This window comes from Microvirga yunnanensis, assembly GCF_025460875.1.
In genome coordinates this window covers 1-45,871 of sequence record NZ_JAMXFI010000063.1, presented here as the reverse complement: position 1 = coordinate 45,871, position 45,871 = coordinate 1, and the positions used below count along the sequence as shown (strand labels likewise).

The 45,871-nt window shown below is 67.3% G+C and carries 43 protein-coding genes and 1 tRNA gene; 9 read left to right on the top strand and 35 right to left on the bottom strand.

Features of this window, described 5'->3' with window-relative positions; translation table 11 throughout:
• The 16 genes from NF876_RS26100 to NF876_RS26025 all read right to left on the bottom strand — a co-directional run.
• On the bottom strand, positions 1-557 hold a 557-nt coding region (locus tag NF876_RS26100), incomplete at its 3' end, for an NADH-quinone oxidoreductase subunit H (protein ID WP_262271284.1).
• Positions 558-568: 11 nt separating this feature from the next.
• Positions 569-2,647, bottom strand: coding sequence for an NADH-quinone oxidoreductase subunit NuoG (gene nuoG, locus NF876_RS26095; RefSeq protein WP_262271283.1), 2,079 nt, complete (start codon positions 2,645-2,647; stop codon positions 569-571).
• Between the two features lie 8 nt (positions 2,648-2,655).
• Positions 2,656-3,957: an NADH-quinone oxidoreductase subunit NuoF gene (gene nuoF / locus NF876_RS26090; RefSeq protein WP_262271282.1), complete on the bottom strand. Its 1,302-nt coding sequence runs from the start codon at positions 3,955-3,957 to the stop codon at positions 2,656-2,658.
• A gap of 14 nt (positions 3,958-3,971) precedes the next feature.
• The gene (gene nuoE / locus NF876_RS26085) at positions 3,972-5,030 is read right to left on the bottom strand and encodes an NADH-quinone oxidoreductase subunit NuoE (RefSeq protein ID WP_262271281.1); all 1,059 of its coding nucleotides are present in this window, start codon (positions 5,028-5,030) and stop codon (positions 3,972-3,974) included.
• Positions 5,031-5,145: 115 nt separating this feature from the next.
• Entirely contained in the window at positions 5,146-6,336 is a 1,191-nt protein-coding gene (locus NF876_RS26080; protein WP_262271280.1) for an NADH-quinone oxidoreductase subunit D, read from the bottom strand.
• An 18-nt stretch (positions 6,337-6,354) separates the two neighbouring features.
• Positions 6,355-6,957, bottom strand: coding sequence for an NADH-quinone oxidoreductase subunit C (locus NF876_RS26075; protein ID WP_262271279.1), 603 nt, complete (start codon positions 6,955-6,957; stop codon positions 6,355-6,357).
• A 14-nt stretch (positions 6,958-6,971) separates the two neighbouring features.
• Positions 6,972-7,556: a NuoB/complex I 20 kDa subunit family protein gene (locus tag NF876_RS26070; RefSeq protein ID WP_262271278.1), complete on the bottom strand. Its 585-nt coding sequence runs from the start codon at positions 7,554-7,556 to the stop codon at positions 6,972-6,974.
• Positions 7,547-7,912: an NADH-quinone oxidoreductase subunit A gene (locus NF876_RS26065; RefSeq protein WP_036351452.1), complete on the bottom strand. Its 366-nt coding sequence runs from the start codon at positions 7,910-7,912 to the stop codon at positions 7,547-7,549. Before NF876_RS26065 ends, NF876_RS26070 begins: the two co-directional genes overlap by 10 nt.
• Before the next feature lie 173 nt (positions 7,913-8,085).
• Positions 8,086-8,514, bottom strand: coding sequence for a low affinity iron permease family protein (locus NF876_RS26060; RefSeq protein ID WP_262271277.1), 429 nt, complete (start codon positions 8,512-8,514; stop codon positions 8,086-8,088).
• A 184-nt stretch (positions 8,515-8,698) separates the two neighbouring features.
• Positions 8,699-8,775 (bottom strand) — tRNA-Asp (locus tag NF876_RS26055).
• A gap of 184 nt (positions 8,776-8,959) precedes the next feature.
• A complete protein-coding gene (locus NF876_RS26050; protein WP_262271276.1) occupies positions 8,960-9,460 on the bottom strand; it encodes a MerR family transcriptional regulator in 501 nt (166 codons plus the stop codon).
• A 22-nt stretch (positions 9,461-9,482) separates the two neighbouring features.
• Complete coding sequence (locus tag NF876_RS26045; RefSeq protein ID WP_009491113.1) at positions 9,483-9,794, bottom strand: integration host factor subunit alpha; 312 nt, start codon at positions 9,792-9,794, stop codon at positions 9,483-9,485.
• 126 nt (positions 9,795-9,920) lie between these two features.
• Positions 9,921-10,898, bottom strand: a complete 978-nt coding sequence (locus tag NF876_RS26040) for a beta-ketoacyl-ACP synthase III (protein WP_262271275.1) — start codon at positions 10,896-10,898, stop codon at positions 9,921-9,923.
• Between the two features lie 12 nt (positions 10,899-10,910).
• Positions 10,911-11,945 (bottom strand): phosphate acyltransferase PlsX, encoded by a 1,035-nt coding sequence (gene plsX, locus NF876_RS26035; RefSeq protein WP_262271274.1) that lies wholly within the window; start codon positions 11,943-11,945, stop codon positions 10,911-10,913.
• 131 nt (positions 11,946-12,076) lie between these two features.
• On the bottom strand, positions 12,077-12,592 hold the full coding sequence (locus tag NF876_RS26030) for a YceD family protein (protein WP_262271273.1): 516 nt from the start codon (positions 12,590-12,592) through the stop codon (positions 12,077-12,079).
• Between the two features lie 12 nt (positions 12,593-12,604).
• A complete protein-coding gene (locus NF876_RS26025) occupies positions 12,605-13,135 on the bottom strand; it encodes a ubiquinol-cytochrome C chaperone family protein (RefSeq protein ID WP_262271272.1) in 531 nt (176 codons plus the stop codon).
• 102 nt (positions 13,136-13,237) lie between these two features.
• On the opposite strand from NF876_RS26025, the gene NF876_RS26020 reads away from it, so the two are divergent.
• Positions 13,238-13,690 (top strand): outer membrane protein assembly factor BamE, encoded by a 453-nt coding sequence (locus tag NF876_RS26020; protein ID WP_262271271.1) that lies wholly within the window; start codon positions 13,238-13,240, stop codon positions 13,688-13,690.
• Positions 13,691-14,222: 532 nt separating this feature from the next.
• On the opposite strand, the gene NF876_RS26015 is transcribed toward NF876_RS26020, so the two are convergent.
• The 12 genes from NF876_RS26015 to NF876_RS25960 all read right to left on the bottom strand — a co-directional run bounded on the left by NF876_RS26015 (position 14,223) and on the right by NF876_RS25960 (position 27,413).
• A complete protein-coding gene (locus NF876_RS26015; protein ID WP_262271270.1) occupies positions 14,223-16,349 on the bottom strand; it encodes a sodium-translocating pyrophosphatase in 2,127 nt (708 codons plus the stop codon).
• 156 nt (positions 16,350-16,505) lie between these two features.
• Entirely contained in the window at positions 16,506-17,735 is a 1,230-nt protein-coding gene (locus NF876_RS26010) for an MFS transporter (protein ID WP_262271269.1), read from the bottom strand.
• On the bottom strand, positions 17,710-18,699 hold the full coding sequence (gene thiL / locus NF876_RS26005; protein ID WP_262271268.1) for a thiamine-phosphate kinase: 990 nt from the start codon (positions 18,697-18,699) through the stop codon (positions 17,710-17,712). The genes NF876_RS26010 and thiL overlap by 26 nt, the downstream gene beginning before the upstream one ends.
• Positions 18,700-18,726: 27 nt before the next feature.
• Positions 18,727-19,209: a transcription antitermination factor NusB gene (gene nusB, locus NF876_RS26000; protein WP_262271267.1), complete on the bottom strand. Its 483-nt coding sequence runs from the start codon at positions 19,207-19,209 to the stop codon at positions 18,727-18,729.
• A gap of 2 nt (positions 19,210-19,211) precedes the next feature.
• Positions 19,212-19,700, bottom strand: coding sequence for a 6,7-dimethyl-8-ribityllumazine synthase (gene ribH / locus NF876_RS25995; protein WP_262271266.1), 489 nt, complete (start codon positions 19,698-19,700; stop codon positions 19,212-19,214).
• A gap of 204 nt (positions 19,701-19,904) precedes the next feature.
• On the bottom strand, positions 19,905-20,540 hold the full coding sequence (locus tag NF876_RS25990) for a riboflavin synthase (protein ID WP_262271265.1): 636 nt from the start codon (positions 20,538-20,540) through the stop codon (positions 19,905-19,907).
• Positions 20,540-21,688: a bifunctional diaminohydroxyphosphoribosylaminopyrimidine deaminase/5-amino-6-(5-phosphoribosylamino)uracil reductase RibD gene (gene ribD / locus NF876_RS25985; protein ID WP_262271264.1), complete on the bottom strand. Its 1,149-nt coding sequence runs from the start codon at positions 21,686-21,688 to the stop codon at positions 20,540-20,542. Before ribD ends, NF876_RS25990 begins: the two co-directional genes overlap by 1 nt.
• Positions 21,685-22,194 carry a transcriptional regulator NrdR gene (gene nrdR, locus NF876_RS25980; protein WP_262271263.1) on the bottom strand — a complete coding sequence of 170 codons (510 nt, stop codon included), beginning with the start codon at positions 22,192-22,194 and terminating at the stop codon, positions 21,685-21,687. Before nrdR ends, ribD begins: the two co-directional genes overlap by 4 nt.
• A gap of 322 nt (positions 22,195-22,516) precedes the next feature.
• Positions 22,517-23,821 (bottom strand): serine hydroxymethyltransferase, encoded by a 1,305-nt coding sequence (glyA, locus tag NF876_RS25975; RefSeq protein WP_262271262.1) that lies wholly within the window; start codon positions 23,819-23,821, stop codon positions 22,517-22,519.
• Between the two features lie 550 nt (positions 23,822-24,371).
• Positions 24,372-25,643 carry a L,D-transpeptidase family protein gene (locus NF876_RS25970; protein ID WP_262271261.1) on the bottom strand — a complete coding sequence of 424 codons (1,272 nt, stop codon included), beginning with the start codon at positions 25,641-25,643 and terminating at the stop codon, positions 24,372-24,374.
• Positions 25,644-25,899: 256 nt separating this feature from the next.
• Positions 25,900-26,361 carry a DUF6163 family protein gene (locus tag NF876_RS25965; protein WP_262271260.1) on the bottom strand — a complete coding sequence of 154 codons (462 nt, stop codon included), beginning with the start codon at positions 26,359-26,361 and terminating at the stop codon, positions 25,900-25,902.
• Positions 26,361-27,413 carry an enoyl-CoA hydratase/isomerase family protein gene (locus NF876_RS25960; RefSeq protein WP_262271259.1) on the bottom strand — a complete coding sequence of 351 codons (1,053 nt, stop codon included), beginning with the start codon at positions 27,411-27,413 and terminating at the stop codon, positions 26,361-26,363. Before NF876_RS25960 ends, NF876_RS25965 begins: the two co-directional genes overlap by 1 nt.
• Positions 27,414-27,748: 335 nt before the next feature.
• Between NF876_RS25960 and hemB the strand changes: the two genes are divergently transcribed.
• The 5 genes from hemB to NF876_RS25935 all read left to right on the top strand — a co-directional run bounded on the left by hemB (position 27,749) and on the right by NF876_RS25935 (position 33,280).
• The gene (gene hemB, locus NF876_RS25955; protein ID WP_262271258.1) at positions 27,749-28,792 is read left to right on the top strand and encodes a porphobilinogen synthase; all 1,044 of its coding nucleotides are present in this window, start codon (positions 27,749-27,751) and stop codon (positions 28,790-28,792) included.
• A gap of 71 nt (positions 28,793-28,863) precedes the next feature.
• Entirely contained in the window at positions 28,864-30,363 is a 1,500-nt protein-coding gene (locus NF876_RS25950) for a branched-chain amino acid ABC transporter permease (protein WP_262271257.1), read from the top strand.
• A 9-nt stretch (positions 30,364-30,372) separates the two neighbouring features.
• The gene (locus tag NF876_RS25945) at positions 30,373-31,635 is read left to right on the top strand and encodes a threonine ammonia-lyase (RefSeq protein ID WP_262271256.1); all 1,263 of its coding nucleotides are present in this window, start codon (positions 30,373-30,375) and stop codon (positions 31,633-31,635) included.
• 10 nt (positions 31,636-31,645) lie between these two features.
• Positions 31,646-32,128: an RDD family protein gene (locus NF876_RS25940; protein WP_262271255.1), complete on the top strand. Its 483-nt coding sequence runs from the start codon at positions 31,646-31,648 to the stop codon at positions 32,126-32,128.
• Positions 32,129-32,533: 405 nt separating this feature from the next.
• Entirely contained in the window at positions 32,534-33,280 is a 747-nt protein-coding gene (locus NF876_RS25935) for an arginyltransferase (protein ID WP_262271254.1), read from the top strand.
• Between the two features lie 25 nt (positions 33,281-33,305).
• On the opposite strand, the gene NF876_RS25930 is transcribed toward NF876_RS25935, so the two are convergent.
• Positions 33,306-33,593 carry a hypothetical protein gene (locus tag NF876_RS25930; RefSeq protein WP_262271253.1) on the bottom strand — a complete coding sequence of 96 codons (288 nt, stop codon included), beginning with the start codon at positions 33,591-33,593 and terminating at the stop codon, positions 33,306-33,308.
• A 166-nt stretch (positions 33,594-33,759) separates the two neighbouring features.
• On the opposite strand from NF876_RS25930, the gene wrbA reads away from it, so the two are divergent.
• Entirely contained in the window at positions 33,760-34,440 is a 681-nt protein-coding gene (gene wrbA, locus NF876_RS25925) for an NAD(P)H:quinone oxidoreductase (RefSeq protein ID WP_262271252.1), read from the top strand.
• Between the two features lie 134 nt (positions 34,441-34,574).
• Here wrbA and parC read toward each other — a convergent pair whose 3' ends face one another.
• Positions 34,575-36,821, bottom strand: coding sequence for a DNA topoisomerase IV subunit A (gene parC, locus NF876_RS25920; protein ID WP_262271251.1), 2,247 nt, complete (start codon positions 36,819-36,821; stop codon positions 34,575-34,577).
• Between the two features lie 66 nt (positions 36,822-36,887).
• Complete coding sequence (gene recO / locus NF876_RS25915) at positions 36,888-37,619, bottom strand: DNA repair protein RecO (protein ID WP_262271250.1); 732 nt, start codon at positions 37,617-37,619, stop codon at positions 36,888-36,890.
• A 334-nt stretch (positions 37,620-37,953) separates the two neighbouring features.
• Here recO and NF876_RS25910 point away from each other — a divergent pair, with 334 nt between their 5' ends.
• Positions 37,954-39,882, top strand: coding sequence for an OmpA family protein (locus NF876_RS25910; RefSeq protein ID WP_262271249.1), 1,929 nt, complete (start codon positions 37,954-37,956; stop codon positions 39,880-39,882).
• A gap of 48 nt (positions 39,883-39,930) precedes the next feature.
• On the opposite strand, the gene NF876_RS25905 is transcribed toward NF876_RS25910, so the two are convergent.
• Complete coding sequence (locus tag NF876_RS25905) at positions 39,931-41,703, bottom strand: adenylate/guanylate cyclase domain-containing protein (RefSeq protein WP_262271248.1); 1,773 nt, start codon at positions 41,701-41,703, stop codon at positions 39,931-39,933.
• A gap of 335 nt (positions 41,704-42,038) precedes the next feature.
• Here NF876_RS25905 and NF876_RS25900 point away from each other — a divergent pair, with 335 nt between their 5' ends.
• Complete coding sequence (locus NF876_RS25900; protein ID WP_262271247.1) at positions 42,039-43,787, top strand: methyl-accepting chemotaxis protein; 1,749 nt, start codon at positions 42,039-42,041, stop codon at positions 43,785-43,787.
• A 199-nt stretch (positions 43,788-43,986) separates the two neighbouring features.
• On the opposite strand, the gene era is transcribed toward NF876_RS25900, so the two are convergent.
• The 3 genes from era to lepB all read right to left on the bottom strand — a co-directional run.
• Entirely contained in the window at positions 43,987-44,901 is a 915-nt protein-coding gene (era, locus tag NF876_RS25895) for a GTPase Era (protein ID WP_262271246.1), read from the bottom strand.
• Complete coding sequence (gene rnc / locus NF876_RS25890) at positions 44,888-45,598, bottom strand: ribonuclease III (protein ID WP_262271245.1); 711 nt, start codon at positions 45,596-45,598, stop codon at positions 44,888-44,890. The genes era and rnc overlap by 14 nt, the downstream gene beginning before the upstream one ends.
• Positions 45,599-45,601: 3 nt before the next feature.
• On the bottom strand, positions 45,602-45,871 hold a 270-nt coding region (gene lepB, locus NF876_RS25885), incomplete at its 5' end, for a signal peptidase I (RefSeq protein ID WP_262271244.1).

Here is a 45,871-nt window from a genome sequence, read left to right as displayed (position 1 = left end):
AGGCGGGTGTTCTGCGACTCGACGATGGCCGAGAGGTTCAGCGTCCCGGCGCACATGAGCACCGTCACGATCACGAACCCGATCGACACCTCGTAGGAGACCATCTGGGCCGCGGAGCGCAGCGCTCCGAGGAATGGATACTTCGAGTTCGAAGCCCAGCCGCCCATGATGACGCCGTAGACGCCGAGCGACGAGATCGCGAAGATGTAGAGAATGCCCACGTTGATGTCGGCGATGGCCCAGCCCGCATTGAGCGGGATCACCGCCCATGCGGCCAGCGAGAGCGTGCACATCACCAGGGGGGCGAGCAGGAACATGCCCTTGTTGGCCGGCGCCGGGATCACCGGCTCCTTCAGGACGAACTTGAGCAGATCGGCGAAGGACTGGAGCAGGCCCCAGGGCCCGACCACGTTCGGGCCGCGGCGGAGCTGGACGGCCGCCCAGACCTTGCGGTCGGCATAGAGCGCATAGGCGATGAAGATGAGCAGAGCCACCAGCATGAGCAGGCTCTTGCCCAGCATGATCGCGACTGCGAGGAGGATGTCACCAAGGTCCATGATCGTTCCTCTTACTCAGCCGCCTCGAGCTTCAGCTCACGGGCGAGCGCCGAGCACTCGGCCATGACGCCGGACGCGCGGGCAATCGGGTTCGTCAGATAGAAGTCCTTCACGGGGCTCACGAACGGCTCGCGCCCGAGCGTTCCGCCGAGCCCGGCAAGGGCCTGAACGGCGGCAAATCCGTCCGCCCGCTGGACCGTGTCGACGGCCGCGAAGTGCGGGTAATGGGCATAGAGCTTCGCCCGGAGAGCATTGAGCGAGTCGAAGGGCAGACGATGACCCAGCACATCGGAGAGCGCACGAAGGATGGCCCAGTCCTCACGCGCCTCGCCGGGCGCGAAAGCGGCCCGGTTGGCGAGCTGCACCCGGCCCTCCGTGTTCACGTAGGTACCGGACTTCTCCGTATAGGTGGCTCCCGGCAGGATCACGTCTGCCCGGTGGGCGCCGCGGTCGCCGTGGGTGCCCTGGTAGATCACGAAGGCTCCGGGAGCGATATCGATCTCGTCCGCACCGAGATTGAACAGCACATCCACTTCGCCCTGCGCCATGGTCTGAGCGTTCAGACCCCACTCTCCGGGGACCATTCCGAGGTCGAGAGCGCCCACGCGGGAGGCAGCGGTGTGCAGGACCGAGAAGCCGCTCCAGCCGTCCTTGACGGCCCCGACGTCGCGGGCGAGCTGCGCGGCCGCCGAGAGAACGGCCAGGCCGTCGGGACGGGACAGAGCACCCTGCCCCACGATGACCAGCGGACGCTCCGCCGCACGAAGCTTCTCGATGAAGCTGTGGCGACCTCCGGCCAGATCGGCCAGAGTCTCGGGTCCGGCGCCGAGATACTCGTAGGGATAGGTCAGGTCGGCATGCTCGCCGATCATGGCGATCGGCGGCGGAGCCATGCGCCAGCGCTTGCGGATCCGCACGTTGACGAGAGAGGCCTCGATCCGGGGGTTCGATCCCACGATCAGGATCGCGTCCGCATCCTCGATGCCCGCGATGGTGCTGTTGAAGAGGTAGGAACCACGGCCGTAGACCGGCGTCAGGACCGATCCGTCCTGACGGGCGTCGATGTTGGTGACCCCGAGGCTCTGCATGAGGAGCTTCAGGGCATACATCTCCTCGACGGCCGCAAGATCACCCACGATCGCCCCGACGCGCTTAGGGTCGGCGCCTTTCACCCGGCTGGCGATCGTCGCGAAGGCTTCCTGCCATGAGGCGGGACGCAGCCGGCCGTTCTCGCGAACGAAGGGCCGATCCAGGCGCTGCAGGCGCAGACCGTCGACGATCTGGCGGGTCTTGTCCGTGATCCACTCCTCGTTCACCGCCTCGTTCACGCGCGGCAGGATGCGCATGACCTCGCGGCCGCGGGAATCGACGCGGATCGAGGAGCCGACCGCGTCCATCACGTCGACGGAGTCGGTCTTGGTGAGCTCCCACGGCCGATAGTGGAAGGCCTCCGGCTTGTGGGTGAGAGCGCCGACCGGGCAAAGGTCCGCCACATTGGCCTGGAGCTCGGAGCCGAGGGCCCGCTCGAGATAGCTCGTGATCTCCATGTCCTCGCCGCGCCAGAGGGCGCCGAGATCCGGCACGCCCGCCACCTCGGCCGAGAAGCGCACGCAGCGCGTGCAGTGGATGCAGCGGTTCATGGAGGTGCGCACCAGCGGACCGAGGTACTTGTCGGTCACCGCACGCTTGTTCTCGTGGTACCGGCTGGTGTCGACGCCGTAGGCCATGGCCTGATCTTGCAGGTCGCACTGGCCGCCCTGGTCGCAGATCGGGCAATCGAGCGGGTGGTTGATGAGGAGGAACTCCATCACCCCTTCCCGGGCCTTCTTCACCGTCGCGGACTTGGTGGAGATTTCCGGCGGCTCGCCGTTCGGCCCCGGGCGGCAGTCGCGCACACCCCAGGCGCAGGACGCGACCGGCTTCGGCGCGCCCTTCACCTCGACGAGGCACATGCGGCAGTTGCCGGCGATCGAAAGCCGCTCGTGGTAGCAGAAGCGCGGAATTTCCGCTCCGGCCGCCTCGGCCGCCTGGAGCAGGGTGTATTCCGCGGGAACGTCGACCTCGACGCCATCAACGATGATTTTCGCCATCTTCAATCTCACTCCGCCGCGATCAGGACGGATTCGGAATGCGGGTTTGCCGCGTAATCGTCGATCCGCTTCTCGATCTCGTGACGGAAGTGGCGGATCAGACCCTGAACCGGCCAAGCCGCCGCGTCGCCGAGGGCGCAGATGGTGTGACCTTCGATCTGGGTCGAGACTTCGAGCAGCATGTCGATCTCGCGCTTCTGGGCGCGGCCTTCGGCCATGCGGGTGAGCACGCGCCACATCCAGCCCGTGCCCTCACGGCACGGCGTGCACTGGCCGCAGCTCTCGTGCTTGTAGAAGTAGGAGATGCGGGCGATGGCGCGGACGATGTCGGTGGACTTGTCCATCACGATCACGGCGGCCGTGCCGAGACCGGACTTCAGATTCCGAAGCGTATCGAAATCCATGTAGGCGTCGGCGATCTGATCGGCCGGGACGATCGGCACGGACGAGCCGCCCGGAATCACCCCGAGCAGGTTGTCCCAGCCGCCGCGGATGCCGCCGCAATGGCGGTCGATCAGCTCGCGGAAGGTGAGGCCCATGGCCTCTTCCACGTTGCAGGGCTTGTTCACGTGGCCGGACACGCAGAACAGCTTGGTGCCGACGTTGTTCGGGCGGCCGATGCTGGAGAACCAGGAGGCGCCGCGACGCAGGATCGTGCCCGCGACGGCGATCGACTCCACGTTGTTGACCGTGGTCGGGCAGCCATAGAGGCCCATATTGGCCGGGAACGGCGGCTTCAGGCGCGGCATGCCCTTCTTGCCTTCCATGCTCTCGATGAGCGCCGTCTCCTCGCCGCAGATATAGGCGCCTGCGCCGTGGTGGACGTAGAGGTCGAAGGGATAGCCGTGGATGTTGTCCTTGCCGATGAGCTTGGCCTCGTAGGCCTCGTCCACCGCCCGCTGGAGGGCATGGCGCTCCGCCACGTACTCGCCGCGGATATAGATGTAGGCCGCGTGAGCTCCCATGGCGAAGGACGCGATGAGGCAGCCCTCCACGAGGAGATGCGGATCGTTCCGCATGATCTCCCGGTCCTTACAGGTCCCCGGCTCGGACTCGTCGGCGTTCACGACCAGGTAGTGCGGACGGCCGTCCGACTGCTTGGGCATGAAGGACCATTTCAGGCCCGTGGGGAAGCCGGCGCCGCCGCGGCCGCGCAGCCCCGACGCCTTCATCTCGTTGATGATCCAGTCGCGGCCCTGCTCGAGCAGGAACTTCGTTCCGTCCCAGGCGCCGCGCATCTTCGCGGCCTGGAGATCCGGCGAGTGGAACCCGTAGAGGTTGGTGAAGATACGATCTTTGTCCTGAAGCATTCCCGATCACTCCATCAGGACGACTTGTTGTCTTTGTCGACGACCACGCCCGGCTTGCTTTCGCTGCCGTCGCGGCGGCTCTCGGCTTGGGCCGGCGGCGTACCGGCGACCGGGGTCGTCGGGCTGCTCGGCACGGCTTCGCCTTCCTTCTTGGGCGACGCCACATACGACTTTCCGCTCTGCGGGGCGGGCCTCGGCTCGGCTTCGGTGTGCGACCGGCCCTTGGTGGCCGTCGATGGATCGGCGGCTTCCTTCTGATCGGTCGGGTTGATCGGCGTCTCGCCTTCCTTCGCGCGCTTGGCCGGGGTGTCGGCCGCATCGCTCTCGATCGGGCGACCGGCGGTCGGCTTGGCGGCCTTCACGTCCTGCGGAATGGACGCCATGGCGGCGGCGGGCTCCGCGGTCTCGGCGGCCTTGGCCTGCTCCTCGAAACGCTTGCGCCAGGCGCCGATCACGGAACCGTCGTACAGGGCCGGATCCTGGAGGGTGTTCACGGCCTCGAACGGCTCGGACCGGTTGCGTCCGATCTGGGAACCGACCTTCACCGGGCGGCCTGCCGCGAGATCGTCGAGAAGCTTCTCGAAGTTCTCGGTCGTCAGATCCTCGTAATAATCGTCGTTGATCTGAACCATCGGGGCGTTGGAGCAGGCTCCCAGGCATTCCACCTCGAGCCAGGAGAAATGGCCGTCCGCCGTCACATGATTCTGGTCGCCGACGCGGCGCTCCAGCACCTTGCGGATGTCGCCGGCGCCCCGGAGCACGCAGGGCGTGGTGCCGCAGAACTGGATGAAATATTTCCCGACCGGCTCGAGGTTGAACATCGTGTAGAAGGTCGCCACCTCCATCACGCGGATCACCGGCATGTCCAGCTTCGCCGCGACGGCCTCGATGGCCTTGCGGGGCAGCCAGCCGCCCGCCTGCTCCTGAGCCTTGCCCAGAAGGGCGATCACGGCCGAGGCCTGCCGGCCAGGCGGATACTTGGCGATTTCCCTGTCGGCGAAAGCCTCGGTCTCGGTGGAGAGAACGAAGCTCTCGGGCTGCATGTCTTCAGGCGCGAGCTTGCGAACGGCCATACACTCTTCTCCTCATCGCCATGGCCGGGCATGAAGCCCGGCCATGGACGACTTGAACCATTTCAGCACGCTTGTCGAAGCGTGGCCCCTGCCCCGACCTCGGGGCGGGTATTCCTCAGCGGTCGACCTCGCCGAACACGATGTCGATCGAACCCAGAACGCCCGCGACGTCCGCGAGCATGTGACCCCGGCACATGAAATCCATGCCCTGAAGGTGCGCGAAGCCCGGGGCGCGGATCTTGCAGCGGTAGGGCTTGTTGGTGCCGTCCGAGACGAGGTAGACGCCGAACTCGCCCTTCGGTGCCTCGACGGCGGTATAGACCTCGCCCGCGGGCACGTGGAAGCCTTCCGTGTAGAGCTTGAAGTGATGGATCAGCGCTTCCATGGAGCGCTTCATGTCCTTGCGCGACGGGGGGGCGACCTTGCCGTCGAGGGTCGTCACCGGGCCCTGCCCGTCCGGCGCCCGCAGCTTGTCCAGGCACTGGCGCATGATGCGGACGCTCTGGCGCATCTCCTCCATGCGGATGACCTGACGGTCGTAGTTGTCGCCGTTCATGCCCACGGGGATGTCGAATTCCATCTCCTCGTAGAGCGAGTATGGCTGCGACTTGCGCAGATCCCAGGCGACGCCGCAACTGCGGACGATGGGTCCCGAGAAGCCCCATTTCCAGCAATCGTCCAGCGTGAGCACGCCGATGTCCACGTTGCGCTGCTTGAAGATGCGGTTGCCGATGACGAGAGTGTCGAGATCGTCGAGAACCCGCAGGAACGGGTCGCAGAAGGCCTCGATATCGTCGATCAGCTCCGGCTGGATATCCATGTTCACGCCGCCGGGACGGAAGTAGTTGGCATGCATGCGCGAGCCGGAAATCCGCTCATAGAAGATCATGAGCTTCTCGCGCTCCTCAAAGCCCCAGAGGGGCGGCGTGAGCGCGCCGACGTCCATGGCCTGCGTGGTCACGTTGAGAAGGTGTGAGAGAAGGCGTCCGATCTCGGAATAGAGGACGCGGATCAACTCGGCACGGCGCGGGATCTCGATGCCGAGGAGCTTCTCGACCGCCATGCAATAGGCGTGCTCCTGGTTCAGAGGCGCGACATAGTCGAGGCGATCGAAATAGGGATTCGCCTGAACGTAGGTCTTGTACTCGATGAGCTTCTCGGTGCCGCGATGCAGCAGCCCGATATGGGGATCGACGCGTTCGACCACCTCGCCGTCGAGTTCCAGAACGAGGCGCAGAACGCCGTGCGCCGCAGGGTGCTGCGGGCCGAAGTTGATCGTGAAGTTGCGGATATTATGCTCGCCCATGGGTCGCCTCTCCGCTCCTTAGGCCTTGGCCTTCTCGTCGCCCGGCAGCACGTAGTCCGTGCCTTCCCAGGGCGAGAGAAAGTCGAAGTTGCGAAACTCCTGATTGAGCTTCACCGGCTCGTAGACCACGCGCCCCTGACCATCGTCGTAGCGCACCTCGACATAGCCGGTCATCGGGAAGTCCTTGCGCAGCGGATGCCCCTCGAAGCCGTAATCGGTGAGGATCCGGCGCAGGTCCGGGTGGCCGGAGAACAGGATGCCGTAGAGGTCGTAGGTCTCGCGCTCGAACCAGTTCGCCGCCGGCCAGAGGCCGACCAGGGACGGCACAGGCGTCACCTCGTCGGTTTCCACCTTCACGCGGATGCGCCGGTTATGGTGGGGGGCAAGGAAGTGATAAACCACGTCGAAGCGGTTTTCCCGGGCCGGGTAATCGGCCCCGCAGATGTCGATGAAGCAAACGAAACGGCACTGAGGATCATCGCGGAGGAACGTCGCCACACGGACGATGTCCTCCCGGCGGGCCACGATCGTCAGCTCGTCGAAGGCAATGGCCCGGTTCTCCACCGCCTCGCCCAGGGACGAGGCGATGTGATCGCTCAGGGATTGGAGATCAGCACTCATGCAATGACCTTTGCTCAGCGCTCGATGGTGCCGGTTCGGCGAATCTTCTTCTGCAGGAGCAGCACGCCATACAGGAGTGCCTCGGCCGTCGGCGGGCAGCCCGGGACATAGATGTCGACCGGCACGATGCGGTCGCAGCCACGAACCACGGAATAGGAATAATGGTAATAGCCGCCGCCATTGGCGCAGGAGCCCATGGAGATGACGTAGCGCGGCTCCGGCATCTGGTCGTAGACCTTGCGGAGGGCGGGAGCCATCTTGTTCGTGAGGGTGCCGGCCACGATCATCACGTCCGACTGGCGCGGCGAGGCGCGCGGAGCGAAGCCGAACCTCTCGGCATCATACCGCGGCATGGACATCTGCATCATCTCGACGGCGCAGCAGGCCAGGCCGAAGGTCATCCACATGAGCGAGCCCGTGCGCGCCCAGGTGATGAGGTCCTCGGTCGAGGTGACGAGGAAACCCTTGTCGGACAATTCCTCGTTGATCGAAACGAAATAAGGATCCGTCGAACCGACCGGCTTGCCCGTATTCGGGTCGATGACGCCACGCGGCGCGGGAGCGACCAGGGTCGACTGGGTCTCGGAGATCAATCCCATTCCAGGGCCCCCTTCTTCCACTCGTAGATGAATCCGACCGTCAGGACGCCAAGGAAGATCATCATGGAGATGAATCCGAACCAGCCCAGGTTCCCGAAGGTAATGGCCCAGGGGAACAGGAACGCCACCTCAAGGTCGAAAATGATGAAAAGGATAGCCACGAGATAGAACCGCACGTCGAACTTCATGCGGGCATCGTCGAAGGCGTTGAAACCGCATTCGTAGGCGGACAGCTTCTCGGTATCCGGGCGGCTGTAGGCGACGATGAAGGGCGCCACGAGCAGCGCGACCCCGATCAGGAGCGACACGCCGATGAAGATGACAAGAGGCAGGTAGTCGGCGAGGAGATTCGTCATGCGACACCTAGAACGAACTGAGCTCGGCCCGCGGCCGGCAATCTGAAACGCATTTAGGCCCCAGAAAGGCCCGACAAAAGCCCCTGCGACAACACGCTGATTGCGCGGTTGGCTTAGCTGAGTTCCCTTTCGCTGACAAGTGTTTGCACTGCCGCAAAAAGAACCATTCCAAACTACGACGTGGCCCGTTCGGCCGCTCTCGCGGCCTTTTCGTTGGCTGCGGCCTCCGCCTGGCCGGCTGCGGCCTCCGCCCTGGCCTTGGCTTCGCACTTCGCGCGAATCTCGTCGAGCTCCTCCTGGGTCAGGTGTTCGATACCGATGAACACGTTCTGAGCCGCGCTGGCCCGGATCAGCTCGTCAAGCTTGGCCTGGATGGCCGCGCCGTCGCGATTCTGGGTGTTCTGGATCAGGAACACCATCAGGAAGGTCACGATGGTCGTCCCGGTGTTCACGATCAGCTGCCAAGTATCGGAGAACCCGAACAGCGGCCCGCTGAGCGCCCAGACCACGATAACGACAAGGCATATCCCGAAGGTTATGGGCCGTCCCGCCACCTGGGCCACCCAGTTGGAGAAACTCGTGAACCATCTGGACGTCACCATACGCAACCCCTCGCCTGCCTTTCGATAACGCCCAGCTTCGCCAAACGTCTCACAGCCGTGGGGGAGAATGCGCCGGAAGGGGAAAAGTGCCGCTTCCCTGGCGGCTGCGCGCCATCGCACGGCGTCGAAGCAGCCCAGACGCGCTGGACCCAGCCCTTAGAAGCTGGCGATTTCGAGAGGAAAGTGGCGCGGGCGACGGGGCTCGAACCCGCGACCTCCGGCGTGACAGGCCGGCACTCTAACCGACTGAGCTACGCCCGCGCATTGGACCGCCGAAGCGGTGTGCGTGCGGTTTAAGGGCGCCCCCGACCCCTGTCAAGGGACGAATGCACTCATTTCCGCATGCCTGCCGGAAACCGGTTCCCTTTGAGAGCCGGGACATCCGGGGGTGGCAGAATGGCCAAGGGGAGGCCGCTCTCCATGCGAGGTCACTCCCAGGACGGGGTCACTCTCCGGCCGGCGCTTCGCTCGGGCCCTTCAGAGAGGCGAGCACCCGGTCACATTCATAAAGCTCGTCGAGGGCTGCCCGCAATTCGCCCAGAGCCTCGGACGTCAGCCCCTGACGGGGAGGCATGAAGGCCTCCTCTTCTTCCTCGTCGGATCGGCCGCCGTCCGGGGCCTCACCAACCCCTGAATCCTGAGCCGGTTCCGTCTGGAGAGCCGGAACGCTCTGTTCCCCACGGCCGACACCCTGGACGAAGCGTATCCCTTCTTCCTTCAGGATCCGCTGAACTCCCTTGATCGTATAGCCCTCTCCGTAGAGGAGCTGGCGGATGCCCTTGAGCAGATCGACGTCGTCCGGCCGATAATAGCGGCGCCCGCCGCCACGCTTGAGAGGCTTGATGTGGTTGAACCGGGTTTCCCAAAAGCGCAGCACATGCTGAGGCACGTCGAGGTCCTCGGCGACCTCGCTGATGGTGCGGAATGCGTCGGGGCTCTTGTCCATGACGCCGCTCGTCATAGCCGGATCAATCCTCGCCTTCGAAGGTCTCACCGTTGATATGAGCCTTCAAGACGTTCGATGGCTTGAAGACCATCACGCGACGGGGATCGATCGGGACTTCGACGCCGGTCTTTGGATTGCGCCCGACGCGCTCGCCCTTGCTTCGCACGATGAAGGAGCCGAACGAAGAGAGCTTCACCGTCTCGCCGGCGGCCAGGCTGTCGCAGATTTCCGCCAGCACCCGCTCCACCAGTTCAGCCGATTCTGTCCGCGAGAGTCCGACCTTCTGATAGACGGCCTCGCTCAGATCCGCTCTCGTTATCGTTTTGCCAGCCATTGAGCTCCCCAGCGCGAATGAGTTCGTTGGTCTTGTCGTCCCGGACGACGCTATGCAGATGGCTCCCTACGGTCAACCGCCAAGGTCCAAAATACCGCATACCACCGGAGTGGGTGCTCGTCCGAGCTACCAGCGGATCAAGGCGCTTCCCCAGGTAAACCCGCCACCGATCGCTTCGATCATCACGAGGTCTCCGTCCTTGATGCGCCCGTCCTTTCTGGCTGCATCCAGGGCCAGGGGAATCGAAGCCGCCGACGTGTTGCCGTGCCTGTTCACGGTGATGACAACCTTCTCCGGGGCGATCCCGAGCTTGTCCGCACTGGCCGTGATGATGCGCTTGTTGGCCTGGTGGGGAACGAACCACTTGAGTTCCTCGGCGCTCGTCCCCGTCGCCTTGAAGGCATCCTGCACCACGTCCGCCACCATCCCGACCGCGAACTTGAAGACCTCTCGTCCTTCCATCTTCAGCACGCCGGTGGTTTTCGTCGACCCCGGCCCGCCATCCACGTAGAGCTTGTCCCGGTAGCGTCCGTCGGAACGGAGGTGAGACGTCAGCACGCCGCGATCGGCGGATGTGCCCTCCCCCTCCTGGGCCTCGAGGACGATCGCCCCGGCCCCGTCGCCGAACAGCACGCAGGTCGTGCGGTCGTTCCAGTCGAGGATGCGCGAGAATGTCTCGGCGCCGACCACGAGGGCACGCCTGTGCGAGCCGGACTGAAGGAACTTGTCCGCCGTTGCGACGGCATAGACGAACCCCGTGCAAACCGCCTGGAGATCGAAGGCCGCTCCATGGGTCATGCCGATTCCCGTCTGGATCATCGTGGCGGTCGACGGAAAGGTATAGTCCGGGGTCGAGGTGGCGCAGATGATGAGGTCGATGTCGTCGGCCGTGAGCCCCGCATCGGCCAGGGCCGCCTCCGCGGCCTTGATCCCCAGGACGGACGTGGTCTCGTCATCGTCGGCGATGTGGCGCTCCTCGATGCCTGTCCTCTGCACGATCCATTCGTGCGAGGTTTCCACCAGCTTCTCGAGGTCCTGGTTTGTCAGCTTGCGCCTCGGCAGATAGGAGCCGACGCCGCGTACGACGGAACGGGTGCGTGTCAAGATGCGCCTTCCTCAGGCCGGTTGGCCAACCGGATCATGGTCCAACATGCTCCGGATCGTGTTCATCAGTTCAAAATGCGCCATGTCGTAGGCCACGTCGATGGCGCTGGCGAAGCCGAGATCGTCCGTCCCGCCATGGCTCTTGACGACGACCCCTTCCAGACCAAGGAAGACGCCGCCATTGACCTTGCGCGGGTCCATCTTGTCCCGAAGAGCGTTAAAGGCTTGTTTCGCAAACAGATAGCCGATCTTCGCCATCAGGGTCCTGCTCATGGCCGAGCGCAGGTACTGGGCGATCTGCTTGGCCGTTCCTTCGGCGGTTTTCAAGGCTATGTTGCCCGTGAACCCCTCGGTCACGACCACGTCGACCGTCCCCTTGCCGAGATCGTCGCCTTCGACGAAGCCCCGGTAATCCAGGTGCGGAGGGTTCGATTCCTTCAGGATCCGGCTGGCCTCCTTCACGGCCTCTATCCCCTTGATCTCTTCCGTGCCCACGTTGAGCAGCCCCACGGTCGGGCGATCGAGGTCGAACACGATGCGCGCCATGGCGGCGCCCATGATGGCCATGTCGACCAGATGCCCGGCATCCGCCCCGATGGTGGCACCGACGTCGAGCACGATGCTCTCGCCCCGCATCGTCGGCCACATGCAGGCGATCGCCGGGCGCTCGATATGGGCCATGGTCTTGAGGCAGACCTTGGCGGTCGCCATCAGGGCCCCGGTGTTGCCCGCCGAGACCGCCGCATCCGCCTCCCCGTCCCGGACGGCCTGGACGGCGCGCCACATGGACGACTTGCCTCGTCCCATCCGGATGGCCTGGCTGGGCTTCTCGTCCATCGCGATCGCGATGTCCGTATGGCGAAGCTCGGTGGCGTCCTTCAGCCTGGGATGAGCATTCAGGAGGGGCGCAACAACGGTCTCATTGCCGAACATCAGGAAGCGAAGATCCGGATGGCGCTCCAAGGCCAAGGCTGCGCCCGGGATCACGACCGAGGGCCCGTGGTCGCCCCCCATCGCGTCAAGCGAAATACGCACCGGCTTCGGCATGAACGATTGTTCTTTCTTGATAAGTCATTCAACAGGGGGCGGAAAATAGCGGTTTGCAGCCTCATCGCAACTGAATTCTGGAGTGGCGATGTCAGCCCGACCTTTGCCCTGGCCGCCGCGGCGGCCCAACCCTACTCCGGTTCCTTCAGCTTGTTCAGGGCGGCGAACGGCGAATCCTTCTCGTCCGCGGGATCCCGGTAGCTGAAGTCGACGCCGGGCTTGCGGGGATAGGGATCCAACCCGAGGGCCAGGAACTCGGCGGTCAGTGCGCCCAGATCGATCTGGCCGTTCACGATCTCGTCCGGCGGCTCGTATTCGTTGATGTCGGTCGGAGGCTCCGCGGGCATTCCCGACGACTCGGCGAAATCCACCTCGACCTCCTCCTCGATCATCGAATCGAAAGGGTCGAGGGTCATGACGCAGACCTGCGTGATCGAGGCCCGCACCACGCCCGTCACATGGATCCCCTTGGCCGACGCCTGGAGATGGTAGTCTCCCGAAAGGGCCTGGATCCCCGGCAGGCCGAAATCCCGGGCCAGGGCGGCGCATTCCTCAGCGGTCGCCTCCACATGCACGTCCTGCCCCCGGGGCGGGATCTTCATGACGTCGATGAGCCGCGACAGAGGCCCCACGGTCTCGGGTGTCATCAGGTTGCCTCCTTAAGCAAAGGTCTCGGGCTCCGGAAAGACAGGACCCGTCTCGAGAAGCGTGTCCAGAGCCAGCGCCCTCAATCCCTGGTCGGCTGCAAGGGCATAACGCGCCAGGGGGGTGGCCGGTGCCTCGCTGCCGTATGCGTTGCGGCCGAGAGCAAGGGCCAGGCCGGCGTCGTCGGCGGCATTGAGGGGGGCGTCATAGGCATGGGCGCGGCCATAGAAGGACTCCGCGACCTTCTTCATCCGCTTCGGCACGACCGTGTCGCCGACGCCCATTTCCCGCAGCGAGGCATCCATGTCGCGGAAGAAGGCGTCCGTCAGGTCCTTGGCGACCTCGTCGGCCGGGGGCGGAAGTTCGCGCAGGGCGCGCAGGACGAGCACCATATGCAAGGACAGGGCCTCGAACCGTCCCTCGAGGGTATCCGGGACGCCAAGTGCCGCATAAAGCCCCGGGCTGCGCGATCCTGTCGCGATTCTCTTGTAGAGGGTCGCGATCATGGTGCGCCGGGGATCTTTGCGGAAGAGACTGAAGATCACGGCTCTGCCCTTCCAAGCTTGTCAAAATCGGTGCCTCGGGTTACGCCATCACCATCCGTAGGCGCAAGTTCCTCCGCGCCGCATTTCTGGAAGAACCGTACGATGCGTCGATATCATACTCTTTTGGTACGCTTGGCTACTGCAACCGTACTCGCTTCGTCCTTGGCCGCCTGCACGGTGGGCGAAGAATTCCAGCGCGGCTATGTCGTGGATGAGCGTGCCATCGCGTCGGTGAAGAAGGGAATGAGCGCCGATCAGGTCCTTCAGACCCTCGGTACGCCCTCGACCGTGTCCACGGTGGGCAATCGCAACTGGTACTATATCAGCCAGAAATCGCGGCGCACCCTGCAGTTCATGGGCGAGCAGGTGGTCGATCAGCAGGTCACGGCCGTTTATTTCGACCAGGGTCTGCGCGTCGAGCGTGTCGCCCTCTACGGCCTGCAGGATGGCAGGGTCTTCGATTTCATCAGCCGCACGACCCCGGCGGGCGGCGAAGAATCCAACTTCCTCGGTCAGATCTTCAAGGGCGTGGGCAACTTCAACCCATTCAGCTGATCCCACGCTTGCACGCGAGATTCAGGATGGCCGGGCTTCGTCCCGGCCATTGTCTTTCAGGGGGCCAGCGCATCGCTCGAGGCCCGCGCCACTCCCGGACAGGTTGAACGCTCTCACGTCATGGCCGGCCTTGTGCCGGCCATCCCGATACGGAAGAGCGCGGCGCTCCAATCAATCGGGATCACCGGGACAAGGCCGGTGATGACGTGGCGGGTGGTGTGAGCGGGTGATGACACCCTCCGGCGTCACGGGCCACCCTCCGCCCGTCACGGACCATCCTCCGCCCTTCCCGCTACCCTCTCACGTCATGGCCGGCCTTGTGCCGGCCATCCCGATCCGAGAGGCGCCGCGATTCAGACAAGCGGGATCACCGGGACAAGCCCGGTGATGACGTGGAGGGTGGTGTGACCCGGAGATGACGAAGGGGTGACCATCCGGCCGAGCCAAACCCGGGTCCACTGTTCATGTCGGATGCTTCAAGAGAAAAGCCGCGGCGCAGGCCGCGGCTTTCCGAGATCCCGACTTGCCGCCCTCAGGAATGCGCGAGGATCGCGAGGAGCAGCAGGGCGATGATGTTGGTGATCTTGATCGCCGGGTTGACGGCGGGTCCCGCCGTGTCCTTGTAGGGATCGCCGACGGTGTCACCCGTCACGGAAGCCTTGTGGGCCTCCGATCCCTTGTGATGCGTCGTGCCCGAGGCATCCGTGAAGCCGTCCTCGAACGACTTCTTGGCGTTGTCCCAGGCGCCGCCGCCCGACGTCATCGAGATGGCGACGAACAGGCCCGTCACGATGACGCCGAGGAGCATGGCGCCGACGGCCGAGAACGCCTCTGACTTGCCCGCCACCCAGTAGACCACGAAGTAGGTCACGATGGGCGCCAGCACCGGCAGGAGCGACGGAACGATCATTTCCTTGATGGCGGCGCGGGTCAGCATGTCGACGGCGCGGCCGTAATCCGGGCGGTCGGTCCCGGCCATGATCCCCGGCCGCTCGCGGAACTGGCGGCGCACCTCTTCCACCACGGCCCCTGCCGCCCGGCCGACCGCCGTCATGGCGATGCCGCCGAAGAGGAACGGGATGAGACCGCCGAACAGGAGACCGACCACCACGTAGGGGTTCGTCAGGGAAAAGTTCGGCGCCACGCCCTGGAAGTACGGATACTGCGCGGCGTTCTGGGTGAAGTAGTTCAGATCGGAGGTATAGGCGGCGAACAGCACCAGGGCGCCGAGGCCGGCAGACCCGATGGCATAGCCCTTCGTCACGGCCTTGGTGGTATTGCCGACCGCATCGAGAGCGTCCGTGGACTTGCGGACCTCCTTCGGAAGGCCGGCCATCTCGGCGATGCCGCCAGCGTTGTCCGTCACCGGGCCGAAGGCGTCGAGGGCGACGATCATTCCGGCCAGGGCCAGCATGGCCGTGACCGCGATGGCGATGCCGAAGAGGCCCGCGAGCTTGAAGGCCACGATGATGCCCGCAATGATCACGATCGTCGGCAGGGCCGTCGCTTCCAGGGATACCGCGAGGCCCTGGATCACGTTCGTGCCGTGGCCGGTCACCGACGACTGTGCAATCGACCGCACGGGACGGAAGCCGACACCCGTGTAGTACTCGGTGATCACCACGATGAGCGCCGTCACGGCGAGACCGATGATCGCGCACCAGAACAGGGCCTGGCCGGTGAAGTTGGCCCCGGCAATCGGGCCGAAACCGATCATCTGCCAGGTCACGACGGCGATCGCCGCGGCCGACAGGATGCCGGTCGCGATCAGCCCCTTGTAGAGGGCCCCCATGATCGACTCGTTCTGGCCGAGCTTCACGAAGAAGGTGCCGATGATCGAGGTGACGATGCAGGCCGCCCCGATGGCCAGCGGGTACATGAGCATGGTGTCGAGGGCCGGCTGGCCGGCGAAGAAGATCGCCGCCAGAACCATGGTGGCGACTACGGTGACCGCATAGGTCTCGAACAGGTCGGCCGCCATGCCGGCGCAGTCGCCGACGTTGTCGCCCACGTTGTCCGCGATGGTCGCCGGGTTGCGCGGATCGTCCTCCGGAATGCCGGCCTCGACCTTGCCCACGAGATCGCCGCCCACGTCGGCGCCCTTGGTGAAGATGCCGCCGCCGAGACGGGCGAAGATGGAGATCAGCGAAGCCCCGAACCCGAGCGCCACGAGGCTGTCGATGACAACCCGGTCCGAGGGATTCAGGCCCGATACCCGGGTGAGATAGCCGTAGTAGAGCGCCACGCCCAGGAGCGCGAGGCCGGCCACCAGCATGCCGGTGACGGCGCCGGCCTTGAAGGCGACGTCGAGGCCGCCGCCCAGGGACTGCGTGGCCGCCTGGGCCGTCCGGACGTTGGACCTCACCGATACGTTCATGCCGATGAAGCCCGCGGCTCCCGACAGAATGGCCCCGATGGCGAAGCCGATGGCAACCCGGATACCGAGGAAATAGGCAATGATGACGAACAGGACGACGCCGACGATCGCAATCGTGAAATACTGCCTGCGGAGATAGGCTTTTGCGCCTTCGGCAATCGCCCCGGCGATTTCCTGCATGCGTTGAGAACCGGCGTCCCGCTTCATCACGTCGCTAATGGCCCAGAAGCCATAGGCAATCGAGAGAAGGCCGCCCAAGATAATGAGGGTGAGTGCCATCATGCCATCCTTGTTATGGGAAAGCAGAAAGCCGCTCATCAAGGCCCGTTTCTTGGCCTTGACCGGCCCCTACCCCCAGCGAACGTCATATTTGGTGACAAAAAACCAGGCTGTCCGCAACAATCCTACGGGCGCAACTCACAGGAAGGCCTTTATACTTTAAGCGGGTGCGATCGCCTTCGTCCTCTGCTGCCAAGCTAGCAGAAGTAGTGCGATGGCGACCGGTGGGAAGACCAGCCAGTTGACACTCTCCCAGCCGCCGGCGCTCAAAAGCTTGCCCGACGAGAAGGATGCAGCGGCCACGGACCCGAAGATGAGGAAGTCGTTGGCGGCCTGGACCTTGGCGCGCTCCTCCGGCCGGTAGCAATCGGTCACCATGGAGGTCGCGCCGATGAAGCCGAAGTTCCATCCAAGTCCGAGGAGAATGAGCGCCGTCCAGAAATGCGGGATCCCGATCCCGGACAGGCCGATGAGGGCGGAGAGGGCGATCAGCACCAGGCCCGCGGCCGTCACCGGTCGCTTCCCGAATCGGGCGATCAGGCGGCCGGTGAAGAAGCTCGGCCCGAACATGGCCAGGATGTGCCACTGGATTCCGAGCGCCGCGACCCCAACGGAATGTCCGCACCCGATCATCGCCAGGGGAGCGGCCGTCATGACGAAGGTCATGAGGCTGTAGGACACGAGCCCGGTGACCGCCGCCGCGATGAACCGGGGCTGGCGCACGATCTCGATCAGGGGCCGGCCGGCAGCCTTCGTGGACGCCACGCCGAGCGGCGCCGGTCGCAGGAACGAGACCACGATCATCGACAGCAGAGCCAGGGTCGCCTGCGCCAGGAAGGCGCCCGCGAACGGGGCCGCCTGCACGGCGTCCCGGGTCCAGATCACCGTCTGCGGGCCGATCACGCCGGCCGCAAGGCCGCCCGTCATCACCCAGGAGATGGCCTTGGGCTTGAAACGCTCGGAGGCCGCATCCGTCGCGGCGAACCGGTAGCTCTGGTTGAACGAGCCGTAGCTGCCGATGATCAGGGTGCCGAGGCAGAACAGGGTGAAGCTGAACGACGCGATGCCGAAGGCCGCCAGGCAGCCGCCGGACAGCCCGATGCCTGCTCCGACGATGTAGCCGAAGCGACGTCCGGCCTTTCTCATCAGCATGGCGGCGGGAATCGTGCCGAGGGCCAGGCCGAGATTGAGCAGGCTCACCGGGAGCGTGGCCAGATCCTTGTTCCATGCAAGCGACTGACCGACCAGCCCGCCAAGGGACACGACGATGGCCGGGCTCGACCCGCCGAGCGCCATGGCGACCGCCAGAACCACCGCGTTGTGCTTCGCGACGGCGTCGCCGGAGGGCGCCTGGACAGAGCTGTCAGAAATGCTGGTAGGAGCCGACATCGTAGCGTCTTTCAAGACCGTTGATCCGAAAGACCGGCCGATCCTGCCCGGAGACGACTCGGCCGATGACGGACAGGGCGATGCCGACCGTATCGGCCTCTTTCCGGAGAGTGTCGAGATTCTTTTCCGGGACGGTGCAGAGGATCTCGTAGTCGTCCCCTCCGGTCACGGCGAGGTCGAGCAGATCGGGCGATGTCTCGACAGCCTTCGCGGCGGCCGGCGAGAGCGGCACCCGGTCCAGGTCGACGAAGGCGCTGACGCCGCCGGCCCGCATCATCTTGGCGAGATCGCCCGCGAGGCCGTCGGATACGTCCATGGCCGCGCTGGCATGATCGCGCAGAGCCGTCGCCAGGGCGTGGCGGGGCCGGGGGTGGAGATAGCGGTCGGCCAGGTGAACCTTCTCGTCCACCGACAGGAGAGCGGCCCAGGCCGGGTCGGCCCGGAGCCCGAGCCCGAGCGCCGCGTCGCCGATGGTGCCGGTCACGCAGACCCAGTCGCCGGCCCGGGCCGTCGTGCGCAGCACCATGCGACCGGACGGGACCTCGCCGAAAGCCGTGACCGACAGGGTCAGCGGCCCCCTCGCCCTCACGGTGTCGCCGCCGAGGAGCGGGCATCCGAAATCGCGGGACGCCTCCCCGAGGCCGGTCGCGAAGGCCGCGAGCCAGCCCTCGGTCCAGTCGTCGCGCAGGGCCAGGCTGAGCAGAAAACCGGCGGGATCGGCGCCCTTGGCGGCAAGATCCGAGACATTCACGCCGAGCGCCTTGCGGGCGATGGAGCCCGGCGCGTCCTCGGGCAGGAAGTGGACGCGCTCCACCAGCGCATCGACCGTGAGGACGAGGTCGTGGCCGGGCCTGGGCGTCAGGCGCGCGGCGTCGTCCTCGAGGCCGAGGCCGCCCTCGCCGGCCATGGGGGCGAAGTACCGGGCGATCAGGCTGTCTTCCGAGGGGCGATTGTTCGAACCCATCACGCAGCTGCCCTCGCCCGCATCGTGCTAGCGCTTGCCCTGCCCGGCCGCCTTCTTCTCGAGCTCGCCCGGGCGGACATCGCGGGCGACCTTGTCGAGCACGGCGTTCACCAGGCCCGGCTCGTCCTCGCCGTAGAAGCCGTGGGTCACGTCCACGTATTCGGTGATGACCACGCGGGCCGGAACGTCCTTGCGGAACATCAGCTCGTAGCCGCCCCCGCGCAGGATGGCGCGCAACACCGCCTCGACCCGCTTCAGCGGCCAGTCAGTCGCCAGAGCGTTGTCGATCTTCACGTCGATCTCGCGCTGGTTTTTGACCACGCCCGACACGATGTCGCGGAAGAAGGCATTGTCCGAGGGCTGGAACGCGATGCCCTCGACCTCGCGGCCGATCCAGAACGTTTCGAACTCGGCGAAGGCGTCGAGCACGGACTTGCCCGACAGGTCCATCTGGTAGAGGGCCTGGACGGCAGCGAGGCGAGCGGCCGAGCGCTCTGCTGGCTTCGTCATGATCAGGCCTCCAATGTCTTCTTGATGCGCAGGACGGCCAGAGCCGCATCCACCGCTCCACCGCCCTTATTCAATTCATTCACGCTCGCGCGGGTCCAAGCCTGCTGATCATTCTCGACGGTCAGGATGCCGTTGGCCAGGGGAATGCGGCGTGCGACGGAGAGATCCATCAGGGCGCGGGCGCTCTCGCCCGCCACGATGTCGTAATGCCCGGTCTCGCCACGGATCACGCAGCCCAGCGCCACGACGGCATCGTAGGGCCGGCCGGCCTTCTCGGCCGCGTCGAGGGCGATTGCGATGGTGGCCGGGATCTCGAGCGCGCCGTCGAGCGTCAGGACGTCCATGGTGGCCTGAGCGGCCTCGACGGCCCCCTGCGCCCCGCGCAGGAGCTCGTCGGCGATGTCGTCGTAGAAGCGGGCCTCCACGACCAGGATGCGGGCGCCGGGAACCGGCGGGCGGGGGCTTTTGGGCTTGTCGGATGGCGCGACCATGGCGGACTCTGCAAAGATCTTTCGTGGACAGCCTGATGAAGGCTGGAAATTCGGCCCTCGCGTCATCACCGGCCTCGTGCCGGTGATCCCGATGAGGGGAGGCGTTGCGCTTCACACGATCGGGATGGCCGGGACGAGCCCGGCCCTGACGTGGGAAGGGCTGGCGCCCGGCGTCCTTCACTCGAGAGGGATAGTCGGACGTCCCTACTCCGCCCGGCGCGCATCCGCAAGCCGCGCCGCGTAGCGGGCCATGAGGTCGACCTCGAGATTGAGCCGGTCGCCGACCTGCCGGTCGCCCCAGGTGGTGACCGCCAGGGTGTGCGGAATGATGAGCACGGAGAACAGGTCGTCGCTCACAGAGTTCACGGTGAGCGACGTGCCATCGAGGCAGACGGACCCCTTCTCGGCGATGAACGGCGCGAGCCCAGGGGGCGCCTTGATGGTGAACCGGGCCGTCGGACCCCACGGATCGTCGCCGGCCGTGATCGCCTCCTTGGCCACGATGGTGGCGACGCCGTCCACGTGCCCGGTCACGATGTGGCCGCCGAGTTCGTCGCCGATCTTCAAGGAGCGCTCCAGGTTGACCCGGGTGCCGGCTTCCCAGGCGCCCACGGTGGTGCGCTCCAGGGTCTCGGCGGCGGCATCCACGTCGAACCAGCAGCCGCCCTCGCGCGGGCCGACGGCCACGACGGTCAGGCATGGCCCGCCGCACGCGATGGAGGCGCCGAGCGCGATGGTGGCGGGGTCGTAGGACGCATGGATCCGCAGGCGCTTCAGGGTTCCTTGCGAGCCCTCGGCGGTTGCGATCTCACCGACATCGGTGACGATACCCGTGAACATCAGGGTCTCTCCCAGAACATGAAAAGGTCGGGTCCGAGCTGCTCTTCGGCCCAGGGGTTCAAGAATTCCATCCGGTCCTGCAGGGCCGGGCCGAGGGCCGGCACGTCGCCCTGCCCCCGGGCCGAGCGGCCGGTGATCAGGACCAGCGCGTCGATGAGATCGGCCCGGGCGAGCGCATCCGCCAGGTCCGGTCCGCCCTCGCACAAGACGCTCGTGAGGCCGCGGGTGCCGAGGAGGTGCAGGGCCTCGGACAGATGGACGCGGCCGTTCCCGTCGGCCGGGACGCGCAGCACCTCGACCCCGCGCGCCGTCAGCGCCCGCTCGGCCTCGGCCGGGGCATCGACCGTGGTGACGATCCAGGTCGGGATCCGGCGGGCGCTCTCCACAAGGCGGGCCGTCGCGGGGGTGCGCAGGCGGGAATCGACCACGATGCGCACCGGCGAGCGGTCCTCCAGGCCCGGCAGGCGGACATTGAGCAGCGGATCGTCCGCCAGAGCCGTCCCGACCCCGACCATGATGGCATCCGCATGGGCGCGCATCAGGTGCACCCGGCCGTTGCCCGCCTCTCCGGTGAGCATCAGGCGCGGGCCGCGACGCGAGCCGGCAAAGCCCTCCGTGCTTCGGGCGAGCTTGACCGTGACGGCCGGCCGCCCCCTGGTCACCCGGGTGACGTGGCCGCCATGGAGCCGCGCGCCCTCGGCAGCCAGGCAGCCGACGGACATGGGGATCCCGGCGCGGCCGAAGCGTTCCGGGCCCTGGCCGGCCGCGAAGGGGCTCGGATCCGGGACGCTCACCACCAGGCGGCCGATTCCCGCCGCCACGATGAGGTCGCTGCACGACGGGCCATGGCTGTGGCTGCTGCGGGCCGCGCAGGGCTCCAGGGTCACGTAGAGCGTCGCCCCGCGGGCCCGCTCGCCGGCCGCCTCGAGGGCGACGCGCTCCGCATGGGGCCGGCCACCGGCCTGGGTGACGCCCTGGGCCAGGATGACGGGACGATCGCCGCTCTCGTCGACCAGCACGCCGCCCACCGACGGGTTCGGCCAGGTCAGCCCGAGATGGCGCCCGCCCAGGGCGATCGCCAGGCGCATGAAGCGCTCGTCGCGCAGAATCCTGTCAGGGGACGGCCCCTCGGCCCCGGCCCGGGTCATGGCTCGCTCGGCGCACGCTTCTTCTTGGGCGGAGGCGGCAGGTCGTCCTCTCCCTCGCCTTCCGCCAGCTTGCCGAGGATCTCCTCGAAGTCCTTGGCCTCCCGGAAATTCTTGTACACGGAGGCGAAGCGCACATAGGCCACGTCGTCGAGCCCCTTCAGTCCCTCCATGACGAGTTCGCCCACCGTCTCGCTCGGCACCTCCCCGTCGCTGGTGCTCTCGAGCTGGCGCACGATGCCGTTGATCATCCGCTCGACCCGCTCCGGATCGACCGGCCGCTTGCGCAGCGCCACCTCGACCGATTGCTGGAGCTTGTCCCGGTCGAACGGCACCCGCCGGCCGGAGCGCTTCAGCACCGTGAGCTCGCGCAGCTGCACGCGCTCGAAGGTCGTGAAGCGGCCGCCGCAATCCGGGCAGATGCGGCGACGGCGGATGGACGAGGAATCGTCCGTGGGGCGGGAATCCTTCACCTGGGTGTCCAGGCTCCCGCAATAGGGGCAGCGCATCAGCCTTCTATCCGAAAACAAGTTCAAGATGGGTCCGGACCGCGCCGACGCGGACCGGATTCGAGCCTATCGTGGACGACCCCGTCCCGGCCATCCCGATGCGGTGAGGCGTGGCGCTCTTCCGATCGGGATGGCCGGGACAAGCCCGGTGATGACGTGGAGGGTGGTGTGAGCGGGTGATGATCCCCTCCCCACGTCATGGCCGGGCTCGTCCCGGCCATCCCGATATGGAAAGGCGCAACGCGTCCGGCAACCGACATCGCCGGCACGAGGCCGGTGATGACGTGGAAGGGACACGTCCGGCCGCACTCCGATGGTCCGCTCAGGCGTAGATCGGGAAGCGGCGGGTCAGCTCGTGGACGCGGTGCTTGACCGACTCCTCGACCGGCCCGTTGGCCGCGTCCCCATGGGCGGCGAGCCCGTCCAGGGTCTCGACGATCAGCTCTCCCACCTTCCTGAACTCGGCCACGCCGAAGCCGCGCGAGGTGGCCGCGGGCGTCCCCAGGCGGATGCCCGAGGTGACCATGGGCTTCTCGGGGTCGAAGGGCACGCCGTTCTTGTTGCAGGTGATGTGGGCGCGGCCCAAGGCCGCCTCCGCGGCCTTGCCCGTGAGCGTCTTCGGCCGCAGGTCGACCAGCATCAGGTGGTTGTCCGTGCCGCCCGCCACGATGGCGTAGCCGCCGGCCAGCATCGTGTCGGCCAGCACCTTGGCGTTGTCGACCACCGAGCGGGCATAGAGCTTGAACTCGGGGCGCAGGGCCTCCCCGAAAGCCACGGCTTTCGCCGCGATCACGTGCATGAGCGGGCCGCCCTGCAGGCCGGGGAAGATCGCCGAATTGACCTTCTTGGCGATGTCCTCGTCGTTGGTCAGGATCATGCCGCCGCGCGGGCCGCGCAGGGTCTTGTGGGTCGTGGTGGTGACCACGTGGGCGTGCGGGAACGGGGACGGGTGCGCGCCGCCCGCCACGAGGCCGGCGAAATGCGCGATGTCGACCATGAAGAAGGCCCCGACCTCGTCGGCGATCTCGCGGAAGCGGGCGAAGTCCCAGAACCGGGAATAGGCCGAGCCGCCGGCCACGATCACCTTGGGCCGATGGGTGCGGGCGAGTTCCGCCACCTCGTCCATGTCGATGATCTGGTCGCTCTCGCGCACCTTGTAGCTCACCACGTTGAACCACTTGCCGGACATGTTGACGGGCGAGCCGTGGGTCAGGTGGCCGCCGCAGGCCAGGTCGAGGCCCATGAAGGTGTCGCCGGGCTTCATCAGGGCCATGAACACGGCCTGGTTGGCCTGGGAGCCGGAATTGGCCTGCACGTTGGCGAAGCGGCAGTCGAACAGGCGCTTGGCGCGCTCGATGGCGAGCTCCTCGGCCATGTCGACGAACTGGCAGCCGCCGTAATAGCGCCGGCCCGGATAGCCCTCGGCGTATTTGTTGGTCATCACCGACCCTTGCGCCTCGAGGACGGCGCGGGACACGATGTTCTCGGAGGCGATCAGCTCGATCTCGTCGCGCTGGCGGCCGAGCTCCAGCCCGATGGCGCGGGCGATCTCGGGATCACTGTCGGCGAGGCTCGCCGAGAAAAAGCTGTTGGACAGATGGTTGCGTGCCGCTTCACTCGCGCTCATGGGTCACCTCGTCTTCCTGGGAGCCCGGCTGGGGCGGGCCGCTCGATCCGATATGGCCCAGGCCTTTACCATGGCTGCCTTGACCGCGCCAACCCGCCCGGGACACATGCCCCCCGGGCGCCGGAACTGCAACGGGGCGCCGGTGACGACACCTTCCCCCGTCATGGCACCCTCCGCCCTTTCCTGCCACCCTCACGTCATGGCCGGGCCTGTCCCGGCCATCCCGACAAGGTGAAGCGTGGCGCTCTAGGGAAGCGGGATCACCGGCACAAGGCCGGTGATGACGTGGAGGGTTGTGCGAGGTGGTGCGAACACCCTCCCCCGTCACGGCACCCTCCGCCCGGTGACAACACCCTCCAGGTCATGGCCGTGCTCGTCCCAGCCATCTCGATCCGGTCGGGCTCCGGCGTCTCACACAATCGGGATCACCGGCACGAGGCCGGTGATGACGTCGAGGGTCACAACCCCGCCCCAAACGCGATCGCCGGCCCAAGGGCCGGCGATGGGGTCGTCGTGAATCCGTGCCGGGGGCGATCGCCCGCTCCGGTCCTCAGTTCTGCAGGAACATCTCTTCGTCCGGCTCGGTCGGGGTGCGGCTCGCGACCGGGATGGCGCTGCCGAGGCCGTCCTTGTTGTAGATGTCGTCGCGGAACTGCACGAGGCCGTCCGGGGTCGCCCAGGCGGTCATGTAGATCCAGTGGATCGGCACCGGCTGGGCCAGGCGCGCGTCGATACGCTCGCCGGACTTGAAGGTGGCGTCTATCTGCTCGCGGCTCCAGCCGGGGGTGTCCTTCAGCAGCCACTCGATGTAGTCGCGCACGTTCTGGATGCGGATGCAGCCCGAGGACACGAAGCGGAAGTCGTCCCCGAAGATGCCCTTCGAGGGCGTGTCGTGCATGTAGACGCCGTGCGGGTTCGGGATGTTGATGCGCACGAAGCCCATGGAGTTCAGGTCGCCGCCCGGGTCCTGGCGGAAGCGGTAGCGGGTCGCCTCGTCGGAGAACCAGTTGATCTGGCTCGACTGAACCTCCTGGCCGGCCGAGTTGAAGATGCGGATCCGGTTCTCCGTCAGGTAGTTCGGCTCCTTCTGCATCTTCGGGATGAGGTCCTTCTTCACCACCGAGGCGGGAGCCGTCCAGAACGGGTTGAAGTTGACCTCGACCACCTTGGAATTCAGGAGCGGCGACTGGCGGTCGATCTTGCCGACGCCGGCGGCGTGGCGGGTGTGGACGACACCGCCCTCCACGGTCTCCACCAGGGCGGCCGGAATGTTGGCCACCGCGTAGCGGTTGGGCAGTCCGGCGCCCACGAGGGTCCGCAGGCGGGCCACGTTGATCTCGAGCTGGCGGATGCGCACCTCGGCCGGCACGTTCATGGCGGCGACCGTCGGGGCCGTGACGGTGCCCGTGGAGCTGATTCCGTGGCGGGCCTGGAAGCGGCGGACGGCCGCCTCGACGTAGGAATCGAAGATCGGCGATTCGCCGGCCGCCTGGTCCAGGTCGCCGGTGACGATGAGGCGCTGGCGCAGGGCCACCACGGCCGGGCTCTTGGAGCCGACGCGCAGACCCTGGACGCCCTGGACGGGCTGCCAGCCGCCGCGGGCCGCGATGTTGCGGTAGTACTCGATCATCTGCTCGGTGGCGGCGAGCGCCTCGGCTGACATCATCGGGGTCGAGGTGCGCTGCACGCGGGTGCGCGACACGGCCTCGTAGTTCTGCGACCACTCGGCCTGGCTCTGGGCGAATTGCTGGGCCAGGGCTCCGGTAGCCGGCGTGAAGATCAGGGCAAGCGATCCGGTCAGGAGGGTACGGCGAGAGAACATGAGCGCAGGCTCTTCCCGGTTAGATGTTTCCGACGGCGGGAGCGGCGGGCAAACGCCCACGACAGCCCCCTTCCCAGCGATAAGTGCCGGGATAGGATTAAGGAACGGTATCGAAAACGAGGAACATCGGGGCCGTTTTATGGCAAACCGGCCCGCCCCGGGCTCCTGGCGCTCCGCAACCGCCTTCAGGGCTTATGTAACTTTGAACTGTGCTCTTGGGGATACACTTCTGCGTGAGGAGCTTGGCCGCCCCCGGTCAGTGGTTCTCCCGGGCGGCCAGCCAAGAGATCGCCAGATAGACCGCCATCAGGGTCAGGAAGAACGCCACGGTGACGATCCCGCCCGAGACGATTCCCGGGAAGAAGGCGGCGAGAATCAGGTGGCTCATCACGGCGAGGAGCCACATGATCCCGCCCCAGGTGCTGGCCATCCACAGGCCGACCGCCGCCACGATGTCGATGAGCGCGAAATAGATGACCGTGGCCTGGTAGCCGGTCGACCGGGCCTCGAACTGCCCGACCGGGGTCCAGACGCCGAGGATCACCGCCCAGGCGCTCAGGCCCTTCATGATCCACAGGATCGCCAGGACCCGCATGAACCAGGTCAGGACGAAGCTCCAGCGCATGATGGAGCTGGAGACCGGCCGCTCCTCGATGCGGTCGGACAGGTACTCCCGGGTGGCCGGGGTCGAGGGGGGCTGGGTTCCGGTGCGGGGCATCAGGCGACCTCCAGGTCCCGCTCGCCGAGGCTGGCGAAATGCCGCTCGATCGTGGCTTCGTCCACCTGGTCCAGGCTGGATGGCTGCCAGCCGGGCCGGTTGTCCTTGTCGATCAGCACCGCCCGCACGCCTTCGAAGAAGTCGTGCCCGTCGCCGATGCGGGATACGATCCGGAACTCGGTCCGCATCGCCTCCTCGAAGTCCATCGCGGCGCCCCGGCGCACCTGCTCGAAGGCCAGGTTCAGGCTCGTGGGCGACTTCGTCCGCATGCCGGACGCGGCTTGGGCCGCGAAGGCGGAGCCGCCGGCGGCCGCCCGGTCCAGGCGGGCCAGGATCTCGGCGACGCTGGCGCCGGAGAAGCAGGAATCGATCGTCTCCCGCTCATCCTCCAGAGGCGCCGGGCCCGGGTCGGTCGCGACCCGCGACAGGGCCGCCTCGACCCGGTCGCCGGCGATCAGCGCGTCGCGAAGGCCCGGGATGTCGCCGCTCGGCACCGCATGGGTGGCCAGGCCCAGCATCAGGGCGTCCTCGCGCTTCACGCGATCGCCCGTGAGGGCGAGATACATGCCGGTCCGGCCCGGCAGGCGCGGCAGCGCGTAGGTGGCGCCAACGTCGGGGAAGAACCCGATGCCCACCTCCGGCATGGCGAAGAGGTAACGGTCGCCGGCCACCCGATGGGTGCCGTGCAGGGACACGCCGACGCCGCCGCCCATGCAGATCCCGTCGATGAAGGACACATAGGGCTTCGGGTAGCGCTTGATGGCGATGTTGAGCTGGTACTCCTCGCGCCAGAAGGCGAGCGCGTCCTCGCGCCGGCCGGCCTTGAGGTCCTCGGTCAACTGCCGGATGTCGCCGCCGGCGCAGAAGGCCTTCTCGCCCGCGCCCTGGACGACCACCCGCGTGACCGCCGGGTCCTGCGCCCAGGAATCGAGCGCCCGGCGCATCTCGCGCACCATGCCGAGCGTCAGGGCGTTGAGCGCCTTGGGACGATTGAGCGTGATGAGGCCTGCCTCGCCCTGCCTCTCGCAGAGCACGTCGACGCTCTCGTCCATGGAACACTCCTTCGGTTGGTGGCGGCTTAAAACAAGGCACACGCCGGACGTCAATGCAATCATGCCGATGCCGGAACGGCACCAGCATGACGGATTGCCCCCGCCCCGTCATGGCCGGCCTCGCGCCGGTGATCCCGATTCCTTCCGGCGCCGGGGGCCTTCCTGATCGGGATGGCATGACAGACCCGCGCAGCCTCGAATGCATGGCTGGGTTGAGGCCGATTTCCCATGGATCGGCCCGATCTGCGACCTCGAACCCTTTTTTAGAGCGATTTAAATGTGCTAACCGTCTTGCCCATCGGCCGGCGCATCGAAGCCGGCGCTGGATGAGGATGATGTCGAAACTGTCGCCGTTCCCCCGCCGTTCCGCGGACGAAGCCCCCTCTTCTTCCCTGAACCTGTCCCACCGCCTGCGACGCAACCGCAAGGCCGAGTGGTCCCGGCGGCTGGTGCAGGAGAACGTGCTGACGACGAACGACCTGATCTGGCCGATCTTCGTCGTCGAGGGCGCGAGCGGGCGCACGCCCGTCGCATCCATGCCGGGCGTGGAGCGCCTCACCATCGGCGAGGCCGTGCGCGAGGCCGAGCGGGCCGCCGCCCTCAACATCCCGGCCATTGCGCTCTTTCCCTACACGGACCCGGCTCTGCGCGATCCGACCGGGTCGGAATCCCTCAACGGCCGCAACCTGGTCTGCCGCGCGGCGCGCGAGATCAAGAAGGCGGTGCCGGGCATCGGCATCATCTGCGACGTGGCGCTCGATCCCTATACCAGCCACGGCCATGACGGCGTCATGGACGGCGAGCGCATCCTCAACGACGAGACCGTCGCCCTTCTGGTGCGCCAGGCCGTGCTCCAGGCGGAGGCCGGGGCCGACGTCATCGCCCCGTCGGACATGATGGACGGGCGCGTGGCCGCCATCCGCCGGGGCCTCGACCAGGCCGGGTTCCAGGACGTGCAGATCATGGCCTATGCGGCGAAATACGCGTCCGCCTTCTATGGGCCGTTCCGGGACGCCATCGGCACCACCGCGTGCCTCGTGGGAGACAAGCGCACCTACCAGATGGACCCGGCCAATTCCGACGAGGCCCTGCGCGAGGTGGCGCTGGATCTCGAGGAGGGCGCCGACATGATCATGGTCAAGCCCGGCATGCCCTATCTCGACATCGTGCGCCGGGTGAAGGACAATTTCGCCGTTCCGACCTTCGCCTACCAGGTCTCCGGCGAGTATGCCATGATCCAGGCCGCGGCCGGGAACGGCTGGATCGACGGGGAACGGGCGATGATGGAAAGCCTCCTGGCCTTCAAGCGGGCGGGCGCGGACGGCGTCCTCACCTACTTCGCCCCGAGGGTCGCCGAAAAGCTGAAGAACCAGGGCTGATCGCCCGTCGCATCCGGGGGTCGTTCCGTGTCGGGCTCATGGCGTTTCGGAGACTGGCTCAGGACGCGATCGTGATCGAAGGACCCTCGCAGCGATCCCTCCCGCGTCATCACCGGCCTTGTGCCGGTGATCCCGATGCGAAGAGCGCAGCGTTCCGCATCGTCGGCGCAAGCCCGGTGACGATGATGGTCCGGCAAGGTCGGCCGGGGCTCGCCCCGCGCTTCCGACAATTCCTGCATCTGGCCCGTCTCGCCTCCCTCCTGCTCGGCCTCTGCCTTCTTTCCGCCTGCGGTCTCTCCACCGACGCGGAGCAGGCGCGGGTCTGCCGGTCGGCCCTGCCGGCGCTCAATCCCGGCGCGGCGATCACCGTGGAACGGATCCAGGCCGGTCCCGCGCCGCGCAGCCTGCGGGTCGAGTACCTGGCGCAGTTCCCGGACCGGCCGATCCTCCAGCGCTTCGCGATCTGCCAGTTCGTGGCCGAAGGGCTGTCGGCCAGGAAGGCGGAGCTGGAGGGCCTCGCCACCGAAGAGGGTCCCCTGTCCGGCGCCAGCCTGTATCTGCTCAAGCGCTATTACATCGACACGCCCGAGGGCTCGGCGGGCGATCCGGGCAGCCCGCTGGGCGCCGACGTGGTCGAGATCCCCGAGGGTGCCGCCTACTGGCTTCAGCAGATCGTGGTGAGCCTGCCGCGAACGGCGATCTATGCCCTGCTGTCGGTCGCGTTCGCCCTCGTGTTCGGCCTGAGCGGGCGGATCAACCTGGCCTTCGGGGAGCTGGCGGCGGTCGGCTCCGCGGCGACGATCGCCGGCGCCTCGGTGGTGCTCGGGTACGGCGGGAGCTCGCCGGTGCTCGGCCTCGCGGCGGGGCTCGCGGCCGCTCTCTTCGCCGGCGCCATCCACGGCGCGGTCGGGGGCTATTTCACCATCGGCCGGATCGTCAGCGCGAGCCCGCAGCCGAGCCTGATCGCCACGGTCGGGTTCTCGCTCTTCCTGATGGAATACCTGCGCCTGGTGCAGAGCCCGGTGACGGTCTGGCTGCCGCCGATCTGGTCGGAGGCCTGGCCCCTCGTGCGGGCCGGCGAGTTCATCGTCAGCCTGACGCCGATCACCGTCATCACGGCGGGCATCGGCCTCGTGGCGGCGGTCGCCCTCCTCTGGCTCGTCCAGGCGACCCGGTTCGGACGGGCCTGGCGGGCCTATGCGGACGACGCGAAGGCGGCGGCGCTCATGGGCGTCGACGGTCCCCGGCTCCTGGTCCAGACCCTGGCGCTCGCCGGCGCCATGGCCGGACTCTCCGGCACGCTGATCGTGGCGCAATATGGCGGCCTGGGCTTCGCCGGCGGCTTCCAGTACGGCCTCAAGGCCCTGATCGCGGCGATCATCGGCGGCATCGGGTCGATCCCGGGCGCGATGCTCGGCGGATTCGCCGTGGGCTTGTTCGAGACCCTCTGGTCGGCGTATCTCCCCATCGAGGCGCGCGACATGGCCCTCTACGTGGCCCTGGTCGTGTTCCTGGTCTTTCGGCCCGGCGGCCTGCTGGGATTCAGAGATCCGACACCGAGACCCGTCTAAGGGCGTATAATGAGATTTTCGGAGGACAACGTGGCCGACTACGCCATCACCATCCGGGACGTGGAGCGCGCGGCGGAGACGATCCGGGGCCAGGTCCTGCGCACGCCCCTCGTTCCCGCGCCGCGCCTGTCGCAGCTCACCGGGGCGACCGTCTTCGTGAAGCACGAGAACATGCAGCCCACGGGCTCCTTCAAGGAGCGCGGCGCCGCAACCAAGCTGGAAAGCCTCGATCCGGACGAGCGCCGCCGCGGCGTCATCGCCATGTCGGCGGGCAACCATGCCCAGGCGGTCGCCTACCACGCGCGCCGCCTCGGCATTCCGGCCACCATCGTGATGCCGGAGGGCACGCCCCTGGTGAAGGCGGAGAACACCCGCTCCTACGGGGCGCGGGTGATCCTGGAGGGCGAGACGCTCTACGAATCCGCCGCCCGCGCCCGCGAGATCGCCGACCAGGAGGGGCTCGTCTTCGTCCACCCCTACGACGATCCGAAGGTCATGGCCGGCCAGGGCACCATCGCGCTCGAGATGCTCGCCGACGCGCCGGATCTCGACCAGATCGTGGTGCCGATCGGGGGCGGCGGGCTGATCTCGGGGATCACGGTGGCCGCCAAGGCGATCCGGCCCGACATCGAGATCGTCGGCGTGGAGGCGGCCCTCTACCCGTCCTTCCGCAATGCGATTCTGGGCGAGCACCGCCCCATCGGGGGCGCCACCCTGGCGGAAGGCATTGCGGTCAAGACCGTGGGCCAGCTTCCCCTGCCCATCGTGCGCGACCTCGTGTCCACCATCATCCCGGTCGAGGAGCCGCTGATCGAGCGCGCCGTCAACGCCTATGCGACCTTGCAGCGGACCATGGCCGAGGGTGCGGGCGCGGCCGGCCTCGCGGCCATGATGGCGCAGCCGGAGCGCTTCAAGGGCAAGCGGGTCGGCCTCGTGCTCTGCGGCGGCAACATCGACGCGCGCATCCTTGCCTCGGTGATGGTACGCGAACTGGAGCGGGACGACCGGATCACCTCGTTCCGCATCACGTCCAACGACAGGCCGGGCCTCCTCGGCCGCGTGGCGAGCCTTCTGGGGAGCCTCGGGGCCAACATCCTGGAGGTGTCCCACGGGCGCCTGTTCCTGGACGTGCCGGCCAAGGGCGTTTCCATCGACATCACTATCGAAACGCGGGACCGACAACATACATTGGAGGTGTTCGAGGCGCTGGCGGCGGAGGGACTCGCCCCGCAGCGGATCGAGTCCCGCAGCCTGCCCGAGGCCGCCTATTGAGGAGAGACCGATGGTCAACCGACCTTACCCGCCGACGCTGAACTATCCGTCCTACGAGCTCGACACCCGTCTGACGGAAGGCGTGATCTCCCGGCGCTTCTGGGCCTACCTGATCGACCTCGTCGTCATCGCCCTCTGGGTGGTGCTGATCTCCATCGGGATCTTCTTCCTCGGGATCATCACGCTCGGCCTCGGCTGGGGGCTGTTCTTCGCCCTGCCGCTCACGGCGCTGATCTTCATCGTGTACAACGCGGTCACCATCGGGGGCGCCGCGCAGGCGACGGTCGGCATGCGCTACATGGGGCTGCGCGTGATCGACCCGCGCACCGGCCGGGGCGCCTCGCCGCTCGCCGCCGCCGTGCACGCGCTGTTCTTCTACGTGGCGATCTCGACCTTCCTGCTCTGGGCCTGCGACGTGCTCGTCGGCTTCGTGCGCGACGACCGCCGCTTCATCCGCGACCTGCTCACGGGCATGTGGGTGGTGAGGGCTTAGACGGTCTGTCCGATCACCGACCGTCGTCGTCACCGGCCTCGCGCCGGTGATCTCGATGGTCCGAGACGCCGCACCTCAGCGGATCGGGATGGCCGGCAGGAGGCCGGCCTAAAGCATCGGACCCAAAAGTGGACTTGCACTTTTGGGATCCATCCGATGCTTTCTTCTTGAATGAGAGCATCGGTCAGAACGGAAAACCGGATCCACTTTTCCGTCCGATGCTCTAGACGTGGAGGATGATGCGACGTGGAGGATGCCGGTCCCGCCGAGCGCGCGGCGGCACGCGGGAACCGCGCCACATCAAACGCCTGTGACATTCCCCCTCTTTTCCTGGACGTCCCGGACACCAATGTTATCCTTGGGCGTTGACGAAGCGCTCAAGGTTTCTCCACAAGGCTTTCCCGATTGACGAGCCAGCCCCGCGACGCACCGCAATTCTATCTCACCTCCCCGTCCGCATGCCCCTACCTGCCGGGCAAGGAGGAGCGCAAGGTCTTCACGCACATCGTGGGACGACGCGGCCGGGAGCTGAATGAGATTCTCACTCAAGGCGGCTTCCGGCGGTCACAGACGATCGCCTACCGGCCCGCCTGCGACGCGTGCCGGGCCTGCGTGTCGGTGCGCGTGGTGGTCGACGATTTCGAGCCCTCCGGCAACCTGCGCCGCGTCCTGAAGGACAATGCCGACCTGATCGGCACACCCCTGCCCAACCGCCCGTCCTCGGAGCAGTATTCCCTGTTCCGCCGCTATGTAGACACGCGACACGCCGATGGCGGCATGGCCGACATGACGGTGCTCGACTATTCCATGATGGTCGAGGACAGCCACGTGGACACGAAGGTGGTCGAGTACCGCCGACGGGGAATCGACAGCGGCCTCACGGGCCGCGGCGCGGGCGATCTCATCGCGGTGAGCCTCACCGACGAGATGAGCGACGGCCTCTCCATGGTCTACTCGTTCTACGAGCCTGTGATGCAGGACCGCAGCCTCGGCACCTTCATGATCCTCGACCACATCCGTCGCGCGAAGGCGATGGGCCTGCCCTATCTCTATCTCGGCTACTGGGTCGAGGGCTCGAAGAAGATGGGCTACAAGGCCCGCTTCAAGCCCCAGGAGCGGCTCATGGCGCACGGCTGGGTGCGGGTGGACTGACGCCCGGGATCGGCCCGTCGGTCGTTCAGCCGTTGTCGCGGGATATGTTGACGGGATGCTTGCGCCTCGCCGGCCTGTCGCTGAAGGGCTGCGGGGAAACCGGGCGCGACGGCATGGCGCCTCCCTTCGCCCGCCCGGTGCCGACAACCCGGCCGTCGCCCGGTTCGAGGCTCGCCGGCGGTGTGCCCGCCTGCGGGGCCCGGCCGGCAGCGTTCATGGCCGGGCCGGACGGCATGGATTGAGCCATCGCCGAAGAGGCTTCGGCCAGGAAGCCGCCCGCGAGGCCGGCCGTCAACAGCAATCGAATGATCATGGGGTCTCCTTCCGGAAAGGCGTCGGTTCGTCGGAGCGATATCCTGCCTTAAAGGAAAATGCGGTCGCCGGAGCCCTCCGGACGGAGGGGGCGATGCCGATGAATCCGGAACAACACCGCCCTCCCCTGGTTCGTTGCGTAACTCCCACGCGACGGAAGGTGCGCCATGGCCAAGATCCTCGTCCTCTACTACTCCTCCTACGGCCATATCGAGACGATGGCCCGGGCCGTCGCGGAGGGCGCCCGCTCGGTCGCGGGCGCCGAGGTGACGGTCAAGCGCGTGCCCGAGCTGGTGCCCGAGGAGATCGCCCGCACGTCGGGCATGAAGATCGACCAGGAGGCCCCGGTCGCGAGCCCGAACGAGCTCGGCGACTACGACGCCATCATCTTCGGCACCCCGACCCGCTACGGCAACATGGCGGCCCAGATGCGCAACTTCCTCGACCAGACCGGCGGCCTGTGGGTGAAGGGCGCGCTGGTCGGCAAGGTCGGCAGCGTCTTCGCCTCGACGGCCACGCAGCACGGCGGTCAGGAGACGACGATCACGTCGTTCCACACCACGCTCCTGCACCACGGGATGGTCATCGTCGGCCTGCCCTATTCCTATCCGGGTCAGACCAAGATGGACGAGGTCACGGGCGGCACGCCCTATGGGGCGACCACCCTCGCGGGCGGGGACGGCTCGCGCCAGCCGAGCGAGAACGAGCTCGGCGGCGCCCGCTTCCAGGGCCGCCATGTGGCGGAGATCGCCGCCCGGCTCGAACGGGGCGCCGGCGAGCGCGGGCCGGTCCCGCCGGACCTGGACAACCCGACCGAGACCACCGGCGGGACGGAGGGGCGGCCCTGAGGGCTCCGGCCGATGTCACCCTCCAGGTCATCACCGGCCTTGTGCCGGTGATCCCGATGGATTGGAACGCCGTGCCTCGACGGTTCGGGATGGCCGGGACAAGCCCGGCCATGACATAGCGGAGGATCGCCTCCCTATTCCCCGAACCGGTTCGACTTCGGGAAGCCCTTGGGCGGCAGGCGGCCGGCTTCGGTGCGGTCGCCCATCCAGTCGCGCAGGTCCTCCTTGGCGACCGTCCAGGTGCGGCCGGCGGTGTCCTTCCAGGTGAGGCCCTCCTTCAGCTTGAAGACTTTGGCGTCCGAGACGCCGCCGTCCTTGTAGCGCTGGAGGCGCACGCCCTTGCCGCGGGTCATCTCCGGCACCTGCTTGGCCGGGAAGACCAGGAGCTTGCGGTTCTCGCCGATGATCGCCACGTGGTCTCCCTCGGCCTCGGTGCACACCACCATCTTGGCCGGCGCGTCGAGGTTGAGGATCTGCTTGCCCTTGCGGGTGTTGGCCGTGATCTCGTCGGTGGGCACCACGAAACCGCGCCCGTCCGTGGCCGCCACGAGCAGCTTGCCGCCCGCCCGGTACGGGAAGGCCGCGATGAAGTCGGCGCCCTCCTCCAGGTCGACCATGAGGCGGATCGGATCGCCGAAGCCGCGCCCGCCCGGGAGCTTCGAGGCCTCGAGGGTGAAGAAGCGCCCGTTATCGGCCACCACGACGATCTTGGACGTGGTCTCGGCGAAGAACGACACCTTGAGCGCGTCGTCGCCCTTGAACTGCACGCCGGAGAGATCGGCCTGATGGCCCTTCATGGCGCGGATCCAGCCCTTCTGGGACACGATCACGGTGATCGGCTCGCGCTCGATCATCGCCTCGGCGAAGTCGATGTCCGAGGTGTCCGGCGCCTCGGCGAAGGAGGTCCGGCGGCGGCCCAGGGCGGTCTCGGGCCCGAAGGTCTTGCGGACCTCCTTGATCTCGGCCGAGATCGTCCTCCACTGGACTTTCTCGGAGCCCAGAAGCTCCTCGATCTTGGCCTTCTCGTCCTGCAGGTTCTTCTGCTCGCGCTTGAGCTCCATCTCCTCGAGCTTGCGAAGCGAGCGCAGGCGCGTGTCGAGGATGGCGTTGGCCTGGACCTCGGTGAGCTGGAAGACGCGCATCAGCTCGACCTTGGGCTCGTCCTCCTCGCGGATGATCTTGATCACCCGGTCGAGGTCGAGATAGACGATGAGCAGGCCGCCCAAGATCTCCAGGCGCCGGTCGATGGCCGCCAGGCGGAAGCCCGAGCGGCGGATCAGCACCTCGCGGCGGTGATCGAGCCATTCGCGCAGGCATTCGGCAAGGCTCAGGACCTTCGGCACCTTGCCGCCGGCCAGCACGTTCACGTTCATCGGGATGCGGCTCTCGAGCTCGGTGAGCTTGAAGAGCGATTCCATCAGGATGATCGGATCGACCGTTTTCGCGCGGGGCTCCAGCACCACGCGGATGTCCTCGGCGGATTCGTCGCGCACGTCGGCGAGGAGCGGCAGCTTCTTCTCCTGCAGCAGCTCGGCGATCTTCTCGATCAGGCGCGACTTGGGCACCGAGTACGGGATCTCGGTGACGACGATCTGCCAGTTGCCGCGGCCCAGGTCCTCCTTGGCCCAGCGGGCGCGCACCCGGAACGAGCCGCGGCCGGTCCGGTAGGTCTCGGCCATGGCAGCGGGCGTGTCGACGATGATGCCCCCGGTCGGCAGGTCCGGACCCGGCACGAACTGCATCAGCTGCTCGGAGGTCGCGTTCGGCTTGGCGATGAGATGCAGCGCCGCGTCGCAGAGTTCGGCGGCGTTGTGCGGCGGGATCGACGTCGCCATGCCGACCGCGATGCCCTGCGAGCCGTTGGCGAGCAGGTTCGGGAAGGCCGCCGGAAGCACCACCGGCTCCTCGTTGGTCTGGTCGTAGGTCTCGCGGAAATCGACCGCGTTCTCGTCGATGCCCTCCAGGAGCAGGCGCGCGACCTCGGTCATGCGCGCCTCGGTGTAGCGCATGGCGGCCGCGTTATCGCCGTCGATGTTGCCGAAATTGCCCTGGCCGTCCGCGAGCGGATAGCGCTGGGCGAAGTCCTGCGCCATGCGGACAAGGGCGTCGTAGATCGACTGGTCGCCGTGCGGGTGGAACTGACCCATCACGTCGCCGACGATGCGGGCGCATTTCTTCGGCGCCGATTTCGGGTCGAGGCGCAGGAGCCGCATGGCGTGCAGGATGCGCCGGTGGACCGGCTTCAGCCCGTCGCGCGCGTCCGGCAGCGCCCGGTGCATGATCGTGGAAAGCGCATAGGCGAGGTAGCGCTCCTCCAGGGCATCCTTGAGATTGATGTTCTCGATCTCGCCCCCTGACGGCGGATTGACCGGCTTACCCATTCGTCGAAATCCTCAATTGCGAATCGCTTCTTATCATCTGAAAAGAGAACATAACAGAAACAAACCTCATTCGTCCCCAGCCGTGGCCAGTGCGACGAAACGCGCCCTCTCGTCCGGCGCCCGCTGCCCGTGCGGGTCGAAGACGTTCTGATGCAGGAAGAAGTCCGTCAGGGCAAATCCGGCCCGGATCTCCTCCTCGCCGGGCCGGTTGGACCGGGACTGGCCGATCAGGAAGCCCGGCAGCTTGAGCAGCCGGTCCTTGTACGGCTCCCCGGCGGACGCCGAGACGGCCCGCCCGCTTCTCGGCGACACGTAGGCGAGGTCGCGCTCGGACCCGGTCGCCGCGCAGGACGTGAGGTCGAGACCGAAGCCGAGCTCGGTCAGCATGGCGAGCTCGAACCGCACGAAGAGCGCCGGCGCGAGGTCGGGATCGTCCAGGTGATCGACCAGGACGGTCAGGGTCTCGAACAGGGCGAAATGCGGGTCCCGTTCCGGGAAGTAGCGCAGGAGGTGAGCCAGGGTGGCGAGGCCGTAAAGGGCCATGGACGAACCCATGAGGCGCGCGGCCCGCAAGTTGATGCCCTCGACCTGATAGGTCCCGAGATGCTCGTCGAGCCTGGCCCGCCAGGTCGCCTGGACGGTGTTCCCCGGCTGGAGGACCGCCTGGAGGCTCTTCGAGCGGCCGCCATGCACGAGGCCGAGATGCCGGCCGTGCTCGCGCGTCATCAGCTCCAGGATGACGCTCGTCTCCCCGTGTTTGCGGACGCCGAGAACGACGCCTTCGTCAGTCCATTGCACCGGTTCGGCTGCCTTCGTGTCGTGTCATTCTCAAGTGCCGGCCAACCTCGTTCGTCATCACCAGCCCTGTGCCGGTGATCTCGATTGTCCGGAGCGCCGCGCTCTTCCGGTCGGATGGCCGGGACAGGCCCGGCCACGACGGAGGCTACGGCGCATTCGGCCGGATCCTGCCCTCCTGATGTAGGCATTCAGACGGCATTCATCCATGGTCTCCAACCATATGGTCGAACTTCTAAAATTCTGTTTCACAAGCGGAATCCTGCCATTTTCGGAACCAACCCGGCACCCCGTCATTGTCGATGACTTAACTGTGCCCAACGGTGAATTGAGGATCATGAAGCTCTCCCGTCTGTTTCTTGCGAGTACCGCCCTGCCCCTGATGCTGCTTCCGGCCCACGTGTCGGCGCTCCAGCCCGCGCCCGCGACGCCCCTGGTCCTGGCGCAGGCCGGCCCCTCGGCCGATGAGGAGCTGCCGCCGGGCGCCCGGCGGCGGCAGGGACCCGACGGCGAGCGCGGCCAGCGCCCCGGCCAGGAGCGCCGCCAGGGCGGACAGGATCAGGGAGGCCCGGGCGCCTCCGAAGAGCGGGGTCCGCGACCGGGCCGCGGAGCGGGCCCCGGCGGCCCCGGTTCCGACGAGGGCCCGGGCGCGCCGCGTCCCCGCCGCGAGCCAGGGCCGCCGTCCGAACGGGCGGCGCCGGCCGAGCGGGCGGCGCCCGAAGCCGCGCCGGCCCGTCCGGCCCAGCGGGCTCCCGCCGATCAGGCTCCCGGCGAGAGGCCCCCGACCGAGGCTCCTTCCCGTCCTCAACGTCCCACCGCACAGGAGCGCGAGCAGCCGCCGGCGGAGCGTCCGCGGCCGCAGGCTCCCGCCGGCCAGATCCGTCCAACCCCGGCGACGCCACCGGCCCCGGCGGCTCAGCCCGCGACGCCTCCTGCGCCTCCGGCAGCCGCACCTCCGGCCACCCAGCAGGCCGCTCCCCCGGCTCCCGCCCAGCCGCGTCCGGCCCCTGATGCCGCTCGCCCGGCCGAGCGCGACCGGCCAGGCCGTCCCGGCGGCCCCGGCGATGCCGAGCGTCCGCGCGGCCAACGTCCCGGACAGGCCCAGCCCGGCACCCCGGGCGCGCCGCCGGCTCCGACCGCGGCACCGGCCGCACCGCCGCCCCCTGCTCCGGCGGCTCCTGCTCAGGCGGCTCCTGCTCCGGCGGCTCCTCCCCCGGCGGCTCCTGCCCCGGCAACCCGCGCGCAACCGCCGGCTCCCGGCACGCCTCCGGCGGCCCAGCAGGCGCCCGGACGCTTCGGGCCCCAGCAGGCGGCGCCCGGCCGCGCCGAGCCGCTCGACGCGTCCCGGGTCCGCATCGAGGATCTGCGCAGCCAGCGCCGCGAGCGCCGGGAAGGCGACCGGGTCATCATCGAGGAGCCGGGCAACCGCACCATCATCCGCGAAGGCAACCAGGTGATCATCCGGCACGACGAGACCGAGCGGTTCCGCCAGACCTATCGCGATGCCGACATCCGCACCGAGCGGCGCGGCGCCGACGAGGAGGTCACCATCGTGCGTCGTCCCGACGGCTCGGAGATCCTCACCGTGCGCGATGCCGAGGGCAATCTCGTCCGCCGGGTGAGGCGCGAGCCGGCCGGCCGCGAGGTCGTCCTGATCGAGAACCGGCGCAGCGGCATCGACCGGCGTCCCGGCTACGGCTACGTGGAGGAGGAGGTCGTCCGCCTGCCGCCCCCGACCGTCAGGATCCCGCGCGAGGAGTACATCGTCGAGACCGAGCGCGCGTCCGAGGCCGATATCGCCGCGGCCTTCCGGGCGCCGCCGGTGGAGCGCATCGAGCGCGCCTATACCCTCGACGAGGTGCGGAGAAGCCAGCCCCTGCGCGAGCGCATGCGTCGCGTGGACCTCGACACGATCAACTTCGAGTTCGGTTCCTGGGAGCTGCCGCCGGACCAGATCGATGCCCTCAGGGGCATCGCCGACGGCCTGCGCCAGGCGATCTCCCGCAACCCGAACGAGATCTTCCTGGTCGAGGGCCATACGGATGCGGTCGGTTCGGACGAGGACAACCTGACCCTGTCGGACCGCCGCGCCGAGACCATCGCGACCATCCTGACGCAGCGCTTCCAGATCCCGGCCGAAAACCTGACCACGCAAGGGTATGGCGAGCAGTATCTGAAGGTCGCCAGCCAGGGGCCCGAGCAGGAGAACCGCCGCGTGACCCTGCGCCGGATCACGCCGCTGCTCCAGGGCCAGAACCAGCAGTGACGAACTCGACCGGGAGGGCGAGCCCCTCCCGGTTGTCTTCCCGGGTCCCTACTCCGGCAGACCGGCCAGGCGCAGGCCTTCCGCGAAGCGGCCCATGGTTTCCTGGCTGAACGCCATCGCCTCGATGATCTGCGAGATCCTGATCCCGGGGTAGTGCCTCACCAGTTCGCCCACGCTCTCCCGCGCCCTGTCGAGATCGCCCGCCAGGGCATAGGCGGGCGCGAGGGTCCGGTGGACCCAGGTGGCGCTGGGCTTCGTCCGCCACCCCTTCTCCTGCCACTGCACGGCGAGATCGTACCGCTTCGCGATGAAGTGGGCACAGCCGATTCCCATGTCGCAGTTGAAGGCCATGGGGTCGAACGGGCTGAGACGCAGCGAGCGCTCGAAATGCTGGATCGCAACCTCCGGATCGTGCCGGTAGTTGTGGAGCCATCCGCTGCGGTTCCAGGCCCAGGCCGAGTTCGGGTCGAGTGCGAGGGCCCTTTCCAGGAGCGCCTCGGCGCGCTGGTATTCCCGGGTGATCGTCAGGGCGGCCCCGAGCACCGTCAGGATGAACGGGTCGTCGTGGGCGATCGCCGCCGCGGCCTGGGCCTGGCGCAAGGTCTCCCGCTTGTCCTCCGGCACGTTCTTCGACCAGTTGTAGACGATCCGCTGCCCCCGGCACCACGCGGCCAGCGACAGGGCGAGCGGATAGCCCGGATCGAGCAGAAGAGCCTTGTCGATGAGCCGTGTCGCCTCCTTGTTGGCCTCGAATTCCAGCGCCCAGACATAAGGCAGGGCGCGCATGACAAGGTCGTACGCGTCGAGGTTCTCGGGGCGCTTGCGCCGCGCGCGCTCGATCTCGGCTGCCCGGATGGAGGGCTGGATCGATCCGACGACGCTGGCGGTGATCTGATCCTGAAGGTCGAACACGTCGGCCATGACGCCGTCGTAATGCTCGGCCCAGAGATGCATGCCGCTGACGGAATCGACCAGCTGAGCGGTGATCCGGATCCTGTCGCCGGAGCGCCTGACGCTGCCCTCGAGCACATATCGCACTCCGAGCTCGCGCCCGATCTGCTGGACGCCGACGTTGCGCCCCTTGTACGTATAGGTCGAGTTGCGGGCGACGACGAAGAAGGACCTGAACCGCGACAGGGCCGCGATGATGTCCTCGACGATCCCGTCCGCGAAGTATTCCTGCTCGGGATCGTTTCCGAGATTGACGAACGGCAGCACGGCGATCGACGGCCTGTCCAGCGACGCGGCGGTGGATGGCCCCTGCGCGGTCGTGGACGGGTCCAGACCTGCCAGGAGGCAATAGACCTTGATCAGCCTGCCGATGTTCTTGAAGCGATGCTCGCCGTGATCCTCGAACTGGTACGGGAGCTTGTCCCTCACCTCTTCATAGACCTTGCCGGAGAGGCAGATTCCCCCCGGCAGCGCCATCTTCTGCAGCCGCGAGGCGACATTGACCCCATCGCCGAAGATGTCCCCGTCCTCCTCGACGATGATGTCCCCGAGATTGATCCCGATCCGCAGTTGGAGCGGCTTGGCGCGCTCGTCGTCGGACGCCTGGGCAATCGCCTCCTGGAGGTCGACGGCGCAGCGGACCGCCTCGATGGGGCTCGAGAACTCGCACAGGAACCCGTCGCCCACGGTTTTCACGAGGCGGCCCCGGTGGGACCGGATCCGCGGCTCGATCACCTGGCGCCGCAGGTCCCGCAGCCGGGCCAGCGTCCCTTCCTCGTCTCTGGACATGAGATCGGAATAACCCACCACGTCCGCGGCGAGCACGGCAGCGAGACGTCTCTGCGCCGTCTGGTCGGAAGAGCTGCTCATGGCCTCCCCGAAACGTCGACGTCGGCACCGGTCATCTACCACTGGAAGGTTTCACTGGAAGCAACGCGCCTTCCCACGATCCTTTCAGGATAAAGCCCGACGGCTGATCTGGTTGCGTCGAGACGACGCGCAAAATCCGTGAAAACTAACATGTTTCAAAGGATTATGTGACTTCCGGCAGGAGCCCGACCTTCTCCTCCGCGAGGCGCTCTCACTGTAGATCGATCAGCGCAATACTGACGCCTAAGACCTTAGGAGAAGATCCCTCAAGTATTCTGCTTTCTTTAACCTTTTAACGTGACGTTTGGTCAAGAACATAAGCAAAGGGGGCAGCGATGTTGGGTCTATTGCGGCGCGCTTCACATACGGGTTCTTTGGACAACGTCGTCCCGATCGCCCCCGAGGAAGCCGCGACGGCAGCCGTGCGCGAGAGCCGTCTCGACCCGGATATCCTGGATGCCCTGGAGGCCGACGTCCTGAAGGCGATCGACGGGGTCACGCAGGCCATCGCGGTGGCGGCCGCGGACGTCGCGGCGGTCGAGAAGGATCTCGCGGCCATCCGTACCCACGCCGGAGAGCTCGCCTCGTCGGGCCGGAAAGCCTCCGAGGAGACCCTCTCCCTCGCCTCCTCGACCGAAGAGCTCGCCGTCACGTCGGCCGACATCGGCCGCGCGATGGATCACGCGAGCCAGCGGATCGACAACGCCGTCGAGGCGGCCCGCAAGGCGAGCGACCTCATCACGCAGCTTTCCTCCGCCACCGCGGAGATCGTCGGCATCGTCGACACCATCGCGACGGTGGCCCGGCAGACCAACCTGCTGGCGCTCAACGCCACCATCGAGGCGGCCCGCGCGGGCGAGGCCGGCAAGGGTTTCGCCGTCGTGGCGTCCGAGGTGAAGGCTCTGTCGACCCAGACGGCACGGGCGGCCGACGACATCCGCCGGCGGATCGACCACCTGCGCGAGACGGCGCACGCCTCGACCGGCGCGGTCGCCGAGGTGGTGGAGGTGATCCAGGGGGTCGGGCCGGTCTTCGATTCGGTCCGCCACGCGGTCGGCGAGCAGAATGCGGCCATCGGGGAAGCATCCCGCCTGGCGGGCCTGACGTCCTCCAGCGTCGGCCGGGTCAGCGAGCGCGCGGGAGACGTGGACGGCATTTCCCTCGAGGCCGGCCGCAGGGCGCACCAGGCCGACCGGGCGACGAGGACCGCGGACGGTTTGGCGAAGGCCCTCGGTCAGCGCTTCGTCACCGTGATGCGCCAGAGCGAACTCGGCGACCGGCGGCGCTCGGATCGCCTGCCCGTGGACCGCCCGGCGACCCTGCGGATCGGCGGACGCAGCGCCTCGACGCGCCTGATCGACATCAGCCAGGGAGGCGTCCTGCTGGCGGCGACCGCCGACCTGCCCGTCGAAGCCGGCGGGACCGGGGAGATCGAGGTCGCGCAGATCGGCCTGGCCGGACTGCGCATCGTGGCGAGGAGCGCCATGGGCATCCATGGCGCCTTCGACCGCTGCGATGCCGAGACCCGCGCCCGCATCGACGGCTTCGTCGCCCAGGTGGAGGCGGCCTACGCGCCGCGCATCCTGCTGGCACGGGACACCGCGGGCCAAGTCGAGGCGATCATCGAGCAGGCCGTGGCGGACGGCCGGCTGTCGAGGGAAGCGGTCTTCGACACGCAGTACCGGCCGGTTGCCGGCACCGATCCGGTGCAATACGCCACCGCGTATCTTCCCGTCTTCGAGCGGATCCTGCCGCCGATCCTGGAGAAGGTCCTGGCCTCCGACCCGGCCATGGCGTTCTGCCTCGCCATCGACCGCAACGGCTACATCCCGGTCCACAACCGGCTCTATTCGCAGCCCCAGCGTCCGGCCGACCCGGTGTGGAACGCGGCCAACGCCCGCAACAGGCGCATCTTCGACGACCGCGCCGGCATCACGGCGGCCCGCTCCACGCGGCCCTTCGCCGTGCAGGCCTATGCCCGCGACATGGGCGGCGGCAAAATCGTCATGATGCAGGAGGTGGATGCTCCGATCCGCGTTCTCGGACGCCATTGGGGCGGGCTGAGAACCGCCTATAGGGCTTAGAGCATCGGACAAGAAGAAAGCATCGGATGGATCCCAAAAGGGCAAGTCCACTTTTCACGTCCGATGCTTTAAGCCTCGAGGGAGAGGGCGCCGCCCATCGTCGGGATCACCGGCACAAGGCCGGTGACGACGTGCGCAGGACGGTGACGATGGGAGCGTGGCTCAGGACGGCACCTCCGCCCCGCTATCCCCCGCCCTTCTACCCCCGCGGGAATTCCAGGCCCATCTCCCGGTAGCGCTCGGGATCGTCGCTCCAGTTCTCGCGCACCTTCACGAAGATGAAGAGATGCACCGGGCTCTCGGCGATCTCGGCGATCTCCTTGCGGGCTGCCTGGCCGATGGCCTTGATGGTCTGGCCGCCCTTGCCGAGCACGATCTTGCGCTGGCTGTCGCGCTCCACGAACACGGTCTGCTCGATCCGCACCGACCCGTCGGGGCGCACCTGCCACTGGTCGGTCTCGACCGTTGACTGATAGGGCAGCTCCTCGTGCAGGCGCTCGTAGATCTTTTCCCGGGTGATCTCGGCGGCGAGCATCCGCAGCGGCGCATCGGAGATCTGGTCTTCCGGATAGAGCCAGGGCCCCTCCGGCATCAGGGCGGCGAGCTGCCGCTTCATCGTGTCGATGCCGTCGCCCTTCAGGGCCGAGATCATGAAGGTATGAGCGAAGGGCACGGCCTCGTTGAGCCGGGAGGCGAGCTCGAGAAGCTTCGAACGCTCGATCAGATCGATCTTGTTGAGGATCAGCACCTTCGGGCGCTTCAGCTCGGGGAGCTTGCCGAGGATCGCCTCGGCCTCCTCGTCGATGCCCTTGCGCACGTCGAGCAGCAGGGCGATCACGTCCGCGTCGCCCGCCCCACCCCAGGCCGATGTGACCATGGCCCGGTCGAGGCGGCGCTTCGGCTTGAAGATGCCGGGCGTGTCCACGAACACGATCTGCGCGTCGCCCTCGATGGCGATTCCGCGCACGAGGGCGCGGGTCGTCTGCACCTTGCGCGACACGATGGAGACCTTCGACCCGACGAGCGAGTTCAGAAGGGTCGACTTACCGGCGTTCGGCGCCCCGATGAGAGCGACGAAACCGGCCTTGGTGGTGGTTTGCTCAGGCTGTTCCATGCTCGTCCTCCGTCCAGACGCCCTCTCTCAAGAGAAGGCTCCGCGCCGCCGCCTGTTCCGCGACCCGCTTCGAACTCCCCTGGCCGAACTCGCTCTCGCTTCCCTTGACCTTCACCATGATCCGGAACTTCGGCGCGTGATCGGGCCCCGACTGCTCGGCGATGGAATAGGTCGGCGGCGGGAGCCCCCTGCCTTGCGCCCATTCCTGCAGGGCGCTTTTCGGGTCCCGCAGGGGGCGGCGGGGCGCCGCCAGCAACGGCTGGAACGAACGCACCACGAGGCTGCGGGCGGCCTCGTAGCCGCCGTCGAGGAACACGGCCCCGATGATCGCCTCGCAGACGTCGGCCAGGATGGTCTGATTGCGCCGCTCGCCCGAATGCGCCTCGCCGGCGCCGAGCTTGAGATGGGGCCCTACATCCCAGGCGATCGCCACTTCGGCGCAGCTCTCGCGCCGCACGAGTTCGGCCAGGCGCCGGGACAGCTCGCCCTCGGGGGCGCCGGGGAAGGTCCCGTAGAGCAGTTCGGCGATGGACAGGCCGAGGACGCGATCCCCGAGGAATTCCAGCCTCTGGTAGCTCTGGCCGGCGGCCTGCGGGGCGCTGACATGGGTCAGGGCCTCGTCGAGGAGTTCTGGCTTTTCAAAACGGTAGTCGAGCTTCTTCAGAAGCTCGTCGAGGTTCGGCTTGCGACGTTTCACGGCTTACCGGATCCGCTCGAAGAGACGGTTCCAGCGGATCTTCTGCGGCCATTCCCACGGGCGCCACAGGGAGGCGCTCTCGTCGATCGAGAAGAAGATGATCTCGGCGCGGCCCACCAGATTCTCGAACGGCACCTGCCCGACGCTGGCCTCGTCCCGGGAATCCGTCGAGTTGTCCCGGTTGTCGCCCATCATGAAGAAATGGCCGGGCTGCACCGTGTAGACGTTGGTGTTGTCCCAGTAGCCGCGGTCGCCGTCGCGCTCGATGACGAA

Excerpts from the sequence above, each read along its gene's own strand:
- NF876_RS26070 (WP_262271278.1), bottom strand. The coding sequence starts at position 7,556 with ATGGGATTGATCTCCGAGACCCAGTCGACCCTGGTCGCTCCCGCGCCG.
- NF876_RS26015 (WP_262271270.1), bottom strand. The coding sequence starts at position 16,349 with ATGATGGCACTCACCCTCATTATCTTGGGCGGCCTTCTCTCGATTGCC.
- NF876_RS26045 (WP_009491113.1), bottom strand. The coding sequence starts at position 9,794 with ATGGCTGGCAAAACGATAACGAGAGCGGATCTGAGCGAGGCCGTCTAT.
- NF876_RS26080 (WP_262271280.1), bottom strand. The coding sequence starts at position 6,336 with ATGGGCGAGCATAATATCCGCAACTTCACGATCAACTTCGGCCCGCAG.
- NF876_RS26075 (WP_262271279.1), bottom strand. The coding sequence starts at position 6,957 with ATGAGTGCTGATCTCCAATCCCTGAGCGATCACATCGCCTCGTCCCTG.
- NF876_RS25970 (WP_262271261.1), bottom strand. The coding sequence starts at position 25,643 with ATGTTCTCTCGCCGTACCCTCCTGACCGGATCGCTTGCCCTGATCTTC.
- hemB (WP_262271258.1), top strand. The coding sequence starts at position 27,749 with ATGTCGAAACTGTCGCCGTTCCCCCGCCGTTCCGCGGACGAAGCCCCC.
- era (WP_262271246.1), bottom strand. The coding sequence starts at position 44,901 with ATGGAACAGCCTGAGCAAACCACCACCAAGGCCGGTTTCGTCGCTCTC.
- NF876_RS25990 (WP_262271265.1), bottom strand. The coding sequence starts at position 20,540 with ATGTTCACGGGTATCGTCACCGATGTCGGTGAGATCGCAACCGCCGAG.
- NF876_RS25945 (WP_262271256.1), top strand. The coding sequence starts at position 30,373 with ATGAGATTTTCGGAGGACAACGTGGCCGACTACGCCATCACCATCCGG.
- nrdR (WP_262271263.1), bottom strand. The coding sequence starts at position 22,194 with ATGCGCTGCCCCTATTGCGGGAGCCTGGACACCCAGGTGAAGGATTCC.
- NF876_RS26020 (WP_262271271.1), top strand. The coding sequence starts at position 13,238 with ATGCGTCGATATCATACTCTTTTGGTACGCTTGGCTACTGCAACCGTA.
- NF876_RS26030 (WP_262271273.1), bottom strand. The coding sequence starts at position 12,592 with ATGACACCCGAGACCGTGGGGCCTCTGTCGCGGCTCATCGACGTCATG.
- parC (WP_262271251.1), bottom strand. The coding sequence starts at position 36,821 with ATGGGTAAGCCGGTCAATCCGCCGTCAGGGGGCGAGATCGAGAACATC.
- nuoG (WP_262271283.1), bottom strand. The coding sequence starts at position 2,647 with ATGGCGAAAATCATCGTTGATGGCGTCGAGGTCGACGTTCCCGCGGAA.
- thiL (WP_262271268.1), bottom strand. The coding sequence starts at position 18,699 with ATGGGTTCGAACAATCGCCCCTCGGAAGACAGCCTGATCGCCCGGTAC.
- ribH (WP_262271266.1), bottom strand. The coding sequence starts at position 19,700 with ATGGTCGCGCCATCCGACAAGCCCAAAAGCCCCCGCCCGCCGGTTCCC.
- plsX (WP_262271274.1), bottom strand. The coding sequence starts at position 11,945 with ATGCCGAAGCCGGTGCGTATTTCGCTTGACGCGATGGGGGGCGACCAC.
- NF876_RS25910 (WP_262271249.1), top strand. The coding sequence starts at position 37,954 with ATGAAGCTCTCCCGTCTGTTTCTTGCGAGTACCGCCCTGCCCCTGATG.
- NF876_RS26010 (WP_262271269.1), bottom strand. The coding sequence starts at position 17,735 with ATGTCGGCTCCTACCAGCATTTCTGACAGCTCTGTCCAGGCGCCCTCC.
- nuoE (WP_262271281.1), bottom strand. The coding sequence starts at position 5,030 with ATGGCCGTTCGCAAGCTCGCGCCTGAAGACATGCAGCCCGAGAGCTTC.
- NF876_RS25930 (WP_262271253.1), bottom strand. The coding sequence starts at position 33,593 with ATGATCATTCGATTGCTGTTGACGGCCGGCCTCGCGGGCGGCTTCCTG.
- NF876_RS25960 (WP_262271259.1), bottom strand. The coding sequence starts at position 27,413 with ATGGACGAGAGCGTCGACGTGCTCTGCGAGAGGCAGGGCGAGGCAGGC.
- NF876_RS26050 (WP_262271276.1), bottom strand. The coding sequence starts at position 9,460 with ATGGACAAGAGCCCCGACGCATTCCGCACCATCAGCGAGGTCGCCGAG.
- NF876_RS26060 (WP_262271277.1), bottom strand. The coding sequence starts at position 8,514 with ATGGTGACGTCCAGATGGTTCACGAGTTTCTCCAACTGGGTGGCCCAG.
- glyA (WP_262271262.1), bottom strand. The coding sequence starts at position 23,821 with ATGAGCGCGAGTGAAGCGGCACGCAACCATCTGTCCAACAGCTTTTTC.
- ribD (WP_262271264.1), bottom strand. The coding sequence starts at position 21,688 with ATGACCCGGGCCGGGGCCGAGGGGCCGTCCCCTGACAGGATTCTGCGC.
- wrbA (WP_262271252.1), top strand. The coding sequence starts at position 33,760 with ATGGCCAAGATCCTCGTCCTCTACTACTCCTCCTACGGCCATATCGAG.
- nuoF (WP_262271282.1), bottom strand. The coding sequence starts at position 3,957 with ATGCTTCAGGACAAAGATCGTATCTTCACCAACCTCTACGGGTTCCAC.
- NF876_RS25905 (WP_262271248.1), bottom strand. The coding sequence starts at position 41,703 with ATGAGCAGCTCTTCCGACCAGACGGCGCAGAGACGTCTCGCTGCCGTG.
- NF876_RS25900 (WP_262271247.1), top strand. The coding sequence starts at position 42,039 with ATGTTGGGTCTATTGCGGCGCGCTTCACATACGGGTTCTTTGGACAAC.
- NF876_RS25940 (WP_262271255.1), top strand. The coding sequence starts at position 31,646 with ATGGTCAACCGACCTTACCCGCCGACGCTGAACTATCCGTCCTACGAG.
- nusB (WP_262271267.1), bottom strand. The coding sequence starts at position 19,209 with ATGACGAAGCCAGCAGAGCGCTCGGCCGCTCGCCTCGCTGCCGTCCAG.
- NF876_RS25965 (WP_262271260.1), bottom strand. The coding sequence starts at position 26,361 with ATGCCCCGCACCGGAACCCAGCCCCCCTCGACCCCGGCCACCCGGGAG.
- NF876_RS26065 (WP_036351452.1), bottom strand. The coding sequence starts at position 7,912 with ATGACGAATCTCCTCGCCGACTACCTGCCTCTTGTCATCTTCATCGGC.